Annotated in this window: 45 protein-coding genes and 1 pseudogene; 38 read left to right on the top strand and 8 right to left on the bottom strand. The window is 48.4% G+C overall.

Going from position 1 to position 42,745, the window contains the following annotated elements:
• Window positions 1–312: 312 nt before the first annotated feature.
• Window positions 313–468, bottom strand: a pseudogene (locus tag I2G42_RS14960) (winged helix-turn-helix transcriptional regulator); the annotation flags it as partial.
• A gap of 273 nt (window positions 469–741) precedes the next feature.
• Here I2G42_RS14960 and I2G42_RS14955 point away from each other — a divergent pair.
• Entirely contained in the window at window positions 742–879 is a 138-nt protein-coding gene (locus I2G42_RS14955; RefSeq protein ID WP_442857661.1) for a hypothetical protein, read from the top strand.
• A gap of 95 nt (window positions 880–974) precedes the next feature.
• Here the strand turns inward: I2G42_RS14955 and I2G42_RS14950 are convergent, their stop codons facing one another.
• Genes I2G42_RS14950 through I2G42_RS14940 form a run of 3 tightly spaced genes read right to left on the bottom strand, consistent with a single transcriptional unit; the run spans window position 975 to window position 2,976 of the window.
• A complete protein-coding gene (locus tag I2G42_RS14950; protein WP_055228486.1) occupies window positions 975–1,997 on the bottom strand; it encodes a helix-turn-helix domain-containing protein in 1,023 nt (340 codons plus the stop codon).
• Window positions 1,994–2,380 (bottom strand): ArsR/SmtB family transcription factor, encoded by a 387-nt coding sequence (locus I2G42_RS14945; RefSeq protein WP_055228485.1) that lies wholly within the window; start codon window positions 2,378–2,380, stop codon window positions 1,994–1,996. The genes I2G42_RS14950 and I2G42_RS14945 overlap by 4 nt, the downstream gene beginning before the upstream one ends.
• 53 nt (window positions 2,381–2,433) lie before the next feature.
• Window positions 2,434–2,976: an Rrf2 family transcriptional regulator gene (locus I2G42_RS14940; RefSeq protein WP_167622871.1), complete on the bottom strand. Its 543-nt coding sequence runs from the start codon at window positions 2,974–2,976 to the stop codon at window positions 2,434–2,436.
• 127 nt (window positions 2,977–3,103) lie between these two features.
• Here I2G42_RS14940 and I2G42_RS14935 point away from each other — a divergent pair, with 127 nt between their 5' ends.
• The 3 genes from I2G42_RS14935 to I2G42_RS14925 are packed head-to-tail and all read left to right on the top strand — an operon-like array spanning window position 3,104 to window position 5,815.
• The gene (locus I2G42_RS14935) at window positions 3,104–4,084 is read left to right on the top strand and encodes an SIR2 family NAD-dependent protein deacylase (protein WP_173841546.1); all 981 of its coding nucleotides are present in this window, start codon (window positions 3,104–3,106) and stop codon (window positions 4,082–4,084) included.
• Window positions 4,081–4,962: an SIR2 family NAD-dependent protein deacylase gene (locus tag I2G42_RS14930; protein ID WP_055228483.1), complete on the top strand. Its 882-nt coding sequence runs from the start codon at window positions 4,081–4,083 to the stop codon at window positions 4,960–4,962. Before I2G42_RS14935 ends, I2G42_RS14930 begins: the two co-directional genes overlap by 4 nt.
• A 16-nt stretch (window positions 4,963–4,978) precedes the next feature.
• Window positions 4,979–5,815 carry an SIR2 family NAD-dependent protein deacylase gene (locus tag I2G42_RS14925; protein ID WP_055228482.1) on the top strand — a complete coding sequence of 279 codons (837 nt, stop codon included), beginning with the start codon at window positions 4,979–4,981 and terminating at the stop codon, window positions 5,813–5,815.
• Between the two features lie 167 nt (window positions 5,816–5,982).
• Here the strand turns inward: I2G42_RS14925 and I2G42_RS14920 are convergent, their stop codons facing one another.
• Window positions 5,983–6,336 carry a winged helix-turn-helix transcriptional regulator gene (locus tag I2G42_RS14920; RefSeq protein ID WP_055187091.1) on the bottom strand — a complete coding sequence of 118 codons (354 nt, stop codon included), beginning with the start codon at window positions 6,334–6,336 and terminating at the stop codon, window positions 5,983–5,985.
• Between the two features lie 154 nt (window positions 6,337–6,490).
• On the opposite strand from I2G42_RS14920, the gene I2G42_RS14915 reads away from it, so the two are divergent.
• The 10 genes from I2G42_RS14915 to I2G42_RS14870 all read left to right on the top strand — a co-directional run bounded on the left by I2G42_RS14915 (window position 6,491) and on the right by I2G42_RS14870 (window position 14,697).
• The gene (locus I2G42_RS14915; RefSeq protein WP_055228481.1) at window positions 6,491–6,994 is read left to right on the top strand and encodes a flavin reductase family protein; all 504 of its coding nucleotides are present in this window, start codon (window positions 6,491–6,493) and stop codon (window positions 6,992–6,994) included.
• A 99-nt stretch (window positions 6,995–7,093) separates the two neighbouring features.
• On the top strand, window positions 7,094–7,252 hold the full coding sequence (locus tag I2G42_RS14910; RefSeq protein ID WP_242856731.1) for a hypothetical protein: 159 nt from the start codon (window positions 7,094–7,096) through the stop codon (window positions 7,250–7,252).
• Complete coding sequence (locus I2G42_RS14905) at window positions 7,249–8,166, top strand: radical SAM mobile pair protein B (RefSeq protein ID WP_055228480.1); 918 nt, start codon at window positions 7,249–7,251, stop codon at window positions 8,164–8,166. The genes I2G42_RS14910 and I2G42_RS14905 overlap by 4 nt, the downstream gene beginning before the upstream one ends.
• Window positions 8,167–8,468: 302 nt before the next feature.
• A complete protein-coding gene (locus tag I2G42_RS14900) occupies window positions 8,469–9,359 on the top strand; it encodes a LysR family transcriptional regulator (RefSeq protein WP_022462480.1) in 891 nt (296 codons plus the stop codon).
• A gap of 113 nt (window positions 9,360–9,472) precedes the next feature.
• Window positions 9,473–9,667, top strand: coding sequence for a DUF4224 domain-containing protein (locus tag I2G42_RS14895; RefSeq protein WP_022462481.1), 195 nt, complete (start codon window positions 9,473–9,475; stop codon window positions 9,665–9,667).
• Between the two features lie 20 nt (window positions 9,668–9,687).
• Complete coding sequence (locus I2G42_RS14890; RefSeq protein ID WP_055228479.1) at window positions 9,688–11,031, top strand: MATE family efflux transporter; 1,344 nt, start codon at window positions 9,688–9,690, stop codon at window positions 11,029–11,031.
• Window positions 11,032–11,169: 138 nt separating this feature from the next.
• Window positions 11,170–11,334 carry an oxidoreductase Fe-dependent alcohol dehydrogenase family gene (locus tag I2G42_RS16740; RefSeq protein ID WP_022462483.1) on the top strand — a complete coding sequence of 55 codons (165 nt, stop codon included), beginning with the start codon at window positions 11,170–11,172 and terminating at the stop codon, window positions 11,332–11,334.
• A 467-nt stretch (window positions 11,335–11,801) separates the two neighbouring features.
• The gene (locus tag I2G42_RS14880) at window positions 11,802–12,818 is read left to right on the top strand and encodes an O-acetyl-ADP-ribose deacetylase (RefSeq protein ID WP_055228478.1); all 1,017 of its coding nucleotides are present in this window, start codon (window positions 11,802–11,804) and stop codon (window positions 12,816–12,818) included.
• Between the two features lie 189 nt (window positions 12,819–13,007).
• Window positions 13,008–13,658 (top strand): vWA domain-containing protein, encoded by a 651-nt coding sequence (locus I2G42_RS14875; protein WP_055228477.1) that lies wholly within the window; start codon window positions 13,008–13,010, stop codon window positions 13,656–13,658.
• A gap of 4 nt (window positions 13,659–13,662) precedes the next feature.
• The gene (locus I2G42_RS14870; protein ID WP_055228476.1) at window positions 13,663–14,697 is read left to right on the top strand and encodes an alcohol dehydrogenase; all 1,035 of its coding nucleotides are present in this window, start codon (window positions 13,663–13,665) and stop codon (window positions 14,695–14,697) included.
• 89 nt (window positions 14,698–14,786) lie between these two features.
• On the opposite strand, the gene I2G42_RS14865 is transcribed toward I2G42_RS14870, so the two are convergent.
• On the bottom strand, window positions 14,787–15,623 hold the full coding sequence (locus tag I2G42_RS14865; protein ID WP_416388229.1) for a 4Fe-4S binding protein: 837 nt from the start codon (window positions 15,621–15,623) through the stop codon (window positions 14,787–14,789).
• A gap of 630 nt (window positions 15,624–16,253) precedes the next feature.
• On the opposite strand from I2G42_RS14865, the gene I2G42_RS14860 reads away from it, so the two are divergent.
• The 15 genes from I2G42_RS14860 to I2G42_RS14790 all read left to right on the top strand — a co-directional run bounded on the left by I2G42_RS14860 (window position 16,254) and on the right by I2G42_RS14790 (window position 31,759).
• The gene (locus I2G42_RS14860; RefSeq protein ID WP_195531212.1) at window positions 16,254–17,555 is read left to right on the top strand and encodes an MFS transporter; all 1,302 of its coding nucleotides are present in this window, start codon (window positions 16,254–16,256) and stop codon (window positions 17,553–17,555) included.
• Window positions 17,556–17,688: 133 nt separating this feature from the next.
• Window positions 17,689–18,057 (top strand): hypothetical protein, encoded by a 369-nt coding sequence (locus I2G42_RS16510; RefSeq protein WP_238033057.1) that lies wholly within the window; start codon window positions 17,689–17,691, stop codon window positions 18,055–18,057.
• 270 nt (window positions 18,058–18,327) lie between these two features.
• On the top strand, window positions 18,328–18,543 hold the full coding sequence (locus I2G42_RS14850; protein WP_117814042.1) for a hypothetical protein: 216 nt from the start codon (window positions 18,328–18,330) through the stop codon (window positions 18,541–18,543).
• Between the two features lie 416 nt (window positions 18,544–18,959).
• Window positions 18,960–19,955, top strand: coding sequence for an asparaginase (locus tag I2G42_RS14845; RefSeq protein WP_117509129.1), 996 nt, complete (start codon window positions 18,960–18,962; stop codon window positions 19,953–19,955).
• Window positions 19,956–20,288: 333 nt separating this feature from the next.
• Window positions 20,289–20,561, top strand: coding sequence for a 2,5-dihydroxypyridine 5,6-dioxygenase NicX family protein (locus I2G42_RS14840; RefSeq protein ID WP_055228473.1), 273 nt, complete (start codon window positions 20,289–20,291; stop codon window positions 20,559–20,561).
• 48 nt (window positions 20,562–20,609) lie between these two features.
• Window positions 20,610–21,254, top strand: coding sequence for a pyroglutamyl-peptidase I (pcp, locus tag I2G42_RS14835; protein ID WP_022462497.1), 645 nt, complete (start codon window positions 20,610–20,612; stop codon window positions 21,252–21,254).
• 139 nt (window positions 21,255–21,393) lie between these two features.
• Complete coding sequence (locus tag I2G42_RS14830; RefSeq protein WP_055218301.1) at window positions 21,394–21,876, top strand: LeuD/DmdB family oxidoreductase small subunit; 483 nt, start codon at window positions 21,394–21,396, stop codon at window positions 21,874–21,876.
• Between the two features lie 5 nt (window positions 21,877–21,881).
• Entirely contained in the window at window positions 21,882–23,132 is a 1,251-nt protein-coding gene (locus I2G42_RS14825; RefSeq protein WP_055218299.1) for a 3-isopropylmalate dehydratase large subunit, read from the top strand.
• Between the two features lie 45 nt (window positions 23,133–23,177).
• Window positions 23,178–23,669 (top strand): LeuD/DmdB family oxidoreductase small subunit, encoded by a 492-nt coding sequence (locus tag I2G42_RS14820; RefSeq protein ID WP_022462500.1) that lies wholly within the window; start codon window positions 23,178–23,180, stop codon window positions 23,667–23,669.
• An 18-nt stretch (window positions 23,670–23,687) separates the two neighbouring features.
• On the top strand, window positions 23,688–24,935 hold the full coding sequence (locus I2G42_RS14815; RefSeq protein WP_055228472.1) for a 3-isopropylmalate dehydratase large subunit: 1,248 nt from the start codon (window positions 23,688–23,690) through the stop codon (window positions 24,933–24,935).
• A gap of 34 nt (window positions 24,936–24,969) precedes the next feature.
• The gene (locus I2G42_RS14810) at window positions 24,970–26,496 is read left to right on the top strand and encodes a Na+/H+ antiporter NhaC family protein (protein WP_055228471.1); all 1,527 of its coding nucleotides are present in this window, start codon (window positions 24,970–24,972) and stop codon (window positions 26,494–26,496) included.
• Between the two features lie 330 nt (window positions 26,497–26,826).
• A complete protein-coding gene (locus I2G42_RS14805) occupies window positions 26,827–28,599 on the top strand; it encodes an ABC transporter ATP-binding protein (protein WP_055228470.1) in 1,773 nt (590 codons plus the stop codon).
• A 2-nt stretch (window positions 28,600–28,601) separates the two neighbouring features.
• A complete protein-coding gene (locus tag I2G42_RS14800; protein ID WP_022462504.1) occupies window positions 28,602–30,500 on the top strand; it encodes an ABC transporter ATP-binding protein in 1,899 nt (632 codons plus the stop codon).
• Window positions 30,501–30,749: 249 nt separating this feature from the next.
• Complete coding sequence (locus I2G42_RS14795) at window positions 30,750–31,442, top strand: YoaK family protein (RefSeq protein ID WP_022462505.1); 693 nt, start codon at window positions 30,750–30,752, stop codon at window positions 31,440–31,442.
• A 35-nt stretch (window positions 31,443–31,477) separates the two neighbouring features.
• The gene (locus tag I2G42_RS14790) at window positions 31,478–31,759 is read left to right on the top strand and encodes a hypothetical protein (protein ID WP_055218286.1); all 282 of its coding nucleotides are present in this window, start codon (window positions 31,478–31,480) and stop codon (window positions 31,757–31,759) included.
• Window positions 31,760–31,858: 99 nt separating this feature from the next.
• Here the strand turns inward: I2G42_RS14790 and I2G42_RS14785 are convergent, their stop codons facing one another.
• Complete coding sequence (locus I2G42_RS14785) at window positions 31,859–32,746, bottom strand: LysR family transcriptional regulator (RefSeq protein WP_055228469.1); 888 nt, start codon at window positions 32,744–32,746, stop codon at window positions 31,859–31,861.
• 406 nt (window positions 32,747–33,152) lie between these two features.
• Between I2G42_RS14785 and I2G42_RS14780 the strand changes: the two genes are divergently transcribed.
• The 3 genes from I2G42_RS14780 to I2G42_RS14770 all read left to right on the top strand — a co-directional run bounded on the left by I2G42_RS14780 (window position 33,153) and on the right by I2G42_RS14770 (window position 37,386).
• The gene (locus I2G42_RS14780) at window positions 33,153–35,693 is read left to right on the top strand and encodes a heavy metal translocating P-type ATPase (RefSeq protein ID WP_195531211.1); all 2,541 of its coding nucleotides are present in this window, start codon (window positions 33,153–33,155) and stop codon (window positions 35,691–35,693) included.
• 193 nt (window positions 35,694–35,886) lie between these two features.
• Window positions 35,887–37,053 (top strand): GNAT family N-acetyltransferase, encoded by a 1,167-nt coding sequence (locus I2G42_RS14775; protein ID WP_055218280.1) that lies wholly within the window; start codon window positions 35,887–35,889, stop codon window positions 37,051–37,053.
• A 27-nt stretch (window positions 37,054–37,080) separates the two neighbouring features.
• On the top strand, window positions 37,081–37,386 hold the full coding sequence (locus I2G42_RS14770) for an acylphosphatase (RefSeq protein ID WP_055218278.1): 306 nt from the start codon (window positions 37,081–37,083) through the stop codon (window positions 37,384–37,386).
• Here the strand turns inward: I2G42_RS14770 and I2G42_RS14765 are convergent, their stop codons facing one another.
• On the bottom strand, window positions 37,387–37,638 hold the full coding sequence (locus tag I2G42_RS14765; protein WP_022462511.1) for a YlmC/YmxH family sporulation protein: 252 nt from the start codon (window positions 37,636–37,638) through the stop codon (window positions 37,387–37,389). It lies immediately after the preceding gene.
• Between the two features lie 142 nt (window positions 37,639–37,780).
• Here I2G42_RS14765 and nrdR point away from each other — a divergent pair, with 142 nt between their 5' ends.
• The 6 genes from nrdR to efp all read left to right on the top strand — a co-directional run bounded on the left by nrdR (window position 37,781) and on the right by efp (window position 42,605).
• The gene (nrdR, locus tag I2G42_RS14760; protein WP_022462512.1) at window positions 37,781–38,233 is read left to right on the top strand and encodes a transcriptional regulator NrdR; all 453 of its coding nucleotides are present in this window, start codon (window positions 37,781–37,783) and stop codon (window positions 38,231–38,233) included.
• A 14-nt stretch (window positions 38,234–38,247) separates the two neighbouring features.
• Complete coding sequence (locus I2G42_RS14755) at window positions 38,248–38,883, top strand: DUF3786 domain-containing protein (protein ID WP_195531210.1); 636 nt, start codon at window positions 38,248–38,250, stop codon at window positions 38,881–38,883.
• 130 nt (window positions 38,884–39,013) lie between these two features.
• A complete protein-coding gene (locus I2G42_RS14750; protein WP_055218390.1) occupies window positions 39,014–40,372 on the top strand; it encodes a citrate/2-methylcitrate synthase in 1,359 nt (452 codons plus the stop codon).
• Window positions 40,373–40,476: 104 nt separating this feature from the next.
• Complete coding sequence (locus I2G42_RS14745; RefSeq protein ID WP_055218274.1) at window positions 40,477–41,364, top strand: patatin-like phospholipase family protein; 888 nt, start codon at window positions 40,477–40,479, stop codon at window positions 41,362–41,364.
• Window positions 41,365–41,438: 74 nt separating this feature from the next.
• Window positions 41,439–41,963 (top strand): YqeG family HAD IIIA-type phosphatase, encoded by a 525-nt coding sequence (locus tag I2G42_RS14740; protein ID WP_117509173.1) that lies wholly within the window; start codon window positions 41,439–41,441, stop codon window positions 41,961–41,963.
• Between the two features lie 84 nt (window positions 41,964–42,047).
• Complete coding sequence (gene efp / locus I2G42_RS14735) at window positions 42,048–42,605, top strand: elongation factor P (protein WP_022462517.1); 558 nt, start codon at window positions 42,048–42,050, stop codon at window positions 42,603–42,605.
• The last annotated feature ends 140 nt before the right edge of the window (window positions 42,606–42,745 follow it).

Genomic DNA, 42,745 nt, shown 5'->3' with positions numbered 1-42,745 from the left:
TCTGGATATCTTGGTAATAGATTCATTGTTTGGTGGAAGCATCCTCCTGAGGAGTGCATCCTTTAATTCTGGACTATCCTTTCGACATTTGCCCTGTCTCTTTTTTTGCCAATACCATAGACAGTTTTCTTTCATTTGCTGTTGTCTCCAATCTCCATACACTGATATGGATAAAGCCTGCCAAGTATCATGCTGATACAGCACCCGGCAGTGCTTTCTGAAAATATGGTTTCTCTGTACTTTTTCTTATCACCCCAGAGATGTAGGATTTCTCACAGGCGGCAGTGTGCTTCACTGCTCCATTGGAAGTTGTCACTCTGTCAGTCGATTCTCCTCGCCCCAGACACAGAGCTGATCCAGCACAGTCATCAGCGTTTTTCCTCGTTCCGAAAGCGTATATTCCACCTTCGGCGGAATCTGCGGATACTCGGTGCGGACGATCAGTTTATCCGCTTCCAGCTCCTTGACAGTCTACATCTGCATTTTTAAAAATATGCGTTTCAAGATTCTTTGAAAGTAAGCGCAAAATAATTCGACGGATTGTGTTGCCCTAAAAATCAATTCATAATAATCATTAGAGAATGCAAGCATTTCACTTCATTTTCTCTTGCTTGAAATGATAGATGCGAGCATTTTACTCTATTCAAGTTATCCCTGTGTGTTAGGATAGTTGTCAGTGAAAGATAATTACTTTTGTGGTAGTATGTAGCTATCACAGGAAGGGAGCTTTCGCTATGAACTATGACGAAGAAGGCGATGGATAAACTGATTACAAGGAAGGAAGCAGCCAGTATACTGGGAATCAGCGTAAAAACACTGGATGCTGTAAGAACAGACGGTTTGATCTCCTATGTTCAGTATGTGGAAAACGGCTGCTGATGCAGTCAGCACAGATTAGGATGACAACGCTGATTGACTATACATCAAAAGTGAAGAACTTGGCTTTGTTGGCAGTAGTCTACCAGAATTTTTCATTACAGTGTTTTGCTAAAGGAATCCGATGGAGCTATACCCTGGATTTTTCTGTATTCTCTGGGTGACATTTTGACTATAGACTGAAAAGCGCTTGAAAATTTCCCCTGGGTTTGGTAGCCTACCTGGGAAGCAATATCCGCGATAGTGTCATTTGTTTCCCGTAATAATTTCATAGCCTGACGCACTCGAAATTCCTTCATATAGGTGGCGATAGGCTGGCCGTAGACTGCCTTGAATATCTCCTTTAGAGTGGAGGTATTTATCAAATACTGTTTGGAAAGTTCTGCAATCGTAAATCGTTGATCCAAGTGCTCTGTCAACTGTTGATGAATTTCTTTTATCAATTCGGTTTGCTGGGAGAAGTATTGAGTCAATTCTTTATGCTCCGATTTCATATTGCTCAAATAAATCAAAATTTCCAGCACCTTCAATTTCAAGAGGGAAATTCGAACGGATACAGGAGCAGAAAAGAGTGGAGCAAAAATATGCTCTAAATCGGAACAGGACGGGATTGCGGATGGCTTTCCGGAGCAAAATCGATCCCGTAACTGGTCTGCCTCCACACCGGCATTCTTTAAAACTTCCGGGCAAATGGAAGAGAGCTGTTTCAGATCCACGGAAATGGAAATTCCCTCTGAATATCCTAGGGGAAACATCATGGCGGAATCCGCGCAGCAGGCCATACTGTGTGCTGTCACATCACCTCTACCTAAATAGACGGCAGTACCGTCTTGCATATTCCAACCCACGCGACCACTGCAACAATAGTAAATTTCTAAAACAGAATCCGAAGCATCATGCTGAAACTTGATCTCTGAAGCAAGAAAAACATTGAAGGATACCTCTATTCCAGGAAAAGTTTCATATGCCTCCATAACCCCTTTTCCAGCGGTAACCGCTCGAAACTGTTCTCCAAAGAGTGTGGTACCCGTTCCGCCAGCCCGGCAATGCTTCAAGGCGAGGGTGCCGTTTGGAATCTTTTGAAATTTTTGAGCGATAACTTTGGATTCTTCTTTTTTCATGGCGTTCCTTTTTGTTTTTCTACTTGCGACGGACAGGCGATTTTTACAAGCCACTCAATCATGTGATGGAAATTTCGGGCCTGCTCGGTATCGGCCGCTTTATAATAGACCTCTTTTCCGTCCCGGCGGCTAACGATCAGACCTGCTGATTTCAACTGCTTGAGATGGTGAGAAACTGCAGGACTGCTCATATTTACCATGGCTGAAAGATTGATAACACATTCCTCACAGTGGCAAAGCAACCAAAAAATGCGAATACGGCTGCCATCCCCCAGCTGCTTGAAAATATCAGCTACGGTTTGAAAGTTTTCTACGCTGGGCATATGTTCCAGTTCCTGCTCGATAGTTTGTCCGTGGTCGTGTGGTAAGGGGTTCTGAATCATTTAGCACTCCTCCTTAAAGTCTATCTTACCATAGGCTGAAGGAAAAAGAAACTTTACTTCTGAAATATTTCTGGTTCAGGACCAGCGTCATGGGTGTAATCCAAGATACGGACACCATCACCTATCTCTTTCTGCACCAGCTCCCGCATACGTTTGGCAAAAGGACAGGAGTAACCAATGGGAGTCATGTGATATTGTTCCAGCACATCTTTCAACGTGATTCCTTGCATTCTTTGTTCCGCTGTTTTTTGAATGTCCAAGTAAAAATCCCGCAGCACCAGTTGAATATTTACACCCACGCCACAGGCAGGATTGGTGTGGATGTCCTGATGGAGCAGGGGCTTGTTGCCCTCTACTGCCCGATAGGCATCCAGTAGAGTGATTTTCTCCGGCTCACGAGCCAGAGCAGGTCGGGGATGTCCCTTCACGCTGACCAGCAGTCCTCCCTTCCGCAGGGCGGACATGAGCTGGCGCACATAGGCAGGATTCGTCTGAATGCTCTCTGCCAGCTTGTTACTGGTCAGGTCGCAGTCTGGGTACAGAGCGATAAAAGCCAGAATATGAACAGCATCGCTAAGGCGGGTAGAATATTTCATAGCCTGATCTCCTTTTTTGCTTTGATGTTATTTTTATTATAACAACATATTGACAGTGACGCAAGAGGATGCTAAAATAATTTGAAGTAAGAATAAAAATAACACCCACTTGAAAGGAATGGTGACAATGAACTTCTATGATGATCTGGTCATGCAGACCCAGATGAATTATTCCAGGCACTATCATATCTATGCTTCCGGCGGTACGCCTTATCAGCTGACTGACAAAAAGCCGCTGCCGTATAGCGAACAGATCCATCGTTTGGTACAGGAGGTAAAGGAAGCTGACTGTGTGGTAGTGGGCGGGGCCTCCGGCCTGTCCGCTGCCGGTGGTGGAGATTTTTACTACGAGGACAACGACTCTTACCGCAAATACTTCCGCCCTTTTGCCGAGAAGTACCACTTCAAAGGTGCTTTTGCAGGGATGATGCACCCCTGGAAGACAAGGGAAGAGTATTGGGGGTATCTCGCCACATTCCTTCACACCACCCAGACCGCACCTGTGCGTCATTCCTATTTGGATTTAGACGCTTTGCTGAAAGGCAAGGACTTCTTCATCCTCACCACGAACCAGGATACCCAGTTTGTCAAACTCTACCCGGAGGAGAAGGTGGCAGAGATTCAGGGGGATCACCGCTTCTTCCAGTGTGCCGCCTGTTGTACCGATGACACTTGGGATGCGGTAAAGCCGGTGGCTGATATGGTAGCCGCTATGGGGAGTGACACGAAGATTCCCACGGATCTCATTCCCCGGTGCCCTCACTGCGGCGGTGAGGCATTCCCTTGGGTGCGAGGATATGGGAATTTTCTGCAAGGAAAGAAATACGAAGAACAGTACGAAAAAATTTCTCGCTATGTGCTGGAACACAAAGACAGCAAAATTCTGTTCCTGGAGCTGGGCGTGGGCCGAATGACTCCCATGTTTATCCAAGAACCTTTCTGGAACATGACCCTCAGCTTTCCCCATGCTCGATATATTGCTGTCAACAACAAGTATGACTTCCTGCCCAAGCAGTTGGAGGACAAGGGCATGACCATTGTGGCCGACATTGCTCAAGTGCTGCGGGATGCACGGGATACCATGGACAGCGGAGATAACGATCGATGAGGGTTGCAAACCAAGCGACGCTTCAGGAACTTGCCGAGCGTATTGATCAAGCAGATGCTGTTGTGATCGGAGGCGGCTCCGGCCTGTCAAACGCGGCTGGATACGACCACTACCATTGGTCCCCGGCACTTTCGGAGGCATTGGCTCCCTTTCGCGAACAGTATGGCTTTACCTCTCCGCTGGCTGGATTCTACCATTGCTTTTCCAGCTATGGGGAACAGTGGGGGTATTACAGTCAATATATCCGCTTCATGTGGGAAGCCCCTACGGGGCAGCCCTATCTGGATCTGCAAACGCTTGTTGCAGATAAACCGGTCTTTGTGCTGACCACTAATGTCGATCAGCAGTTTTTTCGGGTATTTCCCCAGGAACAAATTTGCGCCTTTCAGGGAGACTTTAGCTATTGCCAGTGCAGCCAGCCCTGTCGGGATGATATTTGGGAAAACCGCGAACTGGTGAAGGAACTGACTGGTTGCCTGGCAGGTGTTCGCCTGCCGGAGGAGGCTGTTCCTCGTTGCCCGGATTGCGGGCGGGTGCTGGTGCCTTGGGTACGAGATGATACCTTTCTGGAGGGAACCTTCTGGCAGGATAACCTGCACCGCTACCATAGATTCCTGCGACGCTGGATAATGGATCAGTCCGACAAAAAAGTCCTGCTGTTGGAACTTGGCGTGGGTGAGATGACGCCCAGTATCATCAAACTGCCCTTCTGGGAACTTACTGCCAAAAATGAAAACGTCTTTTATGCATGTCTTAATCGAGAGTCATCTCATAGGCCAGAGCATCTGCGGGGACGCAGCCTGTATCTGCAAGGAGATTTGGCGGAAACTCTAGCTGCCCTCCGGCAGGAGCGCTCCATCGCAGCAAACATAAAATAGAAAGGGGCGAACGAATATGATTGATTGGAACCCTATTGCGGAAAAATTCAGAGAAGCGGACGCTATCTTGATCGGGGCCAGTAACGGACTGTCCATCACCGAAGGACTGCATTTGTTTGCGGACAATGCAGCCTTTGAAAGACTGTTTGGGGATTTTAAACGGAAATACGGCCTTGGGTGTATTTTGCAGGGCATGATGGCTGGATGGCCCAGCGAGGAGGAAAAATGGGCCTTCTGGGCTCGGCTCATCCATCATTACTGCGGGCAGTACCAGCCTACGCCGGTGATGAACGATTTGAAGGCCATTGTGGGAGAGAAAGATTACTTTGTCGTCACATCAAACGGAGAAGGTCACTTTGAACTGTGTGGCTTCGATCCGACGAAAATCTATGAGATTGAGGGCAACTGGTTTACTATGCAGTGTGCCCGCCCCTGCCACGACACCATATATCCTAGTCTGGAGGTGGCAGAAAAATTATCGGCTGCTGAACAGAGCGGTCATGTGCCTACAGAATTGGTGCCGCGCTGTCCCAAGTGCGGCGGTCCCATGGACATCCACATGGGTGCGGGTCAGAGAATGATTCCGGATACCGCTGCCCAGGCACGGTTCCAAAACTTTCTGAAAACCTACCACGGGAAGAAACTGGTGGTTTTGGAGCTGGGCATTGGCTGGCGCAATCAGCTGATCAAGGCTCCGATGATGCGCCTGGTGGCCGGCGAGCCAAACGCCACTTATGTGACCATCAATCTGGGGGAGATCTACATTGCGGACAATATCAAAGAGAAGTCCTTCGGACTGGACGGGCGGCTGGATGAGCTGCTGCCTGCTCTCCGGGAGGCGTGTGAGGTATGACGATTTCGGAGCAGGTTCAAAATGACTATACAAATGCATAAACTCTCATGAATCAGGTTGCTTCCTGAATCCTTTGCAGCAGTAGAGAATGCATAAAAAGCCGGGAAGTTGACTCAAATTGTCAATGCCTCCCGGCTATTATCAGGCAGATATTAATATAGTTAGAATCATGGTATATATTTCATTCCCCATTGGGAAATGGCGTAAAAGACCGGCAGCAGGTCCCGCCCTTTTTCGGTGAGGGAGTACTCCACTCGCAGAGGCATTTCATTATATTGGATACGCTGAACCAATTCGTCCGCTTCCAGCTCTTTCAGCGCGTTGGTCAGAGCTGTGTTGGTAATGGGTTTGAGAACTTTTTTCAGTTCCCCAAACCGCATAGGACACTTGATGCACAGTTCATAGAGAATTTGGAGTTTCCATTTGCCCTGCAGCATTTGAACCACCGGCGTGACCGGGCAGTTTCCCTCGCCGGTTAGAATGACACTGCCAACCTTTTCTTTGAATTCTTCATAAGTCATAATTGGATCGTTCCTCGTCTTTTGCAGTATATTTTTTGATACCAGGTATAAATAATTTGCGTACTTGAACAAAAATTACTATCAGATATAATAAATATATCACTGGTTGGCCATACAGTCAACGACTGAAATCTCTTAGAAAGGTCTGAATTTTATGAAAGAACTGAACATTATGGAGGCTACTGTTCTGACCTCCCCCAATCCGCTGACACTGATCTGCTCTAAAAAGGAGGATGGTTCTACGAACCTGGCTCCCATTTGCTTTGTGTCTTACCTCTCCTTCAATCCGCCTATGGTGGGCTTCGCCACTGGCAAACAGTCCCACACCGGCAAGCGTGTGCGTGAGACCGGCAAAGTCATTGTCACTGTTCCCGGTGAGAGTCTGGCAGGCGCAGTAATGGCCTGCGGAGCATCTACCGGTGCCGAGACCGATAAGGTGGCCGCCAACAACATCGAGATGATGGCTGTGGAGGGCAGCGACATCCAGATTCCGGCGGACACCCGGCTGGCGATGGTGGCTACCTTGCAGCAGTCGGTGGAGGTGGGCGACCATATCCTGCACATCTGTCAGGTGGACAAGTTCCTGGGCGATGGGGACAAGAAGGGCCTGTATGCCTGGAACGGCTTCGGGAAAGTTGCACCTGCGGCAGAAGGCTAAATCTTAAAACGGTAAGGCGGCATCAGCGGTGGCTGTTTGTATTAAATTGAGTGGATCGTCATTGGGACTGAGACCGGACATAGGAAGGGCAAAGCCGTATTGAAACCGGAATGGGTGTGGAACCTGACACATCAGGCCCATTCGCTTGGCATCCCTGTATTTATGAAGGAAGATCTGCTTCCTATTATGGGAGAGGCACAGATGGTACAAGAATTTCCCCCGGCTTTTTACCGGGTATTGGAGGAACAGAAGACATGACAGAAGTAAAAGAGAGCAGCATTCTGATTCAGGATGTAGAAACCAAAAATATTATGACAAAATCCGCCCTGCCGGTGGGAGGCTATTCCGTCAATCCTTATGTGGGCTGTACCCATGGCTGCAAATACTGCTACGCCTCGTTTATGAAGCGATTTACCGGGCACACCGAACCGTGGGGGACATTCCTGGATGTGAAACATTGGCCAGCAATCAAAAATCCGCAAAAATACAAAGGGCAGCGCGTAGTCATCGGTTCAGTGACCGATGGATATCTGCCCCAGGAGGCTCAGTTTCAGAACACCCGAAAGCTTCTTGAACAGCTCCGGGGCAGTGAAGCAGAAATTCTCATCTGTACCAAGTCAGACTTGGTAATCCGTGACATTGACCTTCTGAAAAAATTGGGAAAGGTCACGGTCTCTTGGTCGATCAATACATTGGACGAAGGCTTTAGAAATGATATGGACAATGCCGTCAGCATCAAGCGACGGCTGGATGCCATGAAGCAGATCTATGATGCGGGCATTTGCACCGTCTGCTTTATTGCCCCTGTCTTTCCGGGTATCACGGATTTTGAGGCTATCTTCCATCAGGTCAGAAATCAATGCGACCTGATATGGTTAGAAAATCTAAACCTGCGAGGCGGATTCAAAAAAGACATCCTTGACTATATACGTAAAAAACATCCTGACTTGGTTCCGCTGTACGACGCTATCTACAACAAGAGAGACAGAAGCTACTTCCGTGGTTTGGAGGATCAAGCGGAACGGCTGGCGAAAGAAAACAGCTGTCCCTTCGTGGACAACGAGCTGCCCTACGGACGAGCAGAGCCTGGGCACCCGGTCATTGTGGATTACTTTTACCATGAGGAAGTGCGTGGCTCGGAAAACACCGGGCGACGCAACCCCCAAAAATAATTTGTGAAATAAATGGGTTCTGACATGGAGCTGTGCTTCAATGTCAGAACCTTTTTTAGCACTGTTTACCCATTCAGAAGTTTTCTTATCCCTCTTGGAAGGACTTGTACTCCGTCCATTGTTTTTCGATTTTCCCCGCTCTACAATGTAGACAGAACGATTAAATGATAGGTGTTTATCAAGTTTTACATAAAATTATATTACCGGTAAGCATACGATGAGCAGATGTTTTTTATTGCCTTTCGAGTATAGATACGTTAAAATATACTTATTAAGCATGATGAATTTGGGAGGTATTTTTCGTGGAAATTAGAGTTCTTCGATATTTTCTGACTGTAGTAAGGGAAGAAAGTATCACAAAAGCCTCAGAAGTTTTACATATCACGCAGCCGACACTTTCACGTCAGCTTGCACAGATGGAGGAAGATATTGGTGTAAAGCTGTTTGATAGAGGGACACGGAAAATCAAATTGACAAATGAAGGAATACTTCTTCGCCGTCGTGCGGAAGAAATTTTGCAGCTTGTAGATAAGACAGAAAAAGAATTAGTGGAGCAAGAGGAACAGGTGGAAGGTAAAATTTCCATTGGGTGTGGAGAAATTGCTGCTGTACAACTTCTTCCTAAAATAATTGAGTCCTTTCGTCGGAAATATCCCCGTGTTACTTTTGACATTTTTACAGCCACAGCAGATTTGGTAAAGGAACAAATGGAGAAGGGACTACTGGATATTGGTTTGCTTCTTGAGCCGGTTGATATGGAAAAATATGAATTTATTCGCTTGAATATAAGGGAAAAATGGGTGGTTCTGATGAAATCGGATGATCCACTCTCCAAGAAAGAAACGGTAAGCGCAAAAGATTTGTCTGTACTGCCTTTGATTCTTCCTAGGCGTATGAATGTGCAGAGTGAGTTGGCAAGTTGGTTTGGCAACTACTATGAGAAACTGGATATTGTTTTTACCAGCAATTTAAGTACGAACAGCGCAATTATGGTGAATGGAGGCTTGGCATATTCATTGGTGATTGAAGGGGCTGTACCGTTCTGGAATCAATCAAAGGTTACATTCAGACCGCTTGATCCGCCACTTACAGCAACAAGTGTATTAGCATGGAAACGTGGTCAGCCGTTTAGCTTAGCAACCACAAAATTCATCAAACATATTCAATGCTTTTTAGGCATGGACAAACCATAAAAACTAAGTATTTGATATAATTCAATTAGAAAATTATAATATAGGTGTAGAGATAAAGCAAACAGCTTTAATTTCTGCACCTATATTTTTTATTGAGGAGGGAGTGCCATTTCATGAAACCGGATTATGATTCCCGTATAAACGCCGGATTAAGCAAAGAAGAAATCGCAAAAATTTCAGGATGCGAAGATCAAGAAATGCAGATAAGGATGTTGCGAAAATATCGGTACAAATTGCTTGATGAGGTACATGAAAAGCAGCAGTCACTTGATGCAATCGATTATATGATCTGTAAAACAAAAAAATAACAATAAGAGGAGGAAAAGGCGTGAATCAGCAAACAACTCTGTTTTCAAACGAGAAGTTGATGGCTATGATTATTCCCCTGTTTTTAGAGCAGCTGCTGATAATGCTTGTAGGGATGGCGGACACACTGGTGGTCAGCTACGCAGGAGAAGTGGCAGTATCCGGTGTTTCACTGGTAAATCAGTTCAATACTATTTTTATTTATCTGTTTACAGCATTGGCATCTGGAGGGGCGGTTGTGATCAGCCAGTATATTGGTAGAAAGAAAAATGATGACGCTGGAGAATCCGCCAGTCAGCTTCTTTCATTTTCTGCGATTTTTTCCATACTGATCGTAGTGATGGTTCTAATTGGAAATGAAGGGATGCTTCGTCTGATGTTCGGTAAAGTGGAAGATTCTGTGATGCACTCTTGTATTACATACCTTAGGATTTCTGCATATTCCTATCCGGCATTGGCGGTTTACAATGCTGGCGCTGCCCTTTTTCGCAGTATTGGAAAAACCAGTGTGACCATGTATTTGTCGGTAATTTCCAATATCATCAATGTTATTGGAAATTTCATTGGTGTACTTGTTTTGCGTGCAGGTGTTGCAGGTGTTGCATACCCTTCACTGATCGCTCGGACATTTTCAGCCGTGATGATTACAGTACTTTGTTTTCAGAGAAAAAATGAAGTGTTCTATCGCTGCAAGTGGATTTTCCGGTGGAATGTGGATTTCATGAAACAAATTCTAAAAATCGCTATTCCAAATGGGATGGAAAACGGTATATTCCAGTTAGTCAAAGTAGCATTAAGCGGTATCGTTGCACTTTTTGGAACATATCAGATTGCTGCAAATGGTGTTGCACAAAGTATCTGGTCATTGGCTGCGCTGGCGGGAGTCTCTATGGGTCCCGTATTTATAACGGTCATTGGACAGTGTATGGGAAATGGGGATGCAGATGCTGCGGAGCATTATTTTAAGAGATTGACAAGAATCACATTGCTGATTTCATCGGCATGGAATCTTTTGATTTTTCTTCTGACTCCATTCTTTATGAAATTTTATGCTTTGCAGCCGGAGACCAAACGGCTTGTAATCTGGCTGGTTTTAATCCATAACGTGTTTAATGCAGCAGCATATCCCTTTTCCGGTGCGCTTAGTAATGGGCTGCGGGCAGCGGGTGATGTGAAATTTACCATGTATGTTTCGGTTATCTCCACGATAGCGGTGCGTCTGCTTTTATCATGGCTCTTGGGAATTGTTTTGAAAATGGGCGTGATCGGGATTGCTATTGCAATGGTTTGTGACTGGAGCATTCGGGCGGTCATTTTCTTCTGGAGGCAGAAGTCCGGAAAATGGAAAACATTTCAGGTGATATAGATTCATTTATAATAAGTTCAATATCGGTATATTATGCCTTATGGTCTTAGCAAGTTTTGCCGTTTTGCTGTGAATGTGTGGGAGGTCAATCCTGCTGGAAAAGCTGATGAACAGGTTGCCAGAGAAGGGCTTTCCTGTATGGAAGTTTGGATGAAAGAACTGGGACTTACAATGAATCTCCATGAGTTGGGGGCAACAGAAGAAATGTTGCATGGTATTGCAAATGGAACCATCATCATGGAAGGTGGATATAAGGTGTTGAATCATGATGAGGTATTGGAGATTTTGAAGAACAGTTTGTAAGCATTCAAGTAGGAGCTTTTATAACGATAATATAATAGAAAAAGGCAAGTGCTGTGAAAGAAATTTTTCTTTGATGTTGCTTGTCTTTTTTTAATTCATCACTTGACATTGTGGCAAAGAAATCCTGAAAGGGGACGAGTAGAAAAAAGAGCAGCTGCATGAGCAGGAAGAAGAAAATAGACAGAGCAGTTGATGATGTGGAAGGTTCGGTGCAGTGTGGGTGTAATGCTCATGCTACACCGGACTTTTTTCGAAAATGATTTTTAATAATGTTGATTTTCAACTACTTTTAACTCAAATATTGCATCTTAACTTAAAAAGAGTTAAGATTGCAAGTAATGACATGGAATATCTCGATAAAGTTCCTGGAGTCAAGAATCAAAGTGTTTTTAAAGAAGCTTATGTTATGGGATATTCTATTTACTAATGTTGATTTTCAACTGCTGGACGAATGGGAGGGGTGCTTCATGCCGTTGCAAATGATCAGAAACGATATTACAAAAATGAACGTTGACGCAATCGTCAATGCTGCCAACACGTCCCTTTTGGGCGGCGGCGGTGTGGACGGCTGCATTCATCGTGCGGCCGGACCGGAACTGCTTGCAGAATGCCGTACGCTGCATGGCTGCGAAACCGGCAGTGCAAAAATTACAAAGGGATACCGTCTGCCCTGCAAATATGTGATCCATGCAGTCGGTCCGCGCTGGCGGGATGGCAGGCATCGGGAGCAGGAGCTTCTGGAATCCTGCTATCGGACATCTTTGAATCTGGCGAAAGAAAATGGCTGTCAGTCTGTAGCCTTTCCGCTGATTTCCTCCGGTGTTTACGGCTATCCAAAAGACCAGGCTCTGAAGGTTGCAGTCGATACCATCAGCGAATTTTTGCTGGAAAACGAGATGATGGTCTATATCGTTATTTTTGACCGAAAGACATATCAGATTAGCGGAAAGCTGTTTGATGACATCGCAGTGTACATAGATGACAGGTATGTGGAAGAACATACCGACAGGAGGGCAGAACAGAGTCGGTGTTCCGAAGCATGGCAAGAGGAATCCTGCTTTGAAGCTGCATCTGTCCCGCTGCCGCCCGAAGCAATTTGTAAATCCTGCAGCAGTCAGTCTCTGGAAGAGGCGCTGGGGCAGATGGATGAGAGCTTTTCAGAAATGCTGCTTCGAAAGATTGAGGAAAGCGGTATGACGGATGCACAGTGCTACAAGAAAGCAAATATTGACAGGAAGCTCTTCTCAAAAATCCGTTCGGATAGATTCTATAAGCCATCCAAACCTACGGTGCTGGCATTTGCCCTCGCTTTGGAGCTGCCGCTTGCCCAGATGCAGGAGATGCTCGGCAAGGCAGGATTCACATTGTCCCATTCAAGTAAATTTGACATCATTGTAGAATATTTTGTCGAACGGGGAAACTATAATGTGTATGAAATTAACGAGGCACTGTTTGCCTTTGACCAGAGTCTGATCGGAGCATAAGAACAAAGAAATGTCGCTTTCCATGCGACCACTCCACAAAAGAAAATCGCTATACTATGACTGTAAGGTACAAAACCGAGCAGCCATATGCGCGTGTAATGAGCCAAAGTTCGAGCTTGCTCGAAACCTTGGCGAATACCGCGACAGCGAGCCCGCAAGGGCGAGATCTTTTTGGAGGAGGACAAGCATATGAGAAAGAATTTAACAGAGATCGTTTTTATCTTAGACCGCAGCGGTTCCATGAACGGACTGGAACGGGACACCATCGGCGGATTCAATTCTATGATTGAGCAGCAGAAAAAAGCAGAGGGCGAAGCATTGATCTCAACGGTACTGTTTGACAATGTGAGTGAAGTCCTGCACGACCGTGTAGATGTAAAGAAAATCCGACCGATGACCGACCGGGATTATACAGTTCGCGGATGCACAGCGCTCTTAGATGCCATCGGCGGTGCGATTCATCACATTGGAAATGTTCATAAGTATGCAAGACCGGAGGATGTACCGGAACACACCATGTTCGTAATCACTACGGACGGAATGGAAAATGCCAGCCGCCGGTACAACAGCGAAAAAGTGAGGCAGATGATCGAGCGGCAGAAAGCGAAATACGGTTGGGAGTTTTTGTTCCTCGGTGCTAATATTGACGCGGTAGAGACCGCAAGCCAGTTCGGAATCGGTGCAGACCGTGCAGTCAACTATCAGTGCGACAGCGAAGGAACTGCGTTGAATTATGAGGTGGTCAGCGAAGCAATCAGCTCTGTCCGGTGCAGTGCCCCGTTGAACGCAGACTGGAAAAAACGTATAGATGAGGATTATAAAAAACGTGGAGGAAAATAGAAATATGCAGGCGTATACCTACGTTTCAAAAGGAAAATTCGAATTAAGAGAGAAGCCAAAACCGACCCTGATGCAGGAGCGGGATGCTATTGTCAAAGTGACACTCGCCAGCATTTGCTCCAGCGATCTGCATATCAAGCATGGCAGCGTTCCGCGGGCAGTACCCGGGATCACGGTTGGCCATGAGATGGTGGGGATTGTGGAAGAGGTTGGAAAGGCAGTTACCAAGGTAAAACCGGGAGACCGGGTGACAGTAAACGTGGAGACCTTCTGCGGTGAATGCTTTTTCTGCAAGAAAGGGTATGTGAATAACTGTACAGATGAAAATGGCGGTTGGGCGCTGGGCTGCCGGATTGATGGCGGCCAGGCGGAATATGTGCGTGTGCCCTTTGCAGATCAGGGACTGAATAAGATTCCGGATGGCGTTACGGATCGACAGGCATTGCTGGTGGGCGATGTTCTGGCTACCGGTTACTGGGCAGCGCGTATTTCAGAGATCTCAGAGCAGGACACGGTGCTGATCATCGGAGCCGGCCCCACCGGTATCTGTACCCTGCTTTCGGTAATGCTGAAAAAACCAAGACGGATTATTGTGTGTGAAAAGGATAAAAATCGTCTGCAGTTTATCCGACAGCATTATCCGGAGATTTTGTTGGTTTCTCCGGAGAAGTGTGAAGCGTTTGTACGGGCAAACAGCGATCATGGGGGAGCTGACGTTGTGCTGGAGGTTGCGGGGGCGGAAGCTACCTTCCGTCTGGCCTGGGAATGCGCGAGACCCAATGGTCTGGTGACGGTGGTTGCTCTTTATGATCAGGCACAGATCCTGCCGCTTCCGGATATGTATGGAAAAAATCTTACCTTTAAAACCGGAGGGGTGGATGGCTGTGACTGTGAAGAAACATTACGGTTGATTGCAGAGGGAAAACTGAACACAGAGCCGCTTATCACCCATACCTATCCCTTAGAAAGGATAGAGGAAGCCTATGAACTCTTTGAAGGTAAGCGGGACGGTGTAATTAAGGTAGCAGTAGAATGCTAAAAGAAGATATAGATAATTCCAATCATTAATGTACTATATATGATCAATCAGCCGAAGCGAGGAATAAACTTACGGATGAGGAAAAACGGTTAATGCAGTGCTTTTGAGGGGCAAACTTTCGTGCATTCATAGCAGAGAATACACTCTGTTCCGTTTTTCCGCTTGCGGGTTTCCTTATTAACCTCCACGTTCATGGGGCAGACCTGCAGACACTTCCTGCAATGGACGCACTTATCCTCATCGCAGTGGACGCGCAGAAGAGAAAAATAGCTCATAGGTTTGAGAAAAACCGTAATGGGACACAGATATTTGCAGAACGCCCGATTATCTTGAAACAGGAAGGCAAACACAATACCGACAAGGTAATAAAGCGCATTCCCGGCAAGAAAAAGCCAGAACATCATTTGTTCCAAATGTGCCACCTGCATCAGAAAGAGCCCGGACACCAACGCCAGAGACAGAAGAAACATCACATAGCGAAGGATGCCCAGCTTTTCTTTTCGTGGCTTCTGCGGCTGATTGTAGGGCAGAAAGTCCAGCACCATAGCTGTCCAGCAGGCGTAGCCGCACCAGCCACGCCCAAAAAGCAGCGGTCCGAAAATCTTTGCAACCGCGTAGTGGATAGTTGCTGCTTCGAAAACGCCGAGAAACAGGTAGTACCAGAACCCTTCGATCTGCATATTTTCACGGGAAATCACGCCAAGGTACAGCAACATATAGCTGCCCACTGCCAACTGGACGAAATGCCGGGCATACCGTTTCCCGGCGGTAAACAGTGCCGTTCCAAGCCCAAGGCAGGCTCCGATGTAGCTGAAATTCAGCAGATAGAAAAAATTGTCCTTTGTGAGCCACAGCGTAACTGCCACTGCTTCAAACAGCAGAAACAGCAGCATAGATGGCACGTATTTGTGAAGTCTGTTTGGGATTTTCGTCATCTCTTTGATCCTCTGCTTTCTTATTTTTTCTCAATGCACGGACTGCCAGGCCGGTGCAAGAGCGTGTCTGGTATCTTAGCATAAGTATAGCAGAGAAATAAAAAAATAGTAATCAGATTCTTATAAAACATCTGCAAAAAAAGTGAAACGACTACAGGCGCAGACGGTTATGACCGCCTGCGCCTGTAATCGTTTGGAGTCATGCCAGACTGTTTTTAAAAGCTGTCTGGAAATGGCCTGGACTGGAAAAGTTTGATGTATTCCTATGCATAGGGTATAATGTCTTTAGAAAAAAAGATATGATTACGAAAACAAAATATTCCGCAAACATGATAGAGAAAGTAGGTATGCTATGAAAAGAAAAATTATGATTGCTGCAGTGGCAGCTGCTGTGATTTTTGCGGTGATTGCGATCCTTTCCGTTTTGGCGCAGACACCGGCATTAATCTGAGAAATCGAAATGATCTGCTGTGAAATTTCCGGCGGATCATGGAAGGATGGGAAAACTGGCGTTTCGCAAATGATTTTGGCTACTTTCATACAAAAAAATACTTTGAATATCAAGAAATCTATGCTACACTGATACTGCATGACAAAATAAAAGAAAGTGGGGATTGTAGTATGAGTGGTCTGTTTCGGGCTCTTCATCGGACAAAAGTGTTTCGAAATCTGACGGAGCAGGAGTTTGCATGGGTTTTATATGATGTGGGAAATTCGGCATTTATTATGCTTGCCTGTTCGCTGATTCCGATCTGGTTTAAGAGTCTGGCAATCGGTACAGGGCCGGGAAAAATCAGTTCGGATCAGGCGACGGCGTATTATTCGATTGCCATTTCCATTGTTACGGTGGTGGTGGCACTGATCGGTCCTGTCTGCGGTGTGCTGGCGGATCGTAAGGATAAGAAAAAGATCTTTTTTACCACAACGGCAGGTCTTGGCATCACAGGATGTGTGCTGAATGGCGTTGCAACGAGCTGGGTGCTGTTTCTGGTCATTTACATTGTGACAAGAGTCTGCTATAATGCATCGCTGACGATTTACGATTCCATGCTGAATGATGTGACAACGGAGGAACGTATGGATGAGGTATCCTCCTATGGCTATGCGTGGGGATACCTGGGATCCTGCATTCCGTTTCTTGTAGCACTGATTGCTTACGTTCTGGGGCCGGATATGGTCCGGGTGCTGCCGGATTTTGTCTCTAAGATGATTGGCTTTGGCGTGACGGCTCTCTGGTGGCTGGTGGTGACGCTGCCGTTGCTGAAGGAGTATCGGCAGAAGAATTACGTGGAAATGAGAACGGTTACCGTTGGTCAGACGTTTGGAAAAATATTCAGAACCCTGAAAAAAATCGCAGTTTCGGACCGGAAAGTATTTTTCTTTCTGATTGGATTCTTTCTCTATATTGATGGGGTCGGAACGATCATTGACAACTGCATCAACATCGGAACCGATCTGAACCTGAATACGGTCGGACAGGTTGTTTTCCTGCTTGCCACGCAGGTTGTCGCTTTTGGAGGATCTCTGTTTTTTGCAAAACTGTCGCGGAAAAAAGATACGGTATCCCTGATTCTGATCTGCATCGCAGGCTATTTTGTCATCTGCCTCTATGCGCTGACACTGCGGACGCTGGTGCACTTTGCGATTCTGGCATTTGGAGTGGGATGCTTTCAGGGATCAATTCAGTCGTTGTCGCGGTCGTATTATTCCAAAATTATTCCGGCGGAGAATTCGGGAGAATATTTTGGCATCTACGATATTTTTGCCAAGGGCGCTTCCTTCCTTGGATCTGTAGTCATTGCAGTTGTAAAGCTGGCGGGAGGAACGATCAACGTAGCGGTTGCATGTCTGGCGGTTTTCTTTGCACTTGGATTTGTTTTTCTGAAAATTGCAGACCATCAGCCGATGGCGGGTGAAAAATAAAAGATACACAGTATAAAAAATCTCAAAACCAGGAGAACAAGAGCAACTGGTTTTGAGATTTTTTGCTTTTGACTCCGGGGTTTCACAAAGAGAGGTTACGTGTTACGATAATCAGTGAGTCGGGCTGCCGGGAATGTGGCTGCCTGAAAAAAGCACAGACAGGCCAGATCCGGAAAGCCGGAAGAGTCGATCACAGGGATGCGTCTCTGGACAACGAGGAGCTGCACATTGGTACCAGACCCCATTACACTTCTATCTGCAGACCCCGATTGCACAGATTCATGATTACAGCATGGCGCAGTTTGAGCATTGGACGAAAGAAACATTCTCTGCCAATTTTCGCAAAATGCTGACGCTGGAACAATACCGCGATCCAAAACTTGCGCAGCTTCATCATGATTATCTGGCGTGCGGACCATTGAAATATATGGCGGTGATTTTTCGTAAGCTGGCGGATTCTGATGAAACGGCCATGCAGCTGGCGTTGGAGTTTTATCTGTGAGAAGAACCCGGAAGCTTTTGAAAAATTTGAAGCCGCATTCCCCAAAAAGGAAAAGCTGAAATTGCCGGGGCAGCTGTTCTGATTCGAGCGATAAAGTTTGGCAGCAGAACGATGCTGAGGGGTAAGCAGGTGTGTGATAAAAGGAGAACAGGACAATGGGGGAATCCCGTGTCCTGTTTTTTTGCCCCTGAAAAGTGGAAATTTCCTATCCCCTCTGCATACAATACAGGTAGAGTATCTTTTCAAACCCGTTCAGAAAGGATGATCATTATGACGAAAGGCATTGTAAAAATAAAGAAAAACCGTGCATTTGTAGAGCAGCAGAACGGCGAGGTGGAAATGGCTTCCGGGCAGTATGTGTATCTGAAAGTGGAAAATTGCTGGATTCCGGTGGTGGTGCGGTATTCGGCGCGGAGGAAGAAGTGGTATTTTAAGTATCTCGAGGAAATCCCGGTCTGCGGGCAGAAGGTGCTGCTGAAGGCGTAGCCGGTAAAGGGCGTTTCACGTATGTTTAACATGTGTTTAATCTTTCTGAGTCAGAAATTCATTATGCAGCTCCTGGATTCTGCGCTGTTCGGCAGCTTCCTGTTTTTCACGCTCCGATCAATACGAAGATCCCGCAGGCAGAGCGCAGATCAGCGTCAGACCGAAAACAAGAAGAAAAGAATAAAGATATGGATGACTGGGATGATTTTCATGATGCATAGGAAGCCTGGCTTTCTGAATGTAAAATTCGTAGATAAGGATTTTCTGTGTCTAAAATTCAGTATAGCAAACGGAATTTTTCGCGTCAATGGAAAGGATTGGTTTCTCGATTTCCAAATTCATCATTTACGCCGTCCCCAAAGTCTGCTAAGATAAAGAAAACTTGTTACCAAACGAGAAAACAGGAGTGATTTACATTGAAAAAGATTTTATTTATCGCAACCGGCGGCACAATCGCTTCGAAGAAGACGGAAAATGGTCTGACTCCGCAGATTACGCCGGAGGAGTTATTGTCTTATATTCCGGAGGTGGAAGGCCTCTGTGAGATTACGGCGGTGAATCCGTTTAATCTGGACAGCTCGAATGTGGTTCCGGAGAACTGGAGCACGCTGGTGAAAGTGGCGAAGGAGCATTACGAGGATTACGACGGTTTCGTCATCGCGCACGGAACTGATACGATGGCGTACACCGCGGCGGCGCTTTCCTATATGATTCAGAATTCGGAAAAGCCGATCGTCATCACCGGAGCACAGCGGCCGATCAATTTGGATATCACGGATGCAAAGACAAACCTGTCCGATAGCTTTTATTACGCCTGTGATGATGCATCCCAGGGTGTACAGATTGTGTTCGACGGAAAAGTCATCGCGGGAACGCGCGCGAAGAAGGTGCGGACGAAGAGCTACAATGCCTTTTCCAGCATCGATTTCCCGTACCTTGCGGTAATACAGGACCGCAGGATTCTGCGGTATCTGCCGATGCTGCCGTATGAAAAGCCGGTTCGTTTTTATGAAAACTTAAGCGATAACGTTTTTCTCTTGAAACTGATCCCGGGAATCAGCCCGGTATTGCTTCCGGCGATTTTTGAGCACTACGATGCGATCATTGTGGAGAGCTTCGGTGTCGGCGGTATTCCGGCGAGCATCAAGGAGCCGTTTTACGAGCTCTGCCAGAAGTACCCGGAAAAACTCATCATCATGTGTACCCAGGTTTCTCACGAGGGAAGCGATATGACCGTCTATGAAGTCGGCCATGAGATGAAAACCCTGTGCAACATTCTCGAGTCATACGATATGACCCCGGAGGCAGTCGCAACTAAAACCATGTGGCTTCTCGGCAACCGTCCGGATGATCATGAGAGCCGGGAAAAAGCATTCTATAAACCGATCAACTACGATACGGTCTGGAAATAAGAAAAAGAAAGACGGCAAAAAGGCTGTCACGGTCCGCAGGAAAGAAATGTTTCTGCTGGCTGTGAACGCCTCTTTTTCTTTTTGAGGAAAAAGAAATTTTCTGCAAAATTTTCAGACAGTACGGACGCAAAATTGATTTTTATTGGAAGAATTGTGCAAATTTCATAGAAAAATCAGAAACAGGTTGATATCTTTTGAACATTTTAGTAGAATTGAATTCATGATGCAGTGCGGAAAACGGCGGATTTTGGATGACGAATCCAACCGCTGGTTACAGTTACAACATATGTCGATATCGAGGAGACACCGACCGGCATCCGCTTAAAGAAGTACATGGAGGAATATTTCGATCCACGGATTTATATCGCAGGAGAGCTTGGCATCGGACTGAATTCGTGCTCGAACTGCCTCGGCAACTGCTACATTGAGGATGAATCCGCGTATGGAACCTTCCACGTAGGGCTTGGACGCAATATCGCGCTCGGCGGCGTGCAGAATGCGAAAGGCCACTTCGACCTGGTCTGCCGGGAACCCGATATTTTTACCGATAACCGTCAGATTATGGACCGGGGAAAGATTATTGCACCCGAGCCTGTGTTATACTAAAGGACAGAACCAGGAGACAAAAATTAAGAGACAAAAGGAGAAAAAACGATGAAAGTTTTATTAACAGGATTTGACCCATTTGGAGGAGAGAGCGTGAACCCGGCATTCGAGGCCATCAAACTTCTGCCGGATACCATCGCCGGAGCAGAGATCGTAAAAGTTGAGATCCCGACCGAGTTTACCAGAAGTATTTCCTGTGTGGAAGCAGCCATCAAAGAGCACAATCCGGATGTTGTCATCGATGTCGGACAGGCAGGCGGACGCGCATGCGTAACCGTAGAGAAAGTCGGCATCAACCTTGCAGACGCAAGAATCCCGGACAACGCCGGAGAGCAGCCGTCCGATGAACCGCTGCAGGCAGACGGCCCGACCGCATACTTTGCAACGATTCCGGTCAAAGCAATGGTTCAGAACGTCCGCGAACACGGCCTTCCGTGCCACGTATCCTTCACCGCAGGCACCTACGTATGCAACTGCGTCATGTACAATGTGCTTCACCTGTGCGCAACGAAATATCCGAACATCCGCGCAGGTTTCATCCACGTACCGTTCGCATGCGAGCAGGTAGTCGGAAAAGCAAGCACCATGGCAAGCATGCCGCTGGAAACGATTGCAAAATCTCTGGAATACTGCATCGAGGCAGTCGTAACCAACAAAGAAGAAGTAAAAGAAGCAATGGGAACTACCCACTAAAACAGACTTTCAGACCGTCGTACCGGAATTTTGGTGCGGCGGTCTGCTTTTTTTGCTATTTTCTCTTTTGCAAACCATATCTTTTGTGATACAATAAGATTCGTCAGAATTTTTATGCGAAAGGAACGAAAGAAAGAAAATGGAACAGGGTAAAATTTTTAAATTTCATAATGACCTTGATACAGACCAGATCATCGCATCCCAGTATCTGCTTCTGCCGAATCTGGATGAGATGAAAGGTCATGCGTTTGAATCGTTAGATCCGGACTTTGCAAAAAAAGTAAAACCGGGAGATTTTGTCGTAGGAGGAGAAAACTTCGGCTGCGGTTCTTCAAGAGAGCAGGCACCAGGCGTCTTAAAAGCACTCGGCGTGCAGGCCGTCATCGCAAAATCCTTCGCCAGAATCTTTTTCCGCAATGCCATCAACATCGGTCTGCCGGCGATTGTCTGTAAAGACCTGCCGGATGCCGTAGAAGACGGGGACACCATGGTCCTCCATATGTCCGAGGGAACCGCAGAGGTGAACGGCAAAACGTACACCTGCACCAAACTGCCGGAATATATGCAGAACATACTGAATCAGGGAGGCTTGATTGCCTCTTTGAACCGCGAGGAGGAGTAAGAACCATGGGAATGACAATTGCAGAGAAAATTATCGCCGCTGCAGCCGGCGTTCCGGAAGTAAAGCCGGGAGATATCCACACCGTAACACTGGATCGTCTGATGAGCAACGACGGAACCACCCATCTGACGGTTGATATGTACCGCAACAAATTAAACCACCCGCACATTGCGGATCCGAAAAAGCTCGTTTTCATCGTCGACCACAACGTGCCGTCCGACAGCCCGAAAACAGCAGCATCCCAGAAAAAGATGCGTGATTTTGCAAGAGAGAACAACATTGACTTCTGGGAAGGAAAAGGTGTATGCCATCAGGTGATGATTGAGAACTATGTCCGCCCGGGCGAGCTGATCTTCGGCGCTGACAGCCATACCTGCTCTTACGGAGCACTCGGCGCATTCGGCACCGGTGTCGGCTGTACCGATTTCCTGTACGGCATGGTAACGGGAACTTCCTGGGTACTCGTACCGGAAAGCGTAAAATTCAATCTTGTAGGAAAACTGCCGGAGGGCGTTTATGCGAGAGATCTGATTCTCACCATCATCGGCGAGGTCGGCGCAAACGGATGCAACTACCAGGTGATGGAGTTTACCGGTGAGGGTGCAAAGACTTTAAGCATCAGCGACCGTATGGCACTTTGCAACATGGCAGTTGAGGCCGGTGCCAAGACCGGTATCTTTGAGGCAGATGAGAAAGCCATCGAGTACCTGAAAGAGCACGGAAGAGAGCCAAAAGAAATCTTTCACAGCGATCCGGACGCAAAATACGTCAGAGAGTACACCTTTGACCTTTCCAAAGTCCGCCCGGTTGTTGCAAAACCGGATTTCGTAGACCGCGTTGTTCCGGCAGAAGAGACCTGCGGAACGCCGATCAACGAAGCATTCCTTGGATCCTGCAACAACGGAAGAATCGAAGATCTCCGCGTCGGCGCAGAGATCATCCGCGGAAAGAAAGTCGCAGAGGGCGTCCGTTTCCTCGTTGTTCCGGCAAGCCAGACGATCTACCGCCAGGCATTAAAAGAAGGCATCATCGACACCTTCATGGAGGCCGGAGCCATCGTCATGAACCCGAACTGCAGCGTCTGCTGGGGAAGCTGCCAGGGTGTCATCGGCGAGAACGAAGTGCTGATCAGCACCGGAACCCGTAACTTCAAGGGCCGTGCCGGTCATCCAAGCTCCAAAGTATACTTGGGCTCTGCTGCAACCGTAACCGCATCTGCAATTGCCGGAAAGATTGCGACGGCAGATCAGATCTGACCATTTTCTTTGAGGGATATATAATATTTTTGGGAGAATAAACATATGGAAGCATTTACAGGAAAAGTATGGGTGCTTGGAGACGATATTGATACCGATATCATTATCCCGACCGAGTATCTTGCTTTAAAGACAATTGACGATATGAAACAGTACGGCTTTTCCCCGCTCCGCCCGGAACTGGCCGGACAGATCGAAAAGGGCGACATCATCGTGGCAGGAAAGAACTTCGGCTGCGGCTCCTCGAGAGAGCAGGCACCGGAGATCATCAAGGCGCTCGGCATTTCCTGCGTCATCGCGAAGTCCTTTGCCCGGATCTTTTTCCGCAACTCTATCAACAACGGTCTTCTTCTGATCGAGCAGCCGGATCTGCACGACGATATCAAAGAGGGCGACACCATCACCGTCAAGATGAATGAGCATGTCGATTACAACGGAAAAACATACCCGATCGCAGCTCTGCCGGAGAACCTGATGGATATCATTCAGGCAGGCGGCCTGGTAAAGGCAATGCGCAAGCGCAACGGACTGGACTAAGAGCGGGAGGAAGAAACGATGGGCAATACAGTAATTGAAAAAATCATCCGCCACAACACCGGAAAAGACGTAAAACCGGGCGACATTGTGACGGTCAACGTGGACAGAGTCATGATTCATGATATCTTCATCCCGTTTGTCGGCGATAAATTCGAGGAGATGGGCTTTACCAAACTGTGGGACCCGGATAAAGTCGTTCTGATCTACGACCACCTCGTTCCGGCAAGCCGGGTGGACGATACGAGACATTTCCACAAAGGCGATGAATTTGCAAAGAAATATGGCATGAAAAACGTACACAGAAGCGACGGAATCTGCCATCAGTTAATGACAGAGGCAGGTTACGTAAAACCGGGCGACGTTGTTTTCGGAACCGACAGCCACACGACGACATACGGCTGTGTCGGTGCATTCTCTTCCGGAATCGGCTACACAGAGATGGCGAGCATCCTTGGAACGGGTACGATGTGGATCAAAGTGCCGGAGACGATCAAAGTTGTCATCGAAGGCGAGCTGCCGAAAAATGTGATGTCAAAAGACATTATCCTGCGTCTGATCGGTGACCTCGGTGCAGACGGCGCAACGTACCGCGCACTGGAGTTCTCAGGAAGCACCGTAGAAAATATGACCGTGGCAAGCCGTATGACGATTGCCAACATGGCGATCGAGGCAGGTGCCAAATGTGCACTTTTTACCCCGGATGAGAAGACCGCAGAATACTGCGGGATCGAACTCAATGACTATCAGAAGAGCTTAAAAGGCGATGAGGATGCAAAATATCTGTGCACCATCACCTACCGCGCCGAGGATTTTGTGCCGGTTATGGCATGCCCGTCCCAGGTAGACAAGATCCGTGATACCAGCGTTCTCGAGGGAACCCCGATCGATCAGGTCTTCATTGGTTCCTGTACGAACGGCCGTCTCGAGGATCTGCAGGCGGCAGCCGAGGTTTTAAAAGGTAAAAAAGTAGCCGACTACGTAAAACTGATCGTAACACCGGCAAGCCGCAAGATTTATCTGCAGGCAAGCAAAATGGGCATTCTCGATACACTGGCAGAGGCAGGCGCCATGATTACACATCCAGGCTGCGGCCTGTGCTGCGGAAGAGCGGGCGGAATCCTCTCTGACGGCGAGCGTGTTGTAGCAACGAACAACCGAAACTTTCTTGGAAGAATGGGTACTTCTAAAGTTGAAATTTATCTGGCATCTCCAAAGACAGCGGCAGCATGTGCAGTAGCTGGAAAAATTGTGACGCCGGAAGTGTAAACGAACTTAACAGCAGAAAGGGAAAACAGACGACATGAATGGTTCAATGTTTATCGGAACCTGGTGGGCACTCGTCCCGCCGCTGCTTGCAATTCTGCTTGCATTTGTAACAAAAGAAGTTTACAGTTCCCTGTTCATCGGATCGGCAGTCGGTGTCCTTTTGTACACCGGCTTCCATCCGTGGGATGCGTTCACAAGCTTCTTTGAAATTTTACGGAACAGCATGAACATCAACATTTTGATCTTCGATATCCTGCTTGGCATGGTTGTCGTGCTGATGGCGAAATCCGGCGGCTCGGCGGCGTATGGAAAATGGGCGGGGACGAAGATCAAAACGAAGCGGAGTGCGCTTCTGGCAACGATGGGGCTTGGTGTTCTGATTTTTGTGGATGACTATTTCAACTGTCTGACAGTCGGCTCTGTCATGCGCCCGGTCACGGACAGCCACAAGGTTTCCCGCGCGAAACTCGCATACATCATCGACTCCACCGCAGCGCCGGTCTGCATTATCGCGCCGATCTCAAGCTGGGCGGCAGCCGTCAACTCGTATGTGCCGGCGGATGCGGGAATCAGCGGATTCCAGCTGTTTCTGCGGACAATTCCGTATAACCTGTATGCGATCCTTACAATTGCGATGGTCTTTTACATCTGCTACACCGGCTTTGATTTTGGTCAGATGAAGCTCCACGAGGATAATGCCGCCAAAGGTGATCTTTTCACGACCGGAGGCGAGGAGTTTGAGCAGGTTTCCGAGCAGGAGGTCAATCCGAACGGAAAAGTCATCGACCTCGTGCTCCCGGTTGCCGTACTGATTGTATCAGCGATCGGAGCGATGGTTTACACTGGCTTCCTCGGCGGCGCGGACAATGTGATTTCCGCGTTCGCAGGATGTGATGCAGAGACGAGTCTGATTTTTGCCTCCGTCGTGACGATCCTGTTTATGATGGCGCTGTATCTGCCGCGGAAGGTCATCACCTTCAAGAGCTTTATGGACAGCCTGTCCGAGGGCTTCAAGCTGATGGTTCCGGCGGTTACGATTCTCGTCTTTGCGTGGACCTTAAAAGGCGTCGGTGATGCGATGGGCCTGGCCCAGTTTGTCGGAAGCGTCGTGGGAGACCATGCATCCGCAAGTATTTTTATCCCGGTGGTGCTGTTCGCCGTGGCGGTGTTCCTTTCCTTTTCGACGGGAACCTCCTGGGGAACGTTCGCGATTCTTGTGCCGATTGCAACGGGCATGTTCGCAGCCGGAACAAATCTGGAGATGATGATTATCTCGGTATCCGCCGTCCTGGCAGGGGCGGTCTGCGGTGACCATATTTCGCCGATCTCGGATACGACGGTTATGTCAAGTGCGGGTGCGCAGAGCAACCATCTGAACCACGTATCGACGCAGATGCAGTATGCGGCCGTTACGGCGTGTGTCTGCCTGGTGGGATATCTGATTGCAGCCGTGACCAGAACGTGGTGGATCACACTTGGCGTCAGCCTTCTTCTTCTTTTGGCTGTTTTAACCGGAATGCGCAGATTTTGCGCAAAAAAAGCGGAAAACGGCAAAAAATAAAAAAGAAAACAGAAAAACGCGTGAAATGCTTGACGGGAGAGAAAAAGAACCGTATACTAAAAAATAGAACAAACATTCACAGGACAACGGTGTCCTGCAAAGAAGAAGCGGAACGCTTTTGGAGCAGGAATGTGAATTGGAACAGAAGGAATTGGATTTTTCAAAGTCCAGTTCCTTCTGTTTATCTCTGTTAAAATTGCATCGGAGCTGTGAAATGCAGGAGAAGAAAGGAGGCATTCCGGGGCGAAAACGCTTTGGAAAAGGGAAGGACTGTTATGGTCAGAAAGATCATAGCAGACAATGGCAAAAACAAAAAGAGGGAGAAAATATATGATATTTGGAAAGTACATTAACAAATACTACCTGAAGAATGCGCCCATTCTGATTCTCGGTCTTGCAGCGCTGATTCTCGTAGATTATTTCCAGCTTTTCATACCGGAGCTGTACCGCATGGTCATCAACGGCATGAACGGCGACCCTGTTCTGGTCAACGGCCAGGCGGCGGTGTTTGATATGGAATTTCTGCTGGATCAGGTCTGCCGGCCCATGATTATTACCATTATCGTCATGGTAGTCGGCCGTTTCCTGTGGCGAGTCTGCTTTTTCGGCTCCGCGATCCGCGTGGTGACCGATCTTCGTACCTGCATGTTCGCGCACAGCAAGGAGCTGTCCCAGGAGTATTATCAGGTCAACAAAGTCGGAAACCTGATGAGCCTTTACACGAACGATCTCGATACCGTGCAGGAGTGCTTCGGCGACGGTATTCTGATGTTCTGCGATGCGCTGTTTTTAGGACTGCTTGCCGTGATCAAAATGTGGCGCATGAACCACTTCCTGACCGGCCTTTCCATGATCCCGATGGCATTTCTGATGGCCGCCGGCACAACGCTCGGCAAATACCTGATGAAAAAGTGGGAAGAGCGCCAGGCGGCCTTTTCCGAGCTGTCCGATTTCGCGCAGGAAAACTATTCCGGTCTTGCTGTCATCAAAGCATTCGTCAAAGAGACGAAAGAGCTGATGATGTTCCGTAGACTGAACCGCGAGAACGAGGACATCAACGTAGAATATACCAAAATTTCCACACTGCTGAACATTATGGTAACGCTGTTTGTCGAGTCCGTCATCTGCGTAATCTTAGGCTACGGCGGCTATCTCGTTTACTGCGGAAGCTTCGACGCCGGCCAGCTTGTCGAGTATATCGGCTATTTCTCGGCCGTTGTATGGCCGATCATGGCGGTCTCCATGCTGATCGAGAAGACATCCCGTGGAAAAGCGTCCTTAAACCGTATTACGGAACTGCTTGACGCAAAAGTCGATGTGAAGGACCGCGGCGGTGTGCAGGATCTGCCGTCCATCCATGGAAAAATCGAGTTCCGCAATCTGACCTTCCGCTATCCGGACGGGGAGTACGATGTGCTGAAAAACGTATCGTTTACCATTGAGCCGGGCGAGAGTGTCGGCATCGTCGGAAAGACTGGTTCCGGAAAAACGACCATCGTCGATCTGCTGCTCCGCACCTACAACGTGCCGGACGGAACGCTGTTCATTGATGACCACGATGTCAACACCGTTTCCATCCACTCCGTGCGTGAGGGCTGTGCCTACGTGCCGCAGGACAACTTCCTGTTCTCCGACACGATTTCCGGCAATATTTCCTTCGCCTTTGATGACGAAAACCAGGAGGCCATTGAGGATGCGGCGATGATGTCCGATGTCCATGACAATATCGCAGAGTTCAAAGAGGGCTACCGCACCGTTCTTGGCGAGCGCGGTGTGACGGTTTCCGGCGGACAGAAGCAGCGAATCTCGATTGCGCGTGCGCTGATGAAACACGCACCGATTCTGATTCTCGACGATTCCGTCTCTGCGGTCGATACCAAAACAGAGCGCACGATTCTCGACAATCTCAAAAAACGTGAGGGACTGACGACAATTCTGATCGCACACCGGATTTCAACGGTGGAGCAGATGAACAAGATCGTGTTCGTCGAGGACGGAGAAGTCCATGCAGTCGGAAAACACGAGGATCTGTACCGGACCTGCACGGCGTACCGCAAGATGGTCGATCTGCAGAAACTTGAAGAGGAAGCGGGGGAGGAGTAGAAATGCACAATTATTATCCGATTCTCTGGGTCGGCGCGATCATCGGCGTGATTTCCACCCTGCTGATTGTGGCCGCGTTTGTAGTGAAAGATGGAGAAAAAGAAACCGGCTTTGAGCGGAACATGAAAGACAGTGAAATCATGCAGCGTCTGATGGATTACGCAAAGCCGTTTTACCGCCAGTTTATCGTTGTTGGTTTTCTGATGCTGTTTTCGATCGCGTACGATATCATTTCGCCGCTGATCGTCGGCAAAATTGAGGAGCTCGTCGTTGGAAAATTCGCGCTGAATACCCTGTTTCTGTGGGTAGCGGGCTATGCGGCAATCCTTCTTGTCTCGATGGCGTGCACGTATTTCCAGGCCGTGATTCTGCAGAAGACGGGTCAGAAAATCATTTCCAATATGAGGGAGGATCTGTTCGTCCACATCGAGCGCCTTTCCCACGAGCAGTTAAATGAGATTCCGGTCGGAAAGCTTGTCACGAGAACGACAAACGATACGAACGCGATTTCGCTGATGTTCACCAACCTTCTGGTCAATCTTCTGAAGAACTTCTTCGTGATCATCGGTATTCTGATTGCGATGCTGTTTCTGAACTATGAGCTGACGCTGATGGTGCTCTGCTTCGTGCCGTTTATTGTGTTGTTCTCGATTATTTTCCGCAAATTCTCGCGAAGAGCACACCGGAAAGTAAAAGACTGTACTACGGACATCAACACGTATCTGTCGGAGAACCTTTCCGGTATGAAAATCACACAGATCTTCAACCGCGAGGATGCCAAGATGCGCGAGTTTACCGACAAGAGCAACGCACTCGGCCGCGCACAGCAGGAGCAGATTTTCGTGTTTGGTATTTTCCGTCCGCTCGTCTACATGCTGTATATCAGCTCCGTGCTCTGCCTTTTGTATTTAGGCGGCAAGGGCTATCTGGAGGGAACGTCGTTCCTCGGCCAGACGCTTACCAGCGGTATGATCGTCAGCTTTTACATGTATATTTCAAAATTCTTCAACCCGATCCAGAACCTGGCGGAGCAGTTCAACTGGCTGCAGTCCGCATTTGCATCCGCCGAGAAAGTATTCTCGATTCTGGATCTCGAGCCAAAAATGCAGGATGCGCCGGATGCGATCGAGCTTACCGGCATCAGGGGCGAAATTGAGTTCCGCGACGTATGGTTTTCCTATATCCCGGGCGAGTGGGTGTTAAAAGGCGTTTCGTTCCACGTCAACCCGAAAGAGACAATCGCATTTGTGGGTTCCACCGGTTCCGGAAAATCGACGATTCTTTCCCTGATCTGCCGGAACTACGAGTTCCAGAAGGGTGAGATTCTGATCGACGGCATCGACATCCGAAAGATCAAGATCGATTCCCTGCGGAAAAAATTCGGCCAGATGCTGCAGGATGTCTTCCTGTTCTCGGGAACGATCCGCAGCAACATTATTCTCCGCGAGGAGGGGATTTCCGATGAGGAGATCATGGACGTCTGCCATTACGTGAATGCTGACCAGTTTATCAACAAGCTGGATCACGGCCTCGACGAGCCGGTGCGGGAGAGAGGAAACAACTTCTCCGCCGGACAGCGCCAGCTTCTCTCGTTTGCGCGTACCATCATCCATAAGCCTTCGGTCATGATCCTTGACGAGGCGACGGCGAACATCGACACCGAAACCGAGCTTCTGATCCAGGATTCCATGGAAAAGATGAAGAACATCGGAACGATGCTGATCGTAGCGCACCGTCTTTCGACGATCCAGCATGCGGATGAGATTATCGTACTGTCCCACGGAAAAATCGTGGAGCATGGAACGCATCAGGAGCTTTTAGCAGCGCAGGGAAGATATTACCAGCTCTACACGCTGCAGTACCACCGCGAGCAGAGTGAGAAACAGAGAGGAAGAAAGTAAGAAAATTTTAGAACAATAAAGACAATTTACAAAAAGGGAGAAATTTTGTTTGTGCAAAGTGACAAAATTTCTCCCTTTTTTACGGTGTATCATATTAAAATAATTTTATATCAATATAGTCATATGAAAAATATATGAGCATAATACGATATCCGTTTTTCCATCTCAAAAAGCGGGCGGTTATAATAAGGGAAGCAAAACGGCAGGCACCAAAAAGCCGGGCCGTCTGTTGAAAGAAAGGGAAAATGTATGGAAAAGAAAGCAAGCTTTGTAGGACGCCTGCTCTCGGAAAATCAGATGTCGGAAGCATTTATTAACAGTATGTTTCTGGCGCTGTCCGGCGGTTTTCAGGATGCCTACACGTACAATTGCAGAGATGAAGTATTCTCAAATGCCCAGACGGGAAACGTTGTGCTGATGAGCCAGAACTTTCTGGAAGGAAACTTTACGGCAGGCCTTCGGTATCTCTTCCCGATCCTCTTTTTTGCGATGGGTGTATTTCTGGCAGAAAATTTCCAGGAGCATTACCGATATGCAAAGAGGCTGCACTGGCGGCAGGTACTTCTCGCGGCGGAAATTGTGATCCTTGCGATCGTCGGATTTATTCCGTCCTCTTATAATATGCTCGCGGCGATGCTCGTATCGTTTGCGTGCGCGATTCAGGTACAGACCTTCCGCAAGGTCGGCGGTTATTCGTATGCAAGCACCATGTGCATCGGAAACCTGCGAAGCGGAACCGCAGCGCTGTCCATGTATCTGCGGGATAAGAAAAAAGAACAGCTCCGTCAGGCCGGATACTATTTCGGCGTGATTCTGGCTTTCGCCATCGGCGCCGGAATCGGAGGCGTGTTCTCCATGCTGTATGGAATCCACGTAATCTGGATTTCCTGCGGACTTCTTCTGGTGAGCTTCCTTCTGATGTCACTGGAAAAGTACCGCTGAGAAATAAGAGAGAGTGAAGAAAGAAGGCTGAAAAAATGGAAGTATTTCTGGAGTGCTGTATGACACTATTCTTTTCAGCGGCCATGCTGCTGCTGATCGTCCGCCTGGCAAAGGGTGAGGAGAAAAACATGATGTTTGCGCGTGTGTTCTCCCTGGCGTCCAACGTCGGTTTCTGGATTGGAATCGTCCGCATCGCTGTGCTGAACCGGAGCGGATTTCTGATGTTCTTCTACATCACAGGCGCAATGCTTTCCTACACGGCGATGGTCTTTGCCATGCCGCATAAAAAAGAGCAGATTTCCAGACAGCAGGCATAAATAAAAAAGAGACCCTGTATACGGGAAGGATGGAGCAGCGATGTTCCGTCCGCCGGTAGACAGGGTCTTTTTCTGTTTCAAACAAAAGTTCATAAAATCTTATACGCGTTCCAGAAGCTCCCCGATCAGCTCTTTTGCCGCCGCGTTCTGGTGCTGCCGTGGGTTGATGATAAGACAGATTTCACGTTTGGGGGCCTCCTCGATGAGCGGAATCCGACAGACGGTACGGCTCTTTAAGGCATCGCGTGCCAGCTCCTCCGGATAAAATCCGATGCCGAGGTTATACTCGACCATAGGAAGAATCTGATCCGTCGTCGCCGCCTCCATATCGGGGTGGAAGGCGAGGCTGTGATTCAGAAAGTACTCGGCGTACAGCTCCCGCGTGCCGGTGTCTTTGGCAAGCGAGATAAAAGGATATTCTGACAATTCGCCGAGATGATGCGGCTCTGCGGAAAGGGATGCATATTTCGATCCGCCGATCAGAATTTCCTGGAATGGGAAAATCGGGATCTTGTGCAGCGGTTTGCGGATTTCCACCGGGCTTGTGACGACTGCGAAGTCGACCAGACCGTTTTCGAGCGCCTGGATGGCCTGCGGCGTCGAGTGGTTGGAGATGCGCAGGCGGACGTGCGGATAGCGGGTGTGGAAGTGCTCCAGGCGGGAGAGCAGCATCAGACGAAGTGCCGTCTCGCTCGCACCAATTGTGATAAGGCCGCTCTCAAGAGACCGCTCAAGAGCCAGCTCCTCCTCAACCGTGCGGAGCTGTTCGTAGGCAACGGCCACACGCTCATACACCTTTTCGCCCTCCGCTGTCAGTGTGACACCCTGGTGGGAACGGATAAAAAGTTTGCAGCCAAGCTCACTTTCCAGATTGTTCATGCACCGTGTGATGTTGGGCTGGTTGTTTTTCAGAATTTCCGCGGCTTTTGTAAAGCTGTGATATTGTGCTACGAAGTAAAAAATGCGATAATAATCATATGTAATCATAAAAACCTCCGAAGGATGAAAAAAGAAAAATCCGTTACTGTTTACTCAGCAGTGAAACACTTGCTGTTTCGCTGCGTAAGAACATGATTCAGGTGTGAGCAGCCCTCCTTTTGCGAAGCAAAACTTTAAATGAGGGATGCGAATGTTACAGTTCGCAGGGTACCTGTGAACTGTAACAAAAAATCATCCATGATTGCTTCAATATAAAATACATGCGCCGGGTTGTCAAGGGATTTCTGAGGAGGGTCCGGCCGGATTGTGCGGGGGATGGCAGAAGAGAAGTGGAAATTTTTTGAAAAAACACTTGCAAAATACCCGGACAGGGTATATAGTGTAGAAGAAAATAAGATACCCTATTGGGGTATACGAAAAAGAAAATCCAGAACTACAGAAAGGAAGACATACGATGGAACAGTACAATGTAACCGGTATGAGCTGCGCCGCCTGCCAGACCCGTGTCGAAAAAGCCGTGTCAAAGGTACCCGGTGTCACATCCTGCGCAGTCAGCCTTCTGACAAATTCCATGGGCGTGGAGGGAACGGCCTCCCCGGCAGAGATTATTGCCGCCGTGGAAAATGCAGGCTACGGTGCGTCGAAAAAAGGCGAGAAGGGAAGCACATCACAGTCGGCTTCCACAGCAGAATACGAAGAGATGCTGAAAGACAAGGAAACACCGGTCATGAAACGCCGTCTGGTGAGCTCCGTTCTTCTTTTGATTCCGCTCATGTATTTCTCCATGGGCCATATGATGTGGGGATGGCCGCTGCCGAAATTCTTTGAAGGAAACCACATCGCAATGGGACTGGTACAGCTCCTGCTTACCATTGCGGTCATGGTCATCAACCAGAAATTCTTTATCAGCGGTTTCAAGAGCCTCTGGCATAAAGCACCGAACATGGACACGCTGGTAGCGCTTGGTTCTACCGCATCGTTTGTATACAGCGTCTACGCCCTGTTTGCCATGACGGGAGCGCAGGTACAGGGGGACATGGATGCAGTCATGAGCTATATGCATGAATTTTACTTCGAGTCCGCAGCCATGATTCTGACCCTGATTACCGTCGGAAAAATGCTGGAGTCGATTTCCAAAGGAAAAACGACCGATGCGTTAAAGAGTCTGATGAAGCTGGCTCCGAAGACCGCTGTTCTCTTAAGAGACGGAAAAGAAGTGGAAGTCGGCATTGATCAGGTGAAAAAGGGCGATCATTTCATCGTCCGCCCGGGCGAAAATATTCCGGTGGACGGCGTTGTCCTGGAGGGAACGAGTGCCGTCAACGAATCCGCGCTGACTGGCGAGAGTATTCCGGTGGATAAAGAGGCCGGCGACCGCGTATCGGCGGCGACCTTAAACCAGTCCGGTTTCCTGACCTGTGAGGCGACGAGAGTCGGAGAAGACACAACACTCTCCCAGATCATTCAGATGGTCAGCGATGCGGCAGCGACAAAAGCGCCGATCGCCAAAGTGGCCGATAAAGTTTCCGGTATTTTTGTGCCGGCCGTTATCTGCATTGCACTTGCTACGATTGTGATCTGGCTGTTTGCAGGAGAGAGCGTCGGCTTTGCTCTTGCAAGAGGTATTTCCGTTCTCGTTATCAGCTGCCCGTGTGCGCTCGGCCTTGCAACACCGGTTGCGATCATGGTCGGAAACGGAATGGGAGCAAAACACGGAACGATGTTCAAAACCGCAGTTTCTCTCGAGAAGACAGGAAAAACACAGATCGTTGCACTCGATAAGACTGGAACCATCACAAGCGGCGAGCCGCAGGTAACCGATCTTGTCCCGGCGGACGGTGTAAGTGAGGAGGAGCTTTTAAAAGGTGCCTTTGCACTGGAGCACAAAAGTGAGCATCCGCTGGCCCGTGCGATTCTTGCACTTGCAGAGGAAAAAGGCCTGGCCCGCGAAGAAGTCAGTGATTTCTCTGCGCTTCCTGGAAACGGCCTTGTGGCAAAACGGAACGGAAAAGAGCTCTGCGGAGGCAACCGCGCACTGATTACGAAAAAAGCGGTTCTCTCGAAACAGATGGAAGAGCAGGCAGCAAAACTTTCCGAAGAAGGAAAGACACCGCTGTTCTTCAGTGAAGACGGAAAGATGCTCGGTATGATCGCGGTTGCGGATGTCATCAAAGAGGACAGCCCGCGTGCGGTGAAAGAACTGCAGAATATGGGAATCCGTGTCGTGATGCTGACCGGAGACAATGAGCGCACCGCGCGTGCCATCGGCGCACAGGCAGGTGTGGACGAAGTCATCGCAGGCGTTCTGCCGGATGGAAAAGAAGCGGTCATCAGCCGCCTGAAAGAAAAAGGAAAAGTAGCGATGGTAGGAGACGGCATCAACGATGCACCGGCTCTGACCAGTGCGGATATCGGTATTGCCATCGGAGCAGGAACCGATATCGCGATCGATGCGGCAGACGTTGTCCTGATGAAGAGCCGCCTCTCCGATGTACCGGCAGCGATCCGCTTAAGCCGTGCGACCCTCAGGAACATTCACGAGAATTTGTTCTGGGCCTTCATTTACAATATCATCGGTATTCCGCTGGCTGCGGGCGTATGGATCCCGCTGTTCGGCTGGAAGCTGAACCCGATGTTCGGTGCGGCGGCGATGAGCCTTTCGAGCCTTTGCGTTGTGACAAACGCCCTGCGTCTGAATCTGTTTCGGATGCACGACGCGTCAAAAGATAAAAGAATCAAAAACGAAATTCCAAAGGAGGATCTGAACATGACAACAGAACAGGGAATGGTAAAAACCATGACAATCGAGGGCATGATGTGCGGCCACTGCGAGGCAAGAGTGAAGAAAACACTTGAGGCAATCGAGGGTGTTGCATCCGCAGAAGTAAGCCATGAAAAAGGAACAGCCGTTGTAACACTGGCAGCTCCGGTATCAGACGATGTGCTGAAAACAGCCGTAGAGGCACAGGATTACACCGTAAAAGGAATCCAGTAAAACAGAAAACATTGAGAAAAGGGAAACGCGCCTGGAATGAAAATTTCCGGGCGCGTTTCTTTTTTTTACCAGATATAGCAAAAATATTGCAATTTGTTCGGAATTTTCGTGACAAAAGGACAAAAATCCGTTAGGATAGAGAAAAAGAAGAGCAAAAACAAAAGGGTTTTTAGGATCAGGAGGTTTTTTCATTATGACAGAGTACAGACTTGCAAAGCCGGAAGAGTGGGAGGACTGCATCGAACTTGCAAACTACGTGTTCAGCACGGCACACCGTCCGCACGACTTTGAGCAGTTAATTCCAAGGGTTTATCAGGCAGGACCGGAAATGGCACGGATCCACCGCGTCGCTGTTGCGGAAAACGGCAGACTCCGGGCCGAGATTGCGGTGCTTCCGCAGCAAATGGCAGCAGGGGGTAAGCTGCTCCGCGCAGGATATGTGGGAAGCGTTTCCGTGCATCCAAAGGCAAGGGGCGAAGGCCACATGAAGCGTCTTCTTGGCGACTGGATTACGGATCTGGAAGGAACGTGTGATCTTCTGGCACTGGACGGCCAGAGACAGCGGTATGCCTACTTTGGCTTTACGCCGGGAAGTGAAAAATACACGTTTTACCTGGATGTGGCAAATGTGCGCCATACCTGGAAAAACGGGGAACTCTCCGCTTACACCTTTGCGCCGCTGTTTCCGGAAAACGGCGAAGCGGACGAAGAGGCGGCAGCCTTTGCAAAGAAGCTGAATGAGGAAAAACCGCTTTACGTGGTAAGAGAGGATGTGAAAGCCTGCCTGAAAACGTTCGGCGAGCAGGCAATTGCAATCTGGAAAAACGGTGAGCGGATCGGATATCTGGCACTTTGCGGCGGAAACCAGGTTGTGGAAGCAGAAGTGCTGGAGGAACAGGATTTCGTTCCTGCACTTGCCGCTTATTTAAAAGAAAATGCGCTTGACTCTCTTTTCATTTCCATTCCGGTGTATGAGACCGGAAAAGCAGCAGCGTTATCGGAAGTCTGCGAAAGCTTCACAAAAGAGCGCTGCGGTTCCGCGATGTACCGTATTTTCCAATTTGCAGACGTCATCGAGGCAATGCTGACCATGAAAGCAGAGACGATGGGCATCAGCGATGGAACGTGGTTCGCCGTACTGGAGGGACAGCCGCTGACCGTGACGGTAAAAGATGGAACTGTGACCGTGACACGGGAAGCCCATCCGGGGGCAGATGTACTCAACCGGGAGCAGGCGCAGGAACTGCTTCTTTCACCGCTGGCAAGTAAGGGAAGCAAGGTTCCATCTGAAATCTGGAAGAACATTCCATCCGACTGGTTCCCGCTTCCGCTGTACTGTGCGACGGCAGACGAATTTTAGGCAATGACTGTTGGGAGGCAGAGAAATATGAACGAGACAGAGAAACGAGACAGAAGAGACGAAAAAGAAGAAATCCGGTACCATGTGATTTTCTACGGCCAGGTGCAGGGCGTGGGGTTCCGTTACCGGGCGTATTATGCTGCCTACCAGCTCGGACTGACCGGCTGGGTGAGAAACTGCTGGGATGAGACGGTGGAGATGGAGGTGCAGGGTGATGAGGAGACGATCACGGAGATGATCAAAAGGATCCGCACCTCCAGCTACATCGAAATCACGGATGCAAAATGGACGAAGATTCCGCTGGAATCGGAATTCGGTTTTCATATCCGTTGATCAGGGCTGCTTTTTCTCTTTTTCCGGAATTTCGACAAGAATGATATCGTTGCCGATCTGGCAGATGCGGTCCCATGGGATCACAAAATCCTCGCCGTGGCAGAAAAAGCCGCAGAATTTCACAGGACCCGGAAGAACGAGTCCGGTAAGATGTCCCGTTTTTGGATTGAATTCCACATCAATCGGACAGCCGAGCGTTTTGCAGGTACAGATATTGATAACTTCTTTCTGGCGGAGATCTACAACGCGCATGCGGTGCTCCTTTTTACAGATTCCTATGGAAAAACATATGCGAAAATGTTGCTGCAGTTGACTTGAATTTCACGGAAAAATGCGTATACTGTAAAAGTAGAAAACTTTCCGAAATACTTATTTAGAAACGAGGACGAAAGATATGAGATGTCCATTTTGTAATCAGGATAATACCCGGGTTGTGGATTCACGCCCGATTGAAGACAGCAATGCGATCCGCCGCCGCCGGATGTGCGATGTCTGCGGCAGACGCTTTACGACATACGAAAAAGTGGAGACGATCCCTTTGATCGTCATCAAAAAAGATATGAACCGCGAGCAGTATGACCGCTCGAAAATCGAGACCGGCATCCTGCGCGCCTGCCACAAACGGCCGGTGTCCGCCGAGAAGATCAACGAGATGGTCAACAAGGTGGAGACGGAGCTTTTCAACGGCGAGGAACGCGAGATTCCAAGCTCTGTGATCGGAGAGAAGGTCATGCATTACTTAAAAGACCTGGATCAGGTGGCGTACGTCCGTTTTGCGTCGATTTACCGCGAGTTCAAGGATGTCAACACGTTCATGGACGAGCTGAAAAAGATGCTCGACAAATAGCGGGAGGCAAAAAAATGGAAGTGTCGAACTATATTAAAATGCGCGATCAGATGCAGAAGCGCTTTCTGACGTACGATCAGAAGGAGATCGAAGGGAAGTATGGCTTTGCCTTTGATGACGATTATTTCTATGTGCCGTACCTTTTTGAGGAGTGGAGAGTGAACCGCCATACCGGCGTTGTAGAGGGCTCAAAAGACCATTTTCTTCATGTGCACCAGGGCAGTTTCAATGAGACACTGACGATTTTCGACCTGCTCTGCTGCGGAAAGAAGGAGATTGTGCTCGCCGGCACGTATGCGCGCACCAATTCCTTAAAGGGAACGATCAAAGGCCGCACGATTGCGTCCGGCGTTCACGACAGCCGCGCCGCACGGTATGACGGGCATGTGGAACAGCTGAAAAAAGCATGCGTTTCCCTTAGCGGAAAACCATATTCCCCGGGAGACGCTGCTTTTGTTTTTCATGTCTTTCCGTTTCTGCCGCTCGTCTTCCAGTTCTGGGAGTCCGATGAGGAATTCCCGCCGGTGCTGAAGTTTATGTGGGATGAAAACGTCCTCGATTATCTGCGGTTTGAGACGCTGTATTACGTGATGGGAGACTTCCTGGACGCACTGGATCAAGCCTTCGATGCATGTAAAACAGAAGCCTGATACCTTTTGTGAGACAAAATCTTACGAAAATTTTCCGAATGTTTATAAAAATTTCAGTATACGAATCCCCTGGTTTAATGCTATAATGAGTGAAAGTAAGTAAAAAGAGAGAAGAGAAAGGGGAATGCATATGGCTTTTAGCATGAAAGTAACACCGGAAATAGAGGAACTGACAAACATCTGTCTGGATAACTCCAAAATGGATGTTTCGCTGTATGGGCAATACGATGTAAAACGCGGACTGCGCGATATCAACGGCGTTGGCGTCCTTGCGGGACTGACACAGATTTCAAACGTTGTGTCTTCGGATATCATTGACGGCGTCAAAACGCCGTGTGACGGACGTCTGTACTACCGCGGCATCAACGTGGAAAAACTGACCCAGGGCTTTTTAAGTGAAAACCGTATGGGATTCGAAGAAGTTGCGTATCTGCTCTTATTTGGAAATCTGCCGAATGAAGAGCAGCTCAATCATTTTAAGACAATCTTAAAACAGCAGCAGTCCCTGCCGAAGAACTTTGTGCGTGACGTTGTTATGAAAGCGCCGACCAAGGACATGATGAACACTCTGTCCCGAAGCGTTCTGACCCTGTACGCGTACGACAACCACGCAGATGATACCTCCCTTCCGAATGTGCTTCGCCAGTGCATTAACCTGATTTCTGTTTTCCCGATGCTGTCCGTCTATGGCTATCAGGCGTACAACCATTATATCAAGGGAAAAAGTTTATATATCCACAACCCGTCGAAGAAGCTTTCGACTGCAGAAAATATTCTTCTGATGCTCCGACCGGATCAGAAGTACACTCCGCTGGAGGCGAAGATCCTCGATCTTGCCCTCGTTCTCCACATGGAGCACGGCGGCGGTAACAACTCGACCTTTACAACACATGTTGTTTCTTCTTCCGGAACCGATACGTACTCCGCAATTGCAGCGGCGCTCGGCTCCTTAAAGGGACCGAAGCACGGCGGTGCAAACATCAAGGTTGTGCGGATGTTCGACGATATGAAGTCACACGTCAAAGACTGGACGGATGAGGAAGAAGTATCGAATTACTTAAGAAAGCTGCTGCACAAAGAGGCGTTCGACCAGAAAGGTCTGATTTACGGTATGGGCCATGCGGTTTACTCCATTTCCGACCCGCGTGCGCGCATCTTTAAGAGCTTCGTTGAGCAGCTGGCAAAAGAAAAACACAGAGAGAAAGATTACCGGCTGTACGCTATGGTCGAGGAACTGGCTCCGAAGATCATCGGCGAGGAGCGCCATATTTACAAAGGTGTATCCGCAAACGTCGACTTCTACAGCGGCTTCGTTTACAGCATGCTGGATCTTCCGCTGGAGCTCTACACCCCGATGTTCGCCTGCGCGCGTATCGTCGGCTGGAGTGCACACCGGATGGAGGAACTGATCAACACCGACAAGATCATCCGCCCGGCGTACAAGAGTGTCAAAGATGAAGTGGACTATGTTCCGCTGGAAAACAGATAAAACAGGCAGAAGGGCCGGAGCGTGTCGGGATTTTCCGATCTGCTCCGGCATTGCTCTGTGCAGGAAGTAATGTGTCATTGTGAAAAATAGGAGAGTGCAGGAGAATGAATGAGACAAAAAATTACAGCATAACAAAATCCGGAGCAGTCATACTGGAAGGAGGGGCCAATCGCGGCGTCTTTACAGCAGGAGCGCTGGACTTTCTGATGGAGCAGGAGTATTATATCCCTCATGTGATTGGCGTTTCCGCCGGAGCCTGCAATGCGCTGGACTATGTATCGCGCCAGATTGGCAGAACGAGGGACTGTATGATTGTCACGGATGAGAAAAACCGCTACGTCAATAAGAATATCAAGACAATCGTTGAGAAAAAAGCACTGCTCGACATGGATATGGTGTTCGAACGGTATCCGTATGAGATTTTTCCATTTGATTTTGATACGTATTTTGCATCGCCGCAGACGTGTGAGCTGGTTGTGACAAACTGTGAGACGGGACGCGCGGAATATCTGGATGACCGCGAAAATAAAGAACGTCTGCTTGCAATTGGCCGTGCATCATCGAGCATGCCGATCGCCTGCCCGATGGTGGAGATCGACGGAAACGAGTACGTCGACGGCGGTGTTGCCGATTCGATCCCGATTATCCGTTCCTTAAAGACGGGACACCGAAAAAATGTCATTATTCTGACACGGAATTTCGGTTACCGCAAAAAAGAGGGAACGAGAGGCTGGGAGCTGTATGTGGCGGCATTCCGCAAATACCCGAATCTTGTGCGTGCACTTGTAAACCGCGCGAAACATTATAACCAGGTGCTCGAATGCATCGAAAAATGGGAAGAAGAAGGCTCCGTCTTTGTGATCCGCCCGGAGATACCGGCGGTATCGCGTCTCGAAAAGGACGAGGAGAAGCTGCGGGAATTTTACCAGCACGGCTATGACCAGATGAAAGCAAATTTTGAGGCTCTGCAGGAGTTTCTGAAAGAAGAATAAAGTTACTGTATAAACGAAAAGAGGATTGGAGAAAGAAGATGAGTGGAAAAAACCAGAAGAACCGGGGAACTATACTGATGCGGATGTTTTACCCGGACCGGAGAGAAAAAAGTGCCTATACGATCGATTACGCGGATCTGTACCGGAAAGGATACCGGGGCGTGATTTTTGATATCGATAATACGCTTGTTCCGCACGGTGCGCCGGCAACGAAGGAGGCGGCTGCGTTCTTTGCGTCTCTTCGGGAGACTGGTTTTTCCACCTGTCTGCTTTCCAACAATCAGAAACCGCGTGTGGCTCCGTTTGCCGATGCGGTCGGTTCTATCTATATCGAAAATGCGCACAAGCCTTCGGTGAAAAACTACCAGGAGGCATGCCGGAGAATGGGGATTAAAGAGGAGCAGGCGGTCTTTGTCGGGGATCAGCTTTTCACCGATGTGTACGGTGCAAAACGGACCGGACTTTACAATATTCTGACCGAGCCGATCAATCCGAAAGAGGAAATTCAGATCGTTCTGAAACGGTATCTGGAGCACATTGTACTGTTCTTTTATGAGCGTGATCTGGCCCGCGGCAGGATTACGAAAAAAAACAGTTGAAAAATCGGGAAAAATATTATATTATAAGATAAGCCTATGGTGCGCATTTGGCGCATCGTACTATGTTAAGGAGGAAAAATCAGAATGATTTCAGCAGGAGATTTTAGAAACGGCGTTACCCTCGAGATCGATGGTCAGGTCGTTCAGATTCTTGAATTTCAGCATGTAAAACCTGGTAAAGGAGCTGCATTCGTAAGAACAAAATTAAAAAATGTCATCAACGGTGGTGTGGTAGAGCGTACCTTCCGTCCGACTGAGAAATTCCCGCAGGCTCGTATCGAGCGTGTAGACATGCAGTATCTGTACAGCGATGGTGATTTATTCTACTTCATGAACGTAGAAAACTATGAGCAGATCGCTCTGAACGAAGAGACCATCGGAGATGCTCTGAAATTTGTAAAAGAAAACGAAATGGTTAAAGTATGTTCCTACAACGGAAATGTATTCGCAATCGAACCGCCTCTGTTTGTAGAGCTTGAGATCACCGAGACTGAGCCAGGCTTCAAGGGAGATACCGCACAGGGTGCTTCCAAACCGGCTACCGTTGAGACTGGTGCTACCGTAAGCGTTCCGCTGTTCGTAAACCAGGGAGACAAAATCAAAATTGATACCAGAACAGGTGAATATCTGTCCCGTGTATAAGTAAGACTGTTCCCGCCGTTGTCCGTCACAACTTTCTTTGTGGCGGACACGGTTTTCTAAATAAATGAAAAGTCTAATCCCCCAGCTATGCTGGGGAGAATAGAGTAGTCGGAAGTGGTGAGGATAACAAAATAAAGCCT

The organism is Fusicatenibacter saccharivorans, from assembly GCF_015557635.1.
GTDB lineage: Bacteria > Bacillota > Clostridia > Lachnospirales > Lachnospiraceae > Fusicatenibacter > Fusicatenibacter saccharivorans.
The sequence above is the reverse complement of the archived record's forward strand: the minus strand, read 5'-3'. Positions and strand labels throughout refer to the sequence as shown.

What these genes read in the sequence shown, in the direction of transcription:
- I2G42_RS14915 (WP_055228481.1), top strand. Translation starts at nt 6,491, where the DNA reads ATGAAAGAACTGAACATTATGGAGGCTACTGTTCTGACCTCCCCCAAT.
- I2G42_RS14870 (WP_055228476.1), top strand. Translation starts at nt 13,663, where the DNA reads ATGCAGGCGTATACCTACGTTTCAAAAGGAAAATTCGAATTAAGAGAG.
- I2G42_RS14820 (WP_022462500.1), top strand. Translation starts at nt 23,178, where the DNA reads ATGGAAGCATTTACAGGAAAAGTATGGGTGCTTGGAGACGATATTGAT.
- efp (WP_022462517.1), top strand. Translation starts at nt 42,048, where the DNA reads ATGATTTCAGCAGGAGATTTTAGAAACGGCGTTACCCTCGAGATCGAT.
- I2G42_RS14775 (WP_055218280.1), top strand. Translation starts at nt 35,887, where the DNA reads ATGACAGAGTACAGACTTGCAAAGCCGGAAGAGTGGGAGGACTGCATC.
- I2G42_RS14860 (WP_195531212.1), top strand. Translation starts at nt 16,254, where the DNA reads ATGAGTGGTCTGTTTCGGGCTCTTCATCGGACAAAAGTGTTTCGAAAT.
- I2G42_RS14850 (WP_117814042.1), top strand. Translation starts at nt 18,328, where the DNA reads ATGACGAAAGGCATTGTAAAAATAAAGAAAAACCGTGCATTTGTAGAG.
- I2G42_RS14815 (WP_055228472.1), top strand. Translation starts at nt 23,688, where the DNA reads ATGGGCAATACAGTAATTGAAAAAATCATCCGCCACAACACCGGAAAA.
- I2G42_RS14755 (WP_195531210.1), top strand. Translation starts at nt 38,248, where the DNA reads ATGGAAGTGTCGAACTATATTAAAATGCGCGATCAGATGCAGAAGCGC.
- I2G42_RS14840 (WP_055228473.1), top strand. Translation starts at nt 20,289, where the DNA reads ATGGAGGAATATTTCGATCCACGGATTTATATCGCAGGAGAGCTTGGC.
- I2G42_RS14830 (WP_055218301.1), top strand. Translation starts at nt 21,394, where the DNA reads ATGGAACAGGGTAAAATTTTTAAATTTCATAATGACCTTGATACAGAC.
- I2G42_RS14920 (WP_055187091.1), bottom strand. Translation starts at nt 6,336, where the DNA reads ATGACTTATGAAGAATTCAAAGAAAAGGTTGGCAGTGTCATTCTAACC.
- I2G42_RS14875 (WP_055228477.1), top strand. Translation starts at nt 13,008, where the DNA reads ATGAGAAAGAATTTAACAGAGATCGTTTTTATCTTAGACCGCAGCGGT.
- pcp (WP_022462497.1), top strand. Translation starts at nt 20,610, where the DNA reads ATGAAAGTTTTATTAACAGGATTTGACCCATTTGGAGGAGAGAGCGTG.
- I2G42_RS14950 (WP_055228486.1), bottom strand. Translation starts at nt 1,997, where the DNA reads ATGAAAAAAGAAGAATCCAAAGTTATCGCTCAAAAATTTCAAAAGATT.
- I2G42_RS14925 (WP_055228482.1), top strand. Translation starts at nt 4,979, where the DNA reads ATGATTGATTGGAACCCTATTGCGGAAAAATTCAGAGAAGCGGACGCT.
- I2G42_RS14930 (WP_055228483.1), top strand. Translation starts at nt 4,081, where the DNA reads ATGAGGGTTGCAAACCAAGCGACGCTTCAGGAACTTGCCGAGCGTATT.
- I2G42_RS14895 (WP_022462481.1), top strand. Translation starts at nt 9,473, where the DNA reads ATGAAACCGGATTATGATTCCCGTATAAACGCCGGATTAAGCAAAGAA.
- I2G42_RS14790 (WP_055218286.1), top strand. Translation starts at nt 31,478, where the DNA reads ATGGAAGTATTTCTGGAGTGCTGTATGACACTATTCTTTTCAGCGGCC.
- I2G42_RS16740 (WP_022462483.1), top strand. Translation starts at nt 11,170, where the DNA reads ATGGAAGTTTGGATGAAAGAACTGGGACTTACAATGAATCTCCATGAG.
- I2G42_RS14810 (WP_055228471.1), top strand. Translation starts at nt 24,970, where the DNA reads ATGAATGGTTCAATGTTTATCGGAACCTGGTGGGCACTCGTCCCGCCG.
- I2G42_RS16510 (WP_238033057.1), top strand. Translation starts at nt 17,689, where the DNA reads ATGTGGCTGCCTGAAAAAAGCACAGACAGGCCAGATCCGGAAAGCCGG.
- I2G42_RS14805 (WP_055228470.1), top strand. Translation starts at nt 26,827, where the DNA reads ATGATATTTGGAAAGTACATTAACAAATACTACCTGAAGAATGCGCCC.
- I2G42_RS14940 (WP_167622871.1), bottom strand. Translation starts at nt 2,976, where the DNA reads ATGAAATATTCTACCCGCCTTAGCGATGCTGTTCATATTCTGGCTTTT.
- I2G42_RS14770 (WP_055218278.1), top strand. Translation starts at nt 37,081, where the DNA reads ATGAACGAGACAGAGAAACGAGACAGAAGAGACGAAAAAGAAGAAATC.
- I2G42_RS14880 (WP_055228478.1), top strand. Translation starts at nt 11,802, where the DNA reads ATGCCGTTGCAAATGATCAGAAACGATATTACAAAAATGAACGTTGAC.
- I2G42_RS14765 (WP_022462511.1), bottom strand. Translation starts at nt 37,638, where the DNA reads ATGCGCGTTGTAGATCTCCGCCAGAAAGAAGTTATCAATATCTGTACC.
- I2G42_RS14800 (WP_022462504.1), top strand. Translation starts at nt 28,602, where the DNA reads ATGCACAATTATTATCCGATTCTCTGGGTCGGCGCGATCATCGGCGTG.
- I2G42_RS14935 (WP_173841546.1), top strand. Translation starts at nt 3,104, where the DNA reads ATGAACTTCTATGATGATCTGGTCATGCAGACCCAGATGAATTATTCC.
- I2G42_RS14745 (WP_055218274.1), top strand. Translation starts at nt 40,477, where the DNA reads ATGAATGAGACAAAAAATTACAGCATAACAAAATCCGGAGCAGTCATA.
- I2G42_RS14825 (WP_055218299.1), top strand. Translation starts at nt 21,882, where the DNA reads ATGGGAATGACAATTGCAGAGAAAATTATCGCCGCTGCAGCCGGCGTT.
- I2G42_RS14785 (WP_055228469.1), bottom strand. Translation starts at nt 32,746, where the DNA reads ATGATTACATATGATTATTATCGCATTTTTTACTTCGTAGCACAATAT.
- I2G42_RS14780 (WP_195531211.1), top strand. Translation starts at nt 33,153, where the DNA reads ATGGAACAGTACAATGTAACCGGTATGAGCTGCGCCGCCTGCCAGACC.
- I2G42_RS14905 (WP_055228480.1), top strand. Translation starts at nt 7,249, where the DNA reads ATGACAGAAGTAAAAGAGAGCAGCATTCTGATTCAGGATGTAGAAACC.
- I2G42_RS14945 (WP_055228485.1), bottom strand. Translation starts at nt 2,380, where the DNA reads ATGATTCAGAACCCCTTACCACACGACCACGGACAAACTATCGAGCAG.
- I2G42_RS14750 (WP_055218390.1), top strand. Translation starts at nt 39,014, where the DNA reads ATGGCTTTTAGCATGAAAGTAACACCGGAAATAGAGGAACTGACAAAC.
- nrdR (WP_022462512.1), top strand. Translation starts at nt 37,781, where the DNA reads ATGAGATGTCCATTTTGTAATCAGGATAATACCCGGGTTGTGGATTCA.
- I2G42_RS14955 (WP_442857661.1), top strand. Translation starts at nt 742, where the DNA reads ATGACGAAGAAGGCGATGGATAAACTGATTACAAGGAAGGAAGCAGCC.
- I2G42_RS14795 (WP_022462505.1), top strand. Translation starts at nt 30,750, where the DNA reads ATGGAAAAGAAAGCAAGCTTTGTAGGACGCCTGCTCTCGGAAAATCAG.